We start from the raw sequence: 56,325 nt of genomic DNA, 5'->3' as shown, positions 1-56,325 counted from the left end.
TGAACCGGATAGTCCAGCGCCACGCCCAGCAGGGTGAAGCCGAAGGCCAGGGTCAGGCCGTGCACCTGGCCGAAGGCCAGAACCGTCACCGCCAGGCCGCAGACCACGCCGGCGGCCAGGGGTACGGCGCCGGCCAGCATCGCACTGGCCGAACGCCAGGCGAAGGCCAGCACGAGCAGCACCACCGCGCTTCCCCAAAGGCTCAGGCGCAAGGCGTCGGCGCGGGAAGCCTCGGCGCTGGCCACGCCGATGACGGGCGCGCCGGCGAGCACCAGTTCGAGGGCGTCCGGCGCGGCCTGGTCGAAGCCTGCGCGCAAGGACTGCAGCAGGCTCGACTGCGCGTCGACGGCAAAGGGCGCGTGGGCGGAGTGTACGAGCAGCAGCGCGCGCTCGCCGGCGTCGTCGAACCACATGCCGTCGACGGTCCGGATGCGCCCGGCGGCGGACAGCTCGGCGCCCAGCGCTTCGACCAGGCCGAGCGGATCGCGCGCGATCAGGTTTTCGACGCGCTGCCCGGCGAAGGCCAGGTCGGACAGGCGCTGATCGAGCGCGTCGGCGACGGCATCGGGCTGCACGCGCCCGGCCACGTCCGGGACCAGGGCAAAGCGCGCCTGCATGAGCTTTTCGACCAGGGCGTCGTCGTCCGACCAGTTGCCGTTGTCGACGCGCTCGACGCCTTCGAGCCCGCGCCACTGCTCGGCCAGGCGGCGGCTGGCCTGCGCCAGATCCGGCGGGCTGCCGCCTTCCACGGCGGCGAGAATCAGGCGACCGGCGCTGCCGCCGGAGACCTGGTCGACCACGATTTCCTGCTGCGCCGTGCCGGGGGCCGGCAGGAAGGCGTCGAGCCGGTAATCGAGCTCGAGACCGGCGAAGGTGAAGAACCCGGCGCCCGCCAGCACCAGCAAGGCCAGCAGCGGACGCCAGAGGTGTCTCACGGCCGGCGACTCAACTCGGTTTCGATGGTCTCGCCGTCGGCCAGTTCCAGCTCGAAGCGCTGGAGCCGATCGGCCTCACCGCTCAGCGACAGGGCCGTGACGCGCTCGGCCAGCGACTCGTCGCGCGGTCGCAGCAGCAGCCGCCAGCCGGTTTCCTCGTGCCTGAGTTCGTGTTCGAAACGTTCCCGCAGGGCGTCGGCATCCCCGCCGAGCAGGGCGGACAGGCCGTGGTAGAGCACCGCCAGCTCGGGCACGTGCGCCAGGCTGTGGTTGCGCGGCGACTGCCCCGGGCGCTCGATCACGATCATGCTCGACGTCAGGGTGTAGGTCGCCTGGCGCGGTTCGACGGTTTCGCGCACCAGTTGCCCGCGGCGGTTGCGCCACATTCGCCCGGTCACCACCAGCGGCTCGGACAGCAGCGGCGATTGGCGGGTCTCGCGGAAATCGAGCTCGGCGCGATCCCCCTCGGGGGCCACGGCGGCGACGAGTTCGTCGAGCGACTCGCCGGCCTCAGCGCTTGCCGTCGCGAGCAGCAGGATCAGTGTCAGCAGTCCAGAAGTCATAGAAGTTGAACCAATTGTAAGGGTATTGTCGGGCGTAGTGCTCCAGGCGCTCGGCATAGTGCTGCACGCCCTCGTTCAGTGCCCGGCGGCGCTCGCTGCGGCTGCGCGCGCGTTCGGTCGGTCGCGGCAGCCGTTCGAACACCAGCCGGTAGCGGCCGCGGCCTTCGTAGAGCCCGAAGACCATCACCACGGGCACCTCGAGGGTGTCGGCGATGGCCAGCGGCGCGGCGGGCAGCCGGGTCGGCCGGCCGAGGAAGGTGACGTCGACGGCCGCTTCGCTCGCCCAGGTGCGATCGGCGAGCATGGCGACCATGCCCCCGGATTCCATCACGCCGCCGGCTTCGAGCACGATGGCGGGGCCGGGTTGGCGCGCGTCGATGACGGTGTCGCGGATGTCGGGCAGGAGTTCTTCCATCATCTGCGTCATGAGCGAATTCTGGTCGCGGTCAATCACCACCTTGAGCCTGCGGTACTGCGGCGGCGCCTGGCGGCTGAACACGCGAATCGCCTCGAAGCTGCCCAGGTGCGAGCCCAGCAGCATGCACCCGCGGCCGTCATCGAGCAGTTCATGCAGCGCCTCGACGCCCTCGGGGCGAACGTCGAGCTCGTTGCCGCGACCGGCCAGCAGCAGCACCCGGTCGACGATGGTCACGGCGAAGGTGTAGATGTGGATCAGCACGCCCCACCCGCCTTGCCGCGGCGCCCCGACCAGGGCCAGCCATTCGCGCGAGGCGCGTCGCTCGGGGCCCCGAACCAGAAAGAAGTAAAGGGTGGTGGGAAGCAGGCACAGCCGGGCGAATCCCCGCCCGACGTTCAGGATGCACCATCGAATCAGGGCGAGCCAGAAGCGGTTGCCGCCCTCGGGGCGTTCACGCCAGTGGGCCATGACGGCACTGTCCGCGGGCGACGGTTTCACCGTCTTCGGTCCGGATGGTGAACGAAAACTGATCGGCCGCTCCCTCGATATGCAGGTGGATGGCCTGCTCGGGGCGAACCGGGCGCAGGAACTTGACGCGCTGCCAGCGCGTGGCGCCCTCGCGAAAGCCCGCCAGCGCGGCGGCCTGGCGCTGCACCAGTTCGAGCAGAACCACCCCGGGCACGATCGGCTGACCGGGGAAATGCCCCGGCAGCGAGGGGTGGTCGGCCGGAATGCGGCAGATGACGTCGACCGGGTTCATCCTGCCTGCCTGCAGGTTCGGGCGAAGAACTGCAGCAGCGACTGGCGCGGCAGCTTGCCGGTTTCCGCCCGCGGCAGCTGCTCGACCAGGCGCAGCGGGCGCGGCATGAACGCCGGGTCGATGCGGCGGGCCAGGGCGCGGCGAATATCGGCCGCTTCCAGGTTGGGTGCGACCACCAGCGCGGCGAGTCGCGCCGCCGGACCGTCCTCGTGTTCGGGCGGCTGGAAAATGACGCCGTCGAGCACGCCCGGGATGTCGAGCAGGATGCCGGTCAGCTCGGCCAGGGAAGCGCGCTTGCCGGCAATGTTCACCAGGTCGCTGTGCCGGCCCAGCAGGCGGAAGCTGTCGTTGCTGCGAAACTCGAGGTGGTCCATCAGGCGCACCGGCCCGGGCAGGTGCGGCGCGGTGGCGACGGTGCCGTCGCCGTCCGGGGTGAGTTCGAAGGCGTCGAACAGTTGCCAGTCGCGGACCCGGGCGGTCTGGCGCCGGGCCAGGCAGCCGGTTTCGGAGCAGCCGTATATTTCCACGACTCTCGCGCCGGTGGCCCGCTCGATGCGGCGTGCCAGGGAGCGGCTCAGCGGGGCGGTGGCCGAGTAGACGGTCTCGATATCCGGCAGGTCGACACCCGACTCGACCAGCGCGCGCAGGTGGACGGGGGTCGAGACCAGTACCCGGGGTTGCTCGATGCGCGCCAGTTCCCGGCAGATGTCGGCGACGAAAAAGGGATGGGCCGAGCTGACGGTAAGCGGGCCGAACCAGGGCATGAGCACCGAGGTTTCCAGACCCCACATGTGCTGGGGCGGCACCGTGGCCAGCACGCGGGCGCCGCGCGGCGGGTCCAGCTGTGCGAGGTTGATCAGGCTGCTGTCGTGCAGGGTGCGCCAGGTCTTGTCGATGCGCGAAGCCCCCCCGGTGCTGCCGGAGGTGAACACGACGGCGGCCAACTGGTCGGCCGGGATCTGCGGGATGGCGGCGGCGCGGTCGGCTACCGAAAGGGCCTCGGCGGGATCGATGATCGTCCCCTTGAAGCCTTCGAGGGCGCACTCGGCCACGATCACGGCGCCTTCGAAGGCGTCGTGGAGGTCGTCGATCGTGGCCTCGAGGCGATTGGCCGGCAACAGGTTGCAGCCGCCGGCCATCACGCTGGCGGCAAAGGTCACACTGAAGGCGTGACGGTCCTGGCACAGGTTGATCACCGGCGCACGCCCCGGCAGGCGACGGGACAGCGCCTCGGCCTGGGCGATGAAGCGGCCCACGCTGATCGGCTCGTCCGCGTGCAGCATGACGAGTTCGTCCAGCGCCCGGGTTGTCAGGGGTATCTTGCTCATCGGGCGAAATGATGCGGTTGAATGCGCGCGACGTCCAGCAGGAAGCGAATCAGGCCGGGATGCTCGTCGTCGGGAAAAACCCGTCGGCGCAGTAGTAATTCTAGCCAGAGGGTGCCCAGCATGATCGCCGGTGCGCCGACCACGACCCAGATCAGCCAGGCCTGCACGTGATCGAAGGCGGCCAGCCACAGGGCGACCACGCCGATGGCCGAGAGCACCGCCGCCCAGCCCAGGGTCCAGCCCCTCAGCCAGGCACCGGCGTGGGTCGGCGCCTCGGTGCCGTTGCCGTCGTGAACCAGCTGCGCGAAGCGTTCGATGACGGGGGTCTGGCCTTCACGCAGGGTGGCGGCGAACCACAGGCCCATCGCGACGAAGATCAGCCCCGGAGGCCACAGCGCCAGGGCGGGCAGGAACAGCGCGATGGCCGCCAGCGCCAGCGCGCCCGCCATCAGCAAGACACGCCCGGCCCGGCCCGGCAGTAGCGGCAGGAACAGCAAGGCCAGCAACGGCAGGCACAGCGAGCGCAGTTCCGGCCGACCGAGCTGCAGCGAGGCGTAGACCACGACGGGGTAGAGAGCCAGGGCAATCAGGCGCCAGCGAGGCATGGGGAATGCGAGCCGCTTCGGCCTGCGTTCAGCCCTGCTCGCGCAGGGACTGAACGTGCTCGTTGAGCGATCGCAGATTGGCGAATGCATGCCGGTTGCGTTCGTCATCGGCCTTGAGCTGGACGCCGTACTGCTTGGAAATGGCCACGGCCAGTTCGAGGGCGTCGATCGAATCGAGCCCGTACTCACCGCCGAATAGCGGTTTCTCGGGCTCGATCTCGCCGGGGGAGAGGTCCTCGAGGTTGAGCGAACTGACGATCAGTTCGGCCAGTTCGTGTTCCTGCGGCGACTGCTGTGTGCTCATGTCTGCTCCTCCCGGTGAACGACGGTTGATGCGTCCGTCGCGCCCGGGTCGTCGGTCAAGGAATGATGATGTTCGGGTTGCGCCGCGGCCCGTCCGGGGCGGCGGTCGGCGTCGGTATCGGACTTGTAACGACATTATAATACGGAAGATGCCAGTCATATCCGCCGTCCCCCAGCACCCGTACCCTGAAGGCGGCCCGTCCCGGCTGCCCGGACGGGTGGATGTGGCCGTCGTCGGCGGCGGGCCCGCCGGCTCGACGATGGCCAGCCTGCTGGCCCGGGACGGGTTGTCGGTCGCCCTGCTGGAAAGGGATGAACACCCGCGCTTTCATATCGGCGAGTCGCTGTTGCCCCACAACATGAAGATCCTCCGCGAGCTGGGTCTGGCCGATCGCGTGGCGGACCTGGGGGTGTTCAAGCCGGGTGCGGACTTCACCTGCGACGCCGCCGAGGAAAAGCGCCACGACATTCGCTTCGACGAGGCCCTGGATGTTCCGGAAGGTTGCGGGCACGCCTGGCAGGTTCGGCGCTCGGAGTTCGACCGGATGCTGTTCGAGCACGCCGCCGCCGGCGGCGCGCAGGCGTGGCAGAACGCCCGCGTGCGGCAGATCGACTTCGAGTCCGGCGAACCCGAACTGACCGTCGAGCACGCCGGTGCCGAGCAGTGCCTGAAGGCGCGCTTCGTGGTCGACGCCAGCGGCCGCGATGCCTTGCTGGCGAAGCGCTTCGAGCTACAGCGGCGCAACCGCAAACACGGCACGGCGGCGCTCTACGGGCATTTCCGCAACGTGCCGCGGCGCGACGGCGAGGCGGCCGGCAACATCAGCATCTACTGGTTCGAGCACGGCTGGATCTGGATGATTCCGCTCGCCGACGGCGTGATGAGCGTCGGCGCGGTGTGTAACCCCGACTACCTGCGCCGGCGCGGTCGCGACGTCGAGGACTTCTTCTTCGCAACCCTGGCGCTCAACCCGCACGCGGGCGAGCGCATGCTCGGCGCCGAGCCCGCCTCGCCGATTACCGCCACGGGCAATTATTCCTATTTCACCCGCCGGCTGATGGGGCCGCGCTGGCTGCTGGTGGGCGACGCTGGCATGTTCGTCGATCCGGTCTTTTCGTCGGGTGTGTTCTTCGCCATGTACAGCGCCCGGCTGGGGGCGGCCGTGGTGCGCGCCGAGCTCGCCGGCGACCGGGCCGCGGCGGCGCGGGCGCGTCGCAGCTACCGCCGCAAGGTCCGGCGGGGCGTGCGCGAGTTGTGCTGGTTCATCTACCGTTTCCCGGCCCCGGCCATGCGGCACCTGTTTCTCAATCCGAGCAATGTCTTCGGTCTGCGCCAGGCGGTGATTTCGGTGCTCGCCGGCGACCTGCACGACAACGGTCGCGTGCGGCGGCGGCTGCGACTGTTCCGCCTGATCTACGCCCTGTTGAGCCTGCGCAATCTGCCCGACGCCATTCGGGCGCGGCGCCAGCGCCTGCGCAACGCCGAACTGGACTTTGACCGTGCCGCATAGCGCTGCCGCCGTTGATTTGCCGGGTGACCTTTCGGTCAGGCCCGAACGCTCGGCCGAGGGCTCGGCGCTGCTGGGCTTTGCCCTGGCGCGGCCGCAGCCGGGCCTGGCCGGCTGCGGGCTGGCGTGGCTCGGCGGCGACCTGCGCGAGGAATGCTGGTACGCCGACGCGGCGGTGACCACCGGCGCGGTCGGCGACATCACTTGGCGGCGCGCGGGCGAATTGCTTTTCCTGGCCCTCGAGCAGCCTGACGATCCCGCGTCGGATCCGAACCAGGCGGTCGAGGCCGCTTACGGACGGCTGCTTTCGGTCGCGGCCGAGGCCGGCTGCCGCCAGCTGCTACGCGCCTGGAATTACCTGCCGGCCATCAACGAGGGCGACGGCGACGCCGAGCGCTACCGCCGGTTCTGCCTGGGCCGCGCGGCGGCGCTGGAGAAGGCCGGCTACGGTGAGCGTGAGCTGTGCGCCGGCACCGCCATCGGCGGCGACGAGCCGCGCCTGAGAATCTACCTGCTGTGCGCGCCCGAGCCCGGTATCAACATCGAGAATCCGCGCCAGGTCAGCGCCTTCCGCTATCCCCGCGAGTACGGGCCGCGCAGCCCGTCATTTGCTCGCGCCACCGCCGTGGGCGGCCCGGGTGACTCGGCCCTGCTGATGATCTCGGGCACGGCCAGCGTGGTCGGCCACCGCACCCTGCACGCCGGCGACGTCGAGGCCCAGCTGGCGGAAGTCGTGCGCAATCTCGAGACCCTGTTGTCGGAGGCGGCTGGGCAGCTCGGTCGTCCGGGATTGGGTGATTTCGACGCCGACAGCCTGTTGCGCGTTTACCTGCGCCACGCAGGCGACTGGCCGCTGGTGGAGCAGCGCCTGCGCGCGCGCTGGCCCGAAGCGCGCCTGGCCGGATTGCGCGGGGATGTCTGCCGCCGCGACCTGCTGGTCGAGATCGAGGCGGTCAGCCGAGGCTGACGGCGGCTTCGGGCCGATCGACGGGCGGCTCGGTCAGGGCCGTGGGCAGCCCGGCGAGCAAGTCCTCGTTGCTTTGACGCGAAGCATCGGCCGATTGCAGTTCGGCGCGCGCGGGCGCCGGCGCGATCGCCTGCAGGCGCAGCGCCAGGGCGTGCAGCATGTCGGCGTTGGCCGCGAGTCGCCGGCCGAGCGCTTCGTCGGTATCGTCGCGCACTTCGGTCAATTCGCGGTTGAGCCGCACCAACAGCGGCGAGGCCGACTGGTCGACCAGCACGCCGGGCGCCTCGTGGTTGGGTTCGACCTCGGCCCAGCGGCGCAGCATCGCCTGGACTTCGACGTTGATCCGCCGCAGCTGCTCGAGCGATTCTCCGTGGCGGGCGATGAAGCCCATGTCGGTGGTGCGGCGGGCGAAGAACAGCAGGGCAAGCACGCCCCAGTAGTAAGCGTAGTCCCAGACGGTCTTGGCGCTCATCGCCCGAAAATGGCCGAACAGCGGATACTGGCCGCGGTAGAGGGCGAGCGAGGACTCGTAGAAGGACAGGTAGGTGCGCTCGTAGAGCCGGGCCCGCCGGGCGATCTTCTCGCCGGCCGTCTCGCGCACGATCAGGTCGGTGACGAAGGTGTTGGACAGGGCGATGAAGTCGCTGCCGGGCGAGTAGAAGGGATCGAGAAAGACGCCGGCCTCGCCGGTCAGGGCCCAGCGCTGGCCGGAATAGACGGCGCGCGCGCCGTGCGAGAAATGACGCAGGTAACGGAAGTCCTGCAGTTCGCCGCCGGCGTCGCGAACGGCGCGATGGCAGCGCGGCTGATGTTCTGCCAGCCAGTCCATGGCGCCGTCGTAGGACTTGAGCGACTCGAAATCGTGCAGGGCGTTGTCGAAGACGATGCCGACGCTGGTCGAGCCGGAAGCCAGCGGGATCAGCCACACCCAGTAGCCGCGGCCCATCAGGTGGTTGGTCGACAGCCAGCGCGGCAGTTGGCTGCAGCGATCCGCCCAGGCCTGGTCCGAACTCCACTCGCCGAGGTCGATGCGCCGGTCGATGCGGAACCACACCGCCGAGCAGTGGTGGCCGTTGTCCTCGACCAGGTCGAGGCTGCGGCGCAGGCGCGAGGCCCGGCTCATGGCGTCGACCACCCAGCGGGCCTCGAGCACGGCCGGCCGGCCGTCGTGCTCGATCTGCACCCGATGGTGTCCGTTGCCGTCGGCGGCCAGCTCGGTGGCGGTGACGCGGGCGCCGTCGATGAATTCGACGCCGAGCTCGCGGGCGCGCCGGCCGAGATGGTTCTCGAAAATGCCGCGGTCGAGCTGGTAGCTGGGTACGGTCAACAGCCGCGACGCGCCCAGTTCCGCCGCCTCTGCGAGGTCGTCGTGGCGGCCGGCATGGAAGAAGAAGCGCAGGCCGTACTTGCGCAGCTGATCGTTCTCGATGTGTTCGGCCAGGCCGAGCACGTTGGCGAAGTAGTCGGCGGCGATTTCGACCGTCGATTCTCCGACCTTGTGCGCGGCTTCCGGCACCGGGTGGCGGTTGCGTTCGACGACCGTCACGCGAATCGCCGGGTCAGCCTGCCTGAGCTGCAGGGCGAGCGTGAGTCCGGCGAGGCCGCCGCCGAGGATGACGACGTCGGTTTCGGGGCTCGGAGATGCGGGTGTCTTTGTCATGGACGGATTATAGCCCTCGGGCCGTGACCGATCGATGGATCGTGGCGGCGAGCCGGCGCGGATTCCTACACGGATTCGGGCGATTCTCCGACTGGGACGGGGCGCTGGTACTTGCTAGATTGTCACCATGCAGCGCAGGAGGAAAACCCATGGAAACCCGTAAAGCCGCCATTGCACTGACCCTGGTTTTCGCGCTCGCTGCGTCCGTTGCCGGGGCGCAGCAGGTCTATCGCTGCGAGGGGCGCGACGGTTCGGTCACCTTTTCGGACCTGCCCTGTGGATCCGACACGGGCAGCGAGGAGAAGGTCGACGCCAGTCCCCACCAGGGCCACCGGGCCCCGGAGGCCGGGCCGGCGGCTGCCGCGGTCGACCCGCCGGAGCGTGCCTCGACCACTGCCGGCGGGGGACGGACCAGCGAGCGGACCCGAAACGCGGGGCGGGCGCATTCGGCCGCGCAAGAACTCTCGCGCAAGGAGCGGCTGTCGCTCGAGCGCTCGCGCAAGTCGACCCTGTCGGCGCTCAAGCGGCGGCATATCGACGGCGAACGGCGGCGGGAACTGATCGACGAACTGCGCCGGGTTGACGAGAAGCTGGGCATCGGGCCGGGGGACGTCGCCGACATGCCCTTCCACGACCGCTCGGTCTACGAGGACCACCGGGTCTACCCCGGGGTCTAGCCTTCAGGCAAAGCGCGCCGGGCGGGTGAGCATGCGCCAGAGACCGCGCGGATACAGGCCGGCGAGCAGGATACGCCGGAACACGAACCAGAAGATCTCCCACACGTCGCGTCCGGGGCGGAAGTAGCTGGCCCGGGCATTGTCGCGGTAGATGCTGTCGATCTCGACGGCCACGGCCGGGTAGCCGGCGCGCGCGCCGTCGATCAGCATGGCGGTTTCGAAGACGAAGCCGTGGCGCCGGGCGGTCGAGGGCCGGACCTGCTCGATCAGGCCGCGCGGGTAGACGCGGTAGCCGCTCTGGCTGTCGGGCAGGCGCTGGCCGCCGGCCCAGGAGATCCAGAAATCGGCGAAACGGTTGGCGAAGCGACGGATGCCCGGCTGGCGATGGCGCTGGCGTATGCGGGCGCCGACGACCAGGTGGTCGGGGTATTGTCGCGCGGCGTGCAGCAGGCGGTCGAGCTCCCCGGGCTCGTGCTGGCCGTCGCCGTCGAGCGTGGCCACCAGCTGCGCGCCGGCCGATAGCGCCGCCTGGAAGCCGGTCGCCAGGGCCGCGGCCTTTCCGCCGGCGCTGTCGTGGCGAATCAGGCGGATGTCGAGGTCGGCCAACGCCGCGCCGGTGCCGTCGCTCGAGCCGTCGTCGACGACGATGACGAGGTCGACCTTCTCGCGCACGGCTTCCACCAGGGGCCGGATGGTGCGGACTTCGTTGTGGGCCGGGATGACCGCGGCGGTCGTCATGCCGCCGCTTCGATGCGCAGCCCCGGGCCCTGTCGTGCGGCCAGGCGCAGCGGCCCGTGGTGATGACCGAGGGCCAGGGCGAGCAGGTGGAGGCCGCGGGCGGCCGGGTTGTCGGTCACTCTTTCGGCAAGCGCGGCGGGCAGCGGCGGACAGTCGTCTGCGTCGATGCCGTGTTCGGGCGCGAGCGTCATGGCGCCGCCCTCGCCGTCAGCATTGCCGATGACGAATGCACAGGCAAAGGGATAGCGCGCCGGCCAGACGGCGCGCATGGGGCCGTCGGCGGCGGCGTCGTAGACGACGAGAAGCACCGGCCGGCCTTCGACCCGCACGCGACTGTCGGCTTCGATCAGCCCGGCGACCAGGCTATCGGTCGCGCCGCTGAGCGCGGTGACATCGCCGCGCGCGCCCGACCCGATCGACCAGTAGCCGGCCGCGGCGTTGTGCACCGAGTTGTGGAAGCGCATCGGCGAGAGCAGATCGGGCGTATCCGCCAGGGTGCGGCACATGTAATCGCTGATGGCCAGGTCGCCCATGCCCGAGCTGAACACGGCGTCGGGCTCGGCGGGTTCGACACCGGCCGCGCGGCAGGCCTGTTCGGCCGCTGCCATGGACAGGCGCACGGTCTCCGGGCAACGCCGGCGCTCGCGCGGTGACAGCAGCGAGATGCTGGCGCTGCCGGGCTTTTCCTCGCCCAGCTCGGCGCCGGCAAGGACCTGCGACAGGGCGTCGATATCCGGAAGACCCGGGGCGCTCAGGCCGCAGCCGAGAATGCGGAGGTTTTCACTCATGCCGCCCCCAGGATCAGTGTGCAGTTGGAGCCGCCGAAGCCGAAGGAATTGGACATCACCGCGTCGACCTTCTCGCGCCGGCCCGCGCGCAGGATGAAGTCGGCCGCTTCCGGCTCGGGTTCATCGCAGTTGAGGCTGGCGGGCAGGTAAGCGTCGACCAGGGTCAGGGCGCTGAACACGGTTTCGGTGATGCCGGCCGCGCCCAGGGTATGGCCGGTCCAGGCCTTGGTCGAGCCAGCCGGCGGCGGCGCGCCGAAGACGGTCTTGAGCGCGGCGGTCTCGATGCGGTCGTTCATGGGGGTGGCCGTGCCGTGGCAGTTGACGTAGCCGATCTCCCCGGGCGCCATGCCGGCGCGGTCCAGCGCCCGGCGCATCGCCGCGATCGCGCCGGCGCCTTCGGGGTGGGGCGAGGCCATGTGATGGGCGTCCGAAGTCTCGCCCCAGCCGAGCAGCCGGGCGAGCGAATCATCGGGCGCGCGCTCGACGATAGCGAAACCGGCCGCTTCGCCCAGGTTGAGGCCGTTGCGGCGGCGGTCGAAGGGTCGGCAGGGATCGGGCGAGACCAGCTCCAGGGAATGGAAGCCGTAGAGCACCGACAGGCAGAGGCTGTCGACGCCGCCGACCACCGCGGCATCGGCCCAGCCGGACTCGATCAGGCGCGCGGCGGTGGCGAAGACCTTGGCCGAGGACGAGCAGGCGGTGGAGACGGTCTGTACCGGCCCTTCCAGGCCCAGGGCCGCGGCGACGAAAGCGGCTGACGTATGCGGCGTGTGCACCCAGGGCATGACGTGCTCGTCCCGGAACTCGCCGTTGGCATCGAGCTCGCGGTAGGCGCGTTCCGTGCTGCTGATGCCGGCCGTGGACGTGCCGACCACGCAGGCGACGCGCTCGGGGCGATGGCGCTCGAGCAGGGCCGCGGCCCGGGCGCGAAAATCGTCCTGCTGCAGGGCCAGCTCGGCGAGCTGGTTGTTGCGGCACTGAAAGCGCGCAAGATCGCCCGTCAGGGTGATGCCTTCCACGCCCTCGACCCGACCAATCCAGGTCTCGAGGCCGCAGTGCGGGTAGTCGTTGGGGCGCAGGCCACTGCGGCCTTCGGCCAGGGCCGAGCGGACGGCGTCGAGACCGGTGCCGGCGGCACAGGTCAGGGTCATGGCGGCAATATGCAGGTCTTTCATGCGGTTCGAGGTATTCCGGGCGCGCCGCGCGGGCCGCTGCAAGGGGTGCGCCAGTATAGGCAGGGCGAGGGGTGCTCGCAATCCCGGATGTCGCCTGACATTATATGGCGTCGTTTTTAATGCGAAAGGCCGGCCAGCGATGAGTACCGTATCGAACCTGAGCCTGCGCGGCGCCCTCGCCGATCCGCCCCTGCGCGAATCGCTGCTGGTCAGCATGCTGATGCTGCTCGCCAGCGGCGGACTGGTCTTTCTGGCGAGTTGGGCCTGGGTGCTCTACCGGGCCGTGCGAAGCGATGATCGGGTCTGCCTCGACTGGCTGATCGTATGCGGATACGTGCTCGATGCCGGCCGGCCCTCGAAGATCTATCGTCAGCGCCTGCGCCGCGCCGCCCGCCTGGCCACCGAGCAGCCCGGCGTCCGGCTGTTGCTGGCCGGCGGCGGCGAGCCCTCCGAGGCCGCTGTCGGGCGGGACTGGCTGGTATCCGAGTGCGGCCTCGACGCCGCCCGCATTGCGCTCGAGGAAGCTTCCACCGACACGTTCGAGAACCTGCGCCATGCCCGCGGCCTGCTGCCGCCCGCGGCCAGGCTGGGGATCGTGAGCAGCCGTTTTCACCTCGCCCGGGTGACGGCCTACGCGCGCCAGCTCGGCCTGGACGCCGTGCCCGTTGCCGCCGAGGCGCGCTGGCGCCTCGCTGCCGGCAATCTCGCCGCCAGCCTGCGCGAGGCGGCATTCCTGTGCTGGTTCGTCTGCGGCCGCCTCTGGGCGCGGCTGGCCGGCCGGCGACAACTGCTCGAGCGCATTCGCTGACGCAGATTGGCACTGGCGCGCCGCAACCGGTCAGGCGGGTCGTGCCAGCGCGTCCGCAGGCAAGGCCGATAAGCGTGAACCCGTTCACTTTCCGCGCCGGCTAAAGTCGTCGCCGGGACGTTGGTCGACAAGCTTGGCACGCTGATTGCAACAATGGTCCCAGACAAGAACTCTCACTACAGAGCTTAGGAAGGGGAAGGACCATGACCGGAATGCATCTCGACAACAGCAACACGCGCCTCGAAGACTACCTTTCTGTCCTCGATGTCGGTATCCGCTTTGCCTTTCAGCCCCTGGTCGACGGCCAGAGCGGCCGGACGGTCGGTCATGAAGCCCTGGTTCGCGGCTGCTCCGGCGAGTCGCCGGCACAGATCATCGCCTCTGTTCGCCCGGACAACCTCTTCTACTTCGACCAGGCCTGCCGCCTGGGCGCCATCCGCGAAGCCAGCCGCCTCGGCCTTCGCGGCGACCTGCACATCAATTGCACCGAGATCGACCCGGACAACCTCGAGGCCGCGCTGGCCTCGACCGCCGAGGCCGTCGAAGCCAGCCGCTTCAGCCCGAGCCAGATCGTGCTGGAGTTCAACTCCCTCGAACGCCTGGGCAGCCCGCGCCAGCTCGCCGAAGTGCGCGCTCGTGCCAATGCCTGGGGCTTTCGCGTTGCCGCCGACAATTTCGGCACCGGCGAAGCCGGCCTCAAGCGCCTGGCGGTGCTGCGGCCGGAGTTCGTCAAGCTCGACCGCGAACTGATTGCCGGGATTCACGGCAGCCTGCGGCGCCAGGCCATGGTGCTCGGCGTCGTGGCCAGCTGCAAGGCGCTGGGCATCGTGCCGATCGCCGCCGGCATCGAGCGCGAATCCGAGCTGGAATGGCTGCGCCAGGCCGGTGTTGCCCACTTCCAGGGTTACTACTTCGGTCGCCCCGAACTGGCCGAGGCGGAGGAAGAAACCGACTTCTTTCGCAACTACGAGGCCGGTTTCGAACTCAGCGCTTGTGCCGCCTGATCAGGGTATCGACGACTGATTCCAGGTCACTGCCGGCCGACTGCAGGCACACCAGCAGGTGGTAGAGCAGGTCGGCCGCTTCCGATTCCAGTTCCTCGCGCTCGCCGGCAGCCGCGGCGAGCGCGACTTCCACACCTTCCTCCCCGACTTTCTGCGCGCAGCGCTTGACGCCTTCGGCGAGCAGGCGCGCCGTATAGCTTGACGCCGGATCGGTGCCCGCGCGCGACTGGATCGTGCGCTCGAGGTCGGCGAGAAAGCCCACCGCCGGCAGGCGCGCGTCCCCGAAACAGGTCTCGCTGCCGGTATGGCAGGTCGGGCCGTGGGGACGGGCCAGCACCAGCAGGGTGTCGCGGTCGCAGTCGACGCGCACATCGACCAGCGCCAGGTGATTGCCCGAGCTCTCGCCCTTGGTCCACAGGCGCTGCTTGCTGCGCGAGAAGAAGGTCACCCGCTCGCTCGAGCGCGTGGCCTCGAGCGCCTCGGCGTTCATGTAGCCGAGCATCAGCACCCGCCCGTCGTCGGCGTCCTGCACGATTGCGGGAAGCAATCCATCTCCTTTGTTCCAATCGAGATTCTCGAGGTCGCGTTGCTTCGTCATGTGTTGGGGCTCCGTTGTTTGATCAAGGTTTCAGGGTTCAGGTTTCAGGTTTCAGGGGAGGCATCGGCCAGCGGTGCGGGGCGGCTTCGCCGCATTGTCGGATCGGGATCCGCGACCGGCGAACTCTTCGATCTCACGGCGCAGCCGACCCGCATCCCTCTCAGCTGCCACCCCTGAAACCTGAAACCTGAAACCTGAAACCTTCCTTCACCAGCGCACCATCACACCCTCATGGCGCAGCCAGTCCTTCAGGTCGCGAATGGCAATCTGACCGGAGTGGAAGACGGTAGCCGCCAGGGCGCCGTCGACGTCGGCCTGCTTGAAAGCCTCGAGAAAGTGCTCGCGCGTGCCGGCGCCGCCGGAGGCGATCAGGGGGACGCGGCAGATTGCGCGCACCGTCGAGAGCTGCTCGACGTCGTAGCCTTCGCGCACGCCGTCGGAATCCATGCAGTTGAGCACGATCTCGCCCGCACCCAGGCGCTGGACCTCTTTGACCCAGCTGAGCGTGTCGCGTCGGGGGTCGACCATGTTGTCCGGGTCGCCGGTGTACTGGCGCACGCGCCAGCGGCCGTCCTCGCGGATGGAGTCGATGCCGGCGACCACGCACTGCGAGCCGAAGGCGTCGGCCAGTTCGCCGATCAGGGCCGGGCGTTCCAGCGCCGGCGAGTTGACCGATATCTTGTCGGCGCCGGCATGCAGCACGGCGCGGGCGGTGGCCACGTCGCGAATACCGCCGGCGACGCAGAAGGGAATGTCGATGGCTTCCGCTACCCGTTCGACCCAGGCGATGTCGACGCTGCGTTTTTGCGGGCTCGCGGAGATGTCGTAGAAGACCAGTTCGTCGGCGCCGGCGTCGCGGTAGCGCCCGGCCAGCTCGACGATGTCGCCCATGTCGCGATGGTCGCGAAAGCGCACGCCCTTGACCACGCGCCCGTCGCGCACGTCCAGGCAGGGAATGAGCCTTACCGCGACCATCGGGCAATCTCGCTCAAATCGACGCGGCCTTCGAGCAGGGCGCGGCCGACGATGCAGCCGGCCACGCCGGTGGGCGCGACCTCGGCCAGGTCGGCACCCGAGCCGATGCCGCCGGAGGCCTGCACGGACAAGGACGGAAAGCGGTCGCAGACCGATTCGTAAAGCGCGATCGACGGGCCGGCGAACATGCCGTCGCGCTCGATATCGGTGCACAGCAGGTGCTTCAGTCCCGAATCGACCAGGCGTTCGAGCAGCGTGAACAGGTCGATGTCGCCGGCCTCGGTCCAGCCGGCCGCGCGCGGCATCCAGCCGCCGTCGACGGCCTGCGCAACATCCAGGCCGGCGACGATGCGCCCGCCTTCGGGCCCGGCCAGCCATTCGGCGACGGTCCCGGGCTCGCGCACGCAAAGGCTGCCGATGACCACGCGCGCGGCGCCGGCATCGATCCGGCGCTGGAAATCCTCGCGCGAGCGCACGCCGCCGCCGGTCTGGATGGCGACGTCGAGCTCGCTGCACAGGCGCTCGATGATGGCGAGGTTGGTGTCACCGCCCGCCCGGGCGCTATCGAGATCGACGATATGAATCAGCGTCGCACCGGCGTCGGCATAGCGTTTCGCCAGCACCAGCGGATCGTCGTCGTAGCGCGTCTCGCGCGCGTAGTCGCCCTGCTGCAGACGCACCACGCGCCCGCCGCGCAGGTCGATGGCGGGTATCAGTTGCATGCTTGTCCTTGTCGGTCTGGTGTTGTTGGTTGTGTGTTTTTTCTAACCGCAGATGAACGCAGATGAACGCAGATTATTGAAAACCAGAACGCCTGCATGCTGCAACGAAAAGGCGCATTGCCAATTGTCGATACCGTCTGTTTTCTGATCCAGTAGTTTCTTTCCATCTGCGTTCATCCGCGTTCATCTGCGGTTCCATTCATTCGTTCAGAAAGTTGCTCAGGATCCGCGCTCCGGCACCGGCGGACTTTTCCGGGTGGAACTGGCAGGCGGCGAAGTTTTTGTGGCGCACGACCGCGGCGAAGGGTTGGCCGTGTTCGCTGATCGCCACGGCGTGGTCGGTCGGCGCGGCATAGCCGTGCACGAAGTAGAACCACTCGCTGCCGTCCAGCCCTTGGCGCAGCGGATCGTCGTCGCTCGTCCACTCGACCTGGTTCCAGCCCATGTGCGGCAGCCTGAGGTGTTCGCCGGCCTCGAGCTTTCGCACGCGTCCGGGAATCAGGCCCAGGCAGTCGACGTCGCCTTCCTCGGAGGACTCGAACAGCAGCTGCAGCCCCAGGCAGATACCGAGCACCGGCTGGGTCAGCTCCCGGATCACCCCGACCAGCCCGGCTTCGCGCAGGGCGTTCATCGACCAGGCCGCCGCGCCCACGCCGGGCAGGATCACGCGCTCGGCCGAACGAATGGTAGCGGAATCGCGCGTGAGCACCGACTCGACGCCGAGGCGGCCGAGGGCGTGTTGGACCGAGCCCAGGTTGGCGCCGCCTGAGTTGATGATGGCTACGGTCATGATGTGGATGGTCCCTGGACGTGGTTGCCTTCGAGACGGCTCGGAAATTCGAAATCCGAAGCACCAAATCCGAAACAAGTTCGAAAACCCAAACACGAAACGCGGCGGGCGGGACACCCGCCGTTTCGAGTTTCGTGCTTCGTGCTTGTTTCGGATTTCGATATTCGAATTTCGAATTTGATTTTCCTTTTTGATGCTTCGGATTTCGTATTTGCCTTCATCAGAGAATTCCCTTCGTCGACGGCATCCCGAACCCGGTTCTCGCCAACGCCGGCCTCAACGCTCTCCCCACTCCCTTGAAGCAGGCTTCGACCATGTGGTGGGTGTTTTCGCCGGTCACCTTCACGTGGATTGCGCATCGAAGGGCCTGCGCCAGGGAGGCGAAGAAGTGTTCGACCATCTCGGTGTGCAGCGCGCCGACCGACTCGCGCGGGAAGTCGGCCTCGAAGACGATGGCCGGGCGGCCGGAGAGGTCGACGGCGACCTGCGCCAGGGATTCGTCCATGGGCAGCAGGAAGCCGTAGCGGCCGATGCCGCTGCGGTCGCCGAGCGCCTTGTCGAGCGCCGCGCCCAGGGCCAGGGCGCAGTCCTCGACGGTGTGGTGTTCGTCGATCTCGAGATCGCCCTTGCATTCGAGCTCGAGCGCGAAGCCGCCGTGGGCGGCGACCTGCTCGAGCATGTGGTCGAAAAAGCCGATGCCGGTTTCGATGCGGACCGGAGCGGTGGCATCAAGGTCAACCCGCACCGCGATATCGGTCTCGCGCGTCTGTCGCCGGACTTCACCGCTGCGCGCGGTATCGAGAATCGCCCGGGCGATGCCCGACCAATCCAGGCCGTCGGTGCCGACGCGAAATCCGCGCAGGCCCATGTTGTCGGCCAGCTGCAGGTCGGTTTCGCGGTCGCCGATGACGGCCGATTGCTGCCGGTCGAGCTCGGGGTCGCGCAGGTAGTCGAGCAGCATGCCGATACCCGGCTTGCGCGTGGGCGCGTTGTCTTCGGGCAGCGTGGGGTCGATGTGGATCGCGTCGAAACCAATGCCCTGGCTTTCGAGGATCTGCAGCAGCAGGGCCTGCGGACCGCGGAAGTCGGCCTCGGGGAAGGAATCGGTGCCCAGGCCGTCCTGGTTGCTGACCATCACGAAGCGAAAGCCGGCGGCCTTGAGATCGAGCAGCGCGGGAATGACGCCGGGCATCAGCCGGAACTTGTCGAGGGAGTCGACCTGTTCGTCTGCCGGCTCCTCGATCAGGCAGCCGTCGCGGTCGATGAAAAGCATCTTCTTCATGGGTTCCAAGCTCGCAGGAATTCGATCAAGGCGGTGTTTTCCTCGGGCGTGCCGAGCGTGATGCGCACGCAGTCGGCCAGGCCGGGCTGGGCGGACTGGTCGCGCAGGCGAATGCCGGCAGCCGCCGCAGCGGTGACCAGGCCCGGCCCGTCGTCGGCGCGGGCCAGCACGAAGTTGGCCTCGCCGGGCCACACGCGCCTGATGCACGGATGCGCCTCGAGCGCACGCACCAGCCGGGGCTTGTCGTCCATCAGCAGGTCGAGCTGTTGGCGACGGGCGGCGACGGCTTCGGGTTCCAGCGCGGCCTCGGCGGCGGCCACCGCCGGCGTGGGCAGCGGGTAGGGCGGAATGATGCGCCGCAGGATCCCGACGACTTCAACCGAGGCGATCAGCGCGCCCAGTCGGCAGCCGGCCAGGCCGAAGGCCTTCGACAGGGTGCGCAGCACGACCAGGTTGGGCTGGTTCACGACGCGCGGGGCCAGGGACTGGCGCTCGGAAAACTCGATGTAGGCCTCGTCGATCACGACCAGGCCCTGCCCGGCGCGTGCTCGCGCCAGCGCCAGCACGGTTTCGGCCGACAGGCCGCCGCCGGTGGGATTGTTGGGCGAGCACAGGAACAGCAGCTTCGCCGGTGCCGCCGCGGCCAGGCCGTCGAGGTCGAGTTCGAAGTCTTCGTCGCTTTCGCGCAGCGGGATTTCCTGCAGCCTGGCGCCCTGGATGCGCGCCGACAGGGCGTACATGCCGAAGCACGGCGGGCAGGTGATCACGCCGTCTTCGCCCGGTCGCACGAAAGCGCGATTGAGCAGGTCGATGCCCTCGTCGCTGCCGCGGGTCATCAGCAGGTTGTCCGGCTCGATGCCGTAGTGTCTGGCCAGCTTGCGCCGGAGTGCTGCCGGCTGCGGTTCGGGATAGCGATTGAGCGCCAGGCCGTTGTCGCCCTCTGGCGGCCAGGGGTTCTCGTTGGCGTTGAGCAGGATGCCCGCGCTGTCGGCCAACGCCCGTGCCGAGGCATAGGGCGCAAGCGCGCGGATTTCCTCGCGTGCGAGATCGGCCACGTTCATCGCGAGGATTCTCCCAGCCGGTCGAGGCGAAGCTGGATGGCCAGGCGGTGGGCGTCGAGGCCCTCGTGCGCGGCCAGGCGAGCCCCGTCCGGCCCGAGCGTTCGCAGGCCCTCGGGCGTGGCTTCCTGCACGGTCATGCGGCGCATGAAGTCGGTCAGCGCCAGGCCGGCGTACGAGCGGGCCCAGCCGCCGGTCGGCAGCACGTGGTTGGTGCCGGAGATGTAGTCGCCCAGGGCTTCGGGCGTGTAGTGACCGAGAAAGACCGAACCGGCGCTGACGACGTCCTCGCACAGTTCGCGCGCGTTGGCCGTGGCGATGATCAGGTGTTCCGGGGCGTAGTCGTTGGCCACGCCCACCGCCTCGAAGAGGTTATCGACGGTGACGATCGCGCCGTGCTCGAGCGCCTTGCGGGCGGTTTCGGCGCGCGGCAGCTCGGCGGTCAGGCGTTCGAGCGAAAACACGACTTCCCGGGCCAGGCGGTCGGAGTCGGTGACCAGGAAGACCTGCGAGTCCGGGCCGTGCTCGGCCTGGCTGAGCAGGTCCATGGCGACGAAATCGGGCTCGGCGCTGTCGTCGGCGATGACCATCACCTCCGACGGGCCGGCCGGAAGATCCATGGCCGCGCCGGCCGGGTCCTGCGCGACCTGGCGCTTGGCCTCGGCGACGAAGCGATTGCCCGGGCCGAACACGCGCACGACCTTGGGCACCGACTCGGTGCCGTAGGCCATGGCGGCCACGGCCTGGGCGCCGCCGGCGACCAGCACGGTATCGATCTCGAGGCGATGGGCGATGTAGCGCACCGCCGCGTCCGCGCGCCCGTCCGCGCCCGGGGGCGTGGCCAGGACGATGCGCCGGCAACCGGCGAGCCGCGCGGGCACGCCGAGCATGATTGCGGTCGAGGGCAGCGGGGCCGTGCCGGCGGGCACGTAGAGCCCGACCGGGTCGAGCGCGCGCCAGCGCGCCTCGCAAGTCACGCCCGCGGCGGTCTCGACCACCAGGTCGTCCGGCCGGGACGCCTCGTGGAAGCGGGTGACGGTGCCGATGGCCGTATCGATCGCTGCGGCCAGCGCCGGGTCGAGTTCGTCCGCCGCCGAAACCAGGTCCTCGCTCGAGGCGAGCAGCCGTCGCGGCTCGAGACCGTCGAACCTGCGGCCGTAGTCGAGGACGGCCCGATCGCCGCCGCCGCGCACCGACTGGATGATGGCGGCGACCGTCTCGCGCAACTCGCTCGTGGTTTCGAGCGCCGGCCGGGCCAGCAGCTGCTCGCGCTCGCGTCCTTGCAGGGTGCTCCAGGCCAGGATCCTCATGCCAGCATCTTCTCCACCGGCAGCACCAGCACGGCCGAGGCGCCGGCGGCCTTGAGTTCCTCGAGGTGTTCCCAGAAGACCTGCTCGGTGCACACGGCGTGGACGGCGACGCGGTCGTCCTGGCCTTCGAGCGGGAGAATGGTGGGCGACTCGGCCCCGGGCAGGATGGCGCTGATCTCGGCCAGGCGCAAGCGCGGGGCGTGCAGCATCACGTACTTGGTCTCGGCCGCCTGCTGGACGCCCCGGATCCTCGTGAGCAGCTTGGCCAGCAGGGTCTCGCCCTCGGCGTCGATGCGCTGCGGGCAGCGGTAGAGGGCCGCCTGGCTGGCCATGACCGGCTCGATCGCCTTGAGGTGGTTGGCCCGCAGGGTCGTGCCGGTCGAGACCAGGTCGACGATGGCGTCGGCCGTGCCCAGGCTGGGCGCGATCTCGACGGCGCCGTTGAGCATCACGATATCGGCCTCGACGGCGTTGTCAGCGAGAAAGCGGCGGGTCAGCTGCGGATAGCTCGTGGCCAGGCGCTTGCCGGCCAGGTCCGCGATCGAGGTGGCCGGGGAATCCTCGGGCACGGCCAGCTTGAGCTGGCAGTGGCCGAAGTCGAGCTGGCCGAGGCTTTCGAGCTGCAGTTCGGGCTCACCTTCGCGTGCCTCGTGCTGCTTGTACTCCAGCACCTTTTCCTCGGCCACGTTCTCGCCGACGATGCCGAGCTGGCAAACGCCTTCGATCAGCAGGCGCGGAATGTCGTCGTCGCGGACCAGCAGCAGGTCGACCGGCAGGTTGCGGCCGTACCAGAACAGCTTGTCCTTGCTGCGTGCAAAATGCAGGCCCGAGCGCTCGAGCAGCTGCAGCGACTTGTCGGCCAGGCGGCCGGACTTTTGGATGGCGATTTGGATACGGTTCACTTCGTGTTGCCTCTATTCAATGTGTTTTCGGTTTCGATGCTCGCGACCGTCCCTGCCCTTGGAATGATCAAACTCCAAGCACCAATTCCCAAACAAGTCCCAATTCACAATGACCGAAACGGTTGGGCCCCGATCGTTTGGAAATTGGAGTTTCGATCATTGGTCCTTGTTTGGTACTTGGTGCTTGGTCCTTGAAAATTTCAGACGCATCAGTCTGCTCCTTCCTTGATACGTTCCAGCGCCATCCGGTAGCCCCCGTTCCCATGCTCCAGGTAGCGCGCCACGCGCCCAATGGTTGTCACACTCACACCGGTGAGGTCGTGGATCTCGCGGTAGGGCTTGCCCTGGTCGAGGTAGCGCACCACGCGCCAGCGGTCGACCATGGCTTCGAGCTCGGCCGGCGTGGTGAGGTCCTTGAGCAGGGCGCGCATTTCCGCCGGTGTCTGCATTGCCATCAGGGCCTCGGCCAGGCTGGAGCGGGCCGCGCGATTGGCTTCGATGTGCTGGGGGTCGTGCTGCTTCATGGCCGAGTAATGTATTAACGTGATAGTACATTAACACAAGCGTGTGAGGATGCCAATGGCCGGATGGGTGTGGCGGGAACGGGAAGGCGCTGCGCGCCCCGGGTGACGCAAAATGTCAGTCGCGGCCGTAGCCGTCGGGATCGCGGCGGTAGTAAGGGCGCTGGTGGTCGCGCAGCTTGCGGCTGCGGCAGGTGGCCAGGTGGCGGTCGCGGTCTTCCACGCGCTGGTAGGCACGGCGTGGCGTGGCGCGCAGGGCCCAACGGTAGTGAACCTCCCAGTCGAGCGTCCAGTGCTGGCCGCTGAAGCCGCAGACCATTTCACGTGCCTGCCGCGCCTGGTCCATGGACTCGTTGGCGTACCAGTAAGCCAGCCGGTGCTGCGGGTGTTCGAGCCGATAGTGCTCGCTCGACGGCGGCCAGCCGCGCTCGCCGCCCGGCGGCCGCGCCTCGCCCGTGGCGGCACCCACCAGGGCCAGTACCAGGGTTGCCGGGAGCAGGAGGCGGAATCGTCGCGAGCGTTTCATGCCGTCATTATGACTGCGTGTACTGAACGCTTTCTGAATCCACTGGTTTCCACTAACTGGCCGGCGGTGCCGGCTCGCCCGCCGGCGGCCGGCGCCAGCGCGCGCGCAGGGTGATCCAGAGCACGCCGGCGAGAACCAGTCCGCCGCCGGTCAGCAGGCGCGGGCCCGGCCGGTCGCCCCAGAAAAGCACCCCGAGCAGCACCGCCAGGATGGGCACCAGCAACAGGAACGGGGTGATGAGGTTGACCTCGTGGCGCTGGATCAGCCAGTAGAAGCCGCCGTGGCCGATGATCGAGGCGGCCACGGCGGAGTACGCCACCGCGTACCAGACATCGGGGCGTTCGATCGTTACCCGCAGCACGTCCGAGGGGGTCTCCAGCCAGATGGCCAGCAGCCCCAGCGGGACGACCGAAAGCAGGGCGTTCCAGGCCTGGAAGCTGAACACGCCGATTCCCTTGAGCCGACGCATCAGTATGGTGCCGGTGGCCAGCGACAGGGCCGACAGCAGCACCAGGGCCACGACGTCGAGTTGCGACAGGACGAGCGGATCGAGCCCCATGACCAGCACGCCGCCGAAGGCGATCAGGATGCCGCTGGTGGTGCGCCAGCCGATGCGTTCGCCCAGCAGCAGCACCGCCATCAGGGTCGAGATCGGCACGTAGATCTGCATCAGCAGCGCGATCGACGACACATCCTCGGAGCGGCCGAGGGCGAGAAAGACCAGCCCGAAATGAATGGCGCCCATGGTCCAGCAGCAGGCCAGCAGGGTCTTCCACTGATCGCGCGCCGGCACGCGCAGAAAGGGTGCCAGCAACAGCAGGACCAGGCCGAAGCGCACGACCGTGAAGGTCACCGGCTCGAGAATGCGCACCGCCCAGGCCGCGGCGATGAAGTTCCCGGCCCAGAGCAGGCAGATGAACAGCAGAAACAGGAAATGCGGGACGGGCATGGCGGCGCAGAGGGCTCGACGGCGGCCCATTGTGCCCGATTCGGTGCGGTCGGGCCGCCCGATCCCGCCAATCGGTGGACGCTGACTGTCAGCAAGTGGACGAAAACTGTCACTTTTGCGCCCCCGTGCGGCCCGAAAACCGGCTGATGAGCCGATAAATGGGTTTTTCGAGGTGGTTGGCACGCCTTCTGCATTAATCACTGCGAATGGCAAAACTGACAAAAGGTGCCTCCCATGGCAGAGAACATCCGAGCCGCTGAACAGGAACAAGACGTGGAGCTGGCCGCCCACGGTGAAGAAAACGGATTCGACAACCTGCTCGCCGACGAAGTGGTCGTCGAGTGGCTGATGCAGCTCGAGCAGGAATCACACCTGCGCGCTGTCGCCGGCTGAAGCGAGCCGGCACTCGACCCGAATTCGGGAAGGGGAACCCGCGGCGCACTTCGGTGCGCCTGTCTGACCGGCCGGCAACATCGGTCGGATGCCGACGCCCGCCTTCACGGCGGGCGTTTGCTTGTCTGCTAATGTCGATTCCATGGAACTGGTGATCGCTCTTCTCGGCTGCGCCGCCGTCATGGCGGTGATGTGGCTATGGCAACTTCGCTCGCGGCGAGCCGACTGGGTCGACGCGGCCTGGGCGGCGCTGATCGGCGTCCAGGCCATCGCATTCGCCCTGGTCGGCGACGGTTCGGTCGAAAAGCGCCTGCTCGCGGCCATGCTCGCGGTGACCTGGTCGAGCCGTCTCGTCGCCCACCTGGTCCAGCGACTCGCCGGTCACGCCGACGAGGACGGCCGCTACCAGTCCATGCGCGAGCACTTCGGCGCGCGCGCCAATCCCTTCTTTTTCGCATTCTTCATGCTGCAGGCCGTGGTTGCCTGGCTGTTCGCCCTGCCCGTGTGGGTGGTGGCCAACGACCCTTCGTCGGCGCTGTCGTTCTGGGTGGTGGCTGGCGTGGTCGTCTGGTTCATCAGCCTCGCCGGGGAGTCGCTGGCCGATCGTCAGCTGGCCGCGTTCAAGGCCGATCCGTCCAACAGCGGCCGGGTGTGTCGCGAGGGGCTGTGGCGCTACTCACGTCACCCCAACTACTTCTTCGAGTGGCTGCACTGGTTCAGCTATCCGCTCGTGGCGGTCGGTGCGCCCAATCAGTGGCTGGCCTGGCTGGGGCCGGTCGTCATGCTGCTGTTCCTCTACCGGATCTCCGGGATCCCGTATACCGAGAAGCAGTCGCTGAAGTCGCGCGGCGACGCCTACCGCGAGTACCAGCGCACGACTTCGCCGTTCATTCCGTGGCCGCCGAAGGGATAGGAAGGGTCGCTACGTTGGCGGGCGCATCATCACACCGTGGCGATCACCCCCCGGACGCCGAGGAAAGATCGACCGCTGGCACAGATGCGTTACGGCCTTTGGCCTCCACACATCCTACGTTTCGGGCGCGTGCCCGGGGCCAGCCGCCGGGGCGTAGGATGCGTGGAGCGCAGCGCAACGCATCGGGACGACGTGGTGTTGGCCCCCGGACGCCGAGGAAAGATCGACCGCTGGCACAGATGCGTTACGGCCTTCGGCCTCCACGCATCCTACGATTCGGGCACGCGCCAGGGGAGAGCCTTCGGGTCGTAGGATGCGTGGAGCGGAGCGCAACGCATCGGGACGACGTGGTGTTGGCCCCCGGACGCCGAAGAACGACCAACCGCCGGCACAGATGCGTTGCGGCCTTCGGCCTCCACGCATCCTACGTTTCGGGGGCGTGCCTGGGGAGAGCCGTCGGGGCGTAGGATGCGTGGAGCGTAGCGCAACGCATCGGGACGACGTGGTGTTGGCCCCCGGACGCCGAGGAAAGATCGACCGCTGGCACAGATGCGTTACGGCCTTCGGCCTCCACACATCCTACGATTTGGGCACGTGCCAGGGGCCAGCCGCCGGGTCGTAGCGACTCTCGGGTCTACCCGGATGTGAAGATCAGCCTGGGGCGGTTGTAGAGGGTGCCGGCTACGGCGGCCAGGAGGCCGGCGAGGGCCGATGTGGTGCCGATACTGTAGCCGAACCAGGCCCAGTTGATTGCCTCGCCGCGCACCAGCTCCAGGATCAGCACGTTCTGGCTCAGCAGGGGGATCAGGGTCATCCAGGTCTCGGCGCGGCTGGGGTCGATCAGGATCCAGAAGCTGGGGATCATGGGAATGATGATTACCAGGCCCATGTAGCTCTGCGCCTCGCGGAAGCTCTTGGCGAACGACGCCAGGATGGTCAGCAGCGCGGCGGCCAGCAGCGCCGCGGGCGCGACCAGCATGAAGGCCAGGGCGGCGACCCGGAAGTCGAGGTTGAGCGCGATGTCCATCGAGGCGACGGGCAGGAAGCCCATGGCGTAGACAAAGGCGACCAGGCCCAGGGCAAGGGTGGCCAGGGCGAAGAAGGTGGTCGCGCAGAGTTTTCCGGCCATGATCTGCCAGCGCGGCAGCGGGTTGATCAACAGCGGCTCGAGCGATTTGCGTTCGCGTTCGCCCGCCGTCGTGTCGATGGCCATGTGCATCGAGCCCATGAACACGGTGATCAGGATGAAGTAGGGCAGGAAGGCCAGCACCATGCCGCCGCGCGATTCCGGCGTCGACAGGTCGGTGACCACGCTGTTGATCGGCCGCGTGATTTCCGGATGCACGCCGCGCATCTGCAGCCTGAGCTGGCTGACCTGCTGGCTGTAGCCGTTGAGGTAGGAGCGCACCCGGCTGATCGAGGTGCCGCTGTAGCGTCGCGACTGGTCGGCGATGATTTCCACGCTGGCGGGCCGGCCGGCCTCCCAGTCTTCGGCGAAATCCGGGCCGATGCGCAGAACGACTTCCTCGTCTTCCCGGCGCACGGCCTCTTCCGGGTTCTCGGGCGGCGCTTCGATCAATACGCCCTGGCGCTCGAGAAAGCCGATCAGGTTGGGCGCGTTCTCGGCGCCGACGATCGGCAGCTCGAGCTGCGATTCCATGCGCTCGGCCGCCTGGCTGGCCATGAAGGAGATCATCACCGCGAAGATCACCGGCCCCATCAGCGGGCCGATAACCAGGGTGTTGAGGATGACCCGCCGGTCGCGGAAGTTGTCGAGCAGTTCCTTCAGGAAAACGGCGTTCATGCGAGCAGTCCCTCGGCCGATCCGATGAGTTTGACGAAAGCGTCTTCCAGGTTGGCTTCACCCGAGCGGGCCAGCAGCTGCTCGGCCGTGCCCTCGGCCGCCACCTTGCCGTCGGCGATGATGACGATGCGATCGCACAGGGCGGCCACCTCCTGCATGATGTGGGTCGACAGCACGACGCAGCAGCCGCGCGCCTTCAGCTGCCGCAGGAATTCGCGCAGCGCGCGGGTGGTCATGACGTCCAGGCCGTTGGAAGGCTCGTCGAGCAGCACCGTCCTGGGCGCATGGACCAGGGCGCGGGCAATGGCGACCTTGACGCGCTGCCCCTGCGAGAAACCGGGGGTGCGGCGGTCGATGAACTCGCCCATGTCCAGGATCTCGACCATCTCTTCGGTACGGCGCTCGATATCGGCCTTTTTCAGACCGTGCAGCTTGCCGTAGTAGCGGATGTTCTCGCGCGCGGTCAGGCGGTCGTAGAGGCCGCGCGAGTCGGGCACCACGCCGAGCGCGCGCTTGATTGAAAGCGGTTGCTCTTCCGGGTCGATGCCGTCGATCCGCATGGAGCCCGAGTCCGGGCGCAGCAGGGTGTAGAGCATGCGCAGCGTGGTCGTCTTGCCGGCGCCGTTGGGGCCGAGCAGGCCGGTGATCTCACCGTCGCGGGCGGTAAAGCTGACGTCGTCGACGGCGACCACCTTGCCCTTGTTGAAGGTCTTGCGGAGATTTCTGGCTTCAATCATGGCGCCGGTCCGAGCAGGTCGAGGAAGAAGGGTTCGTGGCCGATGCGGTCCATGCATTCGACGTCGAGCTCGTCGACGCTCGCCTGGCGGACGAACTGCGTGGTGATGCCGCTCATGCAGGGATTGGTCAGCACGATGTGGCCGCGGCCGTTGGCCACCAGGTGGCGGCTGTCGGAAAACTGCTCGGCGGCCTCTTCGCCGTATTCCGGCGGCGTGACCGGGTCGAGCTCGCCGGACAGCAGCAGAACCGGCACGTCGGCGTCGAATGGTGCGTGGAAATCCGGCGGCGTCTCGCCTGCCGGCCACCAGGCGCAGACCTGCTCGTAGATCTCGCGCATGCTGTCGCCGAGCAGGGTCTGCGAATGGTCGACGCCCTCGGGCCAGATCGGCCAGTCCTCGCTGCAGCCGACGGCGAAATTCAGGCCGATGGCGATCATGTCGTTCATCTGGTCGGAGACGATCATGGCCTGGCTGGCCAGGCGCTCGGGGCTGCCGGTGCCGGCCGCCTCGTGCACCAGGTAGGGGATCATCATCTGGCTTTCGGGGTTGTAGGCGAGAAAGCGCAGGGCCGAGGCGAGCACGTCGCGCGAGAAACGCAGGTCAACGCCCTCGCCGGTGCGTGGATGGGTGACCACCACCTGGGGGCTCTGTTCACGGTATCGGGCCTTGAGCGCTTCGAACGCCTCCTCGAGGCCGGGGAAGGCTTCGGCGCAGGCGCTGTCTTCGCGGCACTCGGCGAACAGTTTGCCGAGGGCGCGGTCGAGCATCTCGGCGTGTTCGGCGCCCAGGGCCAGGCGCGTGGGCACGACCCCGTCGAGCACCACGCTGCGAACGCGCTCGGGATGGTTGCGCAGGTAGACCTGGGCCATGCGCGTCCCGTAGGAACCGCCGATCAGGTTCAGCGACTCGAAGCCATAGGCCTCGCGCAGTGCCTCGAGATCCCGCGCGCCGTCGCTGGTGGTGTAGTAGCGCACGTCGGCGTCCCAGTCGTCCAGGCAGTCGCGCAGTTGCCGGTTGAGTTCTTCCCAATCGGGTTCGAGCCACAGCTCGCCCTGCTCGTCGAAACTGCATTCGAGCGCGTTCGAGCCGCCGGTGCCGCGCTGGTCGAGAAAGATCAGGTCGCGGTCGCGGTTGAGCTCGCGCAGGGCGGCCTGCACGATCGGCAGGGCGTCGCGCGCGGACTGCCCCGGCCCGCCGGCGAGAAAGACGACCGGGTCGGGTCGGGCGGTGCCGGCGCGCGCCGGCTTGACCGCGAAAGCCAGGTCCAGCTGTCGGCCCTCCGGCTCGTCCGGGTTCTCGGGCACGCCTATCGTGCCGCACAGGGCCGAAGCCGTCAGGCGACCGCCGGCGGCCGACATTTCGCACTTCGACAGTTCCGCCCAGCGATTCTCGCCCGGCCCGGTCTGGGCCAATGCGGGGGTCGCGAACAGCGCGGCGGCCAGGATCGCCGCCAGCGATTGAAATCCGGATTTGATTCTCACGTATACGGGCCCAAGATGAATAACCCGGCAAGGCAGGCCGGGGACAGCCTGCTATTCTGCCTTGCCGCCCGAACGAAACCAATAGGCCAATTGTCATGAATGCGCTGGAAGTCCGCGACCTTCGAAAGGTCTATCGCAAGGACGTCGTCGCCCTCAAGGGCGTGAACCTGTCCGTCGAGGAAGGCGATTTCTTCGCCCTGCTCGGGCCCAACGGGGCGGGCAAGTCGACGCTGATCGGCATCGTCAGTTCGCTGGTCAACGCCACTTCCGGCGAGACGAAGGTGTTCGGGATCAGCGTCCAGAAGGAGCGCTCACGCGCCATGGCGCAGATCGGCCTGGTGCCGCAGGAGGTCAACTTCAACCAGTTCGAGAAGCCGTTCGATATCGTGGTCAACCAGGGCGGCTACTACGGGGTGCCCCGCCGGGTCGCGCGCGAGCGCGCTGAGCACTATCTCAACAAGCTCGGCCTCTGGGACAAGGCCTTTGGCCCGTCGCGCCAGCTCTCCGGCGGCATGAAACGGCGCCTGATGATCGCCCGCGCGATGGTGCACGAACCCAGGCTGCTGATTCTCGACGAGCCGACCGCCGGCGTGGATATCGAGATCCGCCGCTCGATGTGGAAGTTCATCGCCGACATCAACGCCGCCGGGACAACCGTGATCCTGACCACCCACTACCTCGAAGAAGCCGAGAACCTGTGCAACAACGTGGCCATCATCGACCACGGCGACATCATCGAAAATACCTCGGTCAAGGCCCTGCTCGGCAAGCTCCAGGTCGAGACCTTCGTGCTCGACCTGCGCGAGCCGATCGACACCCTGCCCGAGGTCGACGGCATCGAGATCGTGCGGCGCGATGCCTCCACGCTGGAGGCCAGCATCCCGAAGTCGCGCAGCCTTAACCGGCTGTTCCGCGTGCTCGAGGAGCAGGGCGTGGAGGTCATATCAATGCGCAACAAGGCCAATCGCCTGGAGGAGCTGTTCATGCGCCTGGTCGGCATTGAAGGAGAGGCGGCATGAGCGTCGAGGTCACCGCAGGCACTTACTGGACCGGCTACAAGACCATCCTGATCAAGGAGGTCACGCGCATCGTTCGGATCTGGCCGCAGACCCTGATTCCGCCGGTGATCACGATGTCGCTGTACTTCGTCATCTTCGGCTCGATCATCGGCCGCCGCGTGGGCGAGATGGGCGGCATCGACTACATGGAGTTCATCGTGCCCGGCCTGATCATGCTGTCGGTGATCACCAACAGCTACGGCAATATCACCAGCTCGTTCTTCGGTGCCAAGTTCGGCAAGCATATCGAGGAGCTGCTGATCAGCCCGCTGCCGCCGTGGATCATCCTGGCCGGCTACGTTTCGGGGGCCATCTTCCGTGCCCTGGTTGTCGGTTTCCTGGTCTGGCTCGTGGCCGGGTTCTTCTCCGGCTTTCACATGCACAACGTGGCGGTGACGCTGTCGATCCTGCTGCTGACCTCGATCGTTTTCGCGCTCGGCGGCTTCATCAACGCCGTGTTCGCGCAGAAATTCGACGATATCGCCATCATTCCCACCTTCGTTCTGCAGCCGATGACCTACCTCGGGGGCGTATTCTTTTCGGTCGGCCTTCTGCCGGGCATCTGGGCGACGCTCGCCCTGGGCAATCCCATTCTCTACATGGTCAACGCCCTGCGTTACGGCATGCTGGGCATCACCGACGTATCGCTCGGCCTCGCGTACTTCATGATCCTGATTTTCGGCGCAATTTTGCTGTTCTTCTCCCTGTTCCTGCTGCATCGGGGCGTCGGTCTTCGCACCTGACGGGCAGATTGCCATATTCGAAGTTGGCCATTTGACACGCCTATCCGACTTCGCATAGTCTCCAGCAGACCGGATGGTGAGTCCGTCTGTCTCTACCAGCTGAAAAAAGCCCTGAATCAGGGCAAAAGATTCTGGATCGAATGTCCCTTCGCGGCGTTTTTGTCGCGTTGGTGCGGTCGGGATTCAAGGCTCGCAGAGGCGATGGTTTCACCAGCCACACAAGCAAACGAACAACCACGTGCCTTGGGAGGGTTCATGGAATCGGTTAGAAATCGAATACTTTTACCAACACTGCTCTGTCTGAGCTGGATGTTGTTGGCCGCGACAGCTGTCGCGTCCGATGGCGTCGAGTTCGTGCAGCCCGATCTCGAAGACCGGCTGCAGTCGGGCGAGCAGATCGATCTCCTCGTTCAGTTCGAGGTTCCGGATTTGAGCCGGGCCTACGACATGAGCTGGGAAGAGCGTGGCCGCTGGGTCCACAAGCAGCTCAGCGCTGCTGTTGAAGATACCCAGACGGACGTGCGCAAGCGCCTGGAAAAGCAGGGCGCCGAAGTGCAGTCCCTGAAGCTGGGCAACATGATGATCGTCACGCAGTCGGACTACCAGCTGTTCGACAGCGTGCGCTCGGCACCAGGCGTCAAGCGGATCTACGAGAAGCCGGAGTTCGAACTGTTCGACTCCGAGGATGAGGACACCACCCTGGGCGGCGGCCCGGTGGCCAACCTCGACCAGATCAAGGCGACCGACGTCTGGGATCAGCTCGGCTTCCGAGGCCAGGACATCGTCGTCGGCCTCAACGATTCCTCCCCGCGCTACACCCATGAACTGCTGGTTGACGGCTACCGCGGCAACGACGGCGGCGGCAGCTTCAGCCACGACTACAACTGGTTTGATCCCAACACCGGTGCTTCCGAACCCTTCCCCGAAGGTCACGGAACGCTGGTGGTCAGCATCATGACCGGCGACTCCGGCGGCACGCAGACCGGGGTGGCCCCGGACGCCGAGTGGATCGCCTGCGGCGGTTGCGCTGGCGGTTCCTGCGCCGGTGTCTACCAGTGCCTCGACTGGATGATCGCCCCGACCGATCTCAACGGCGACAATCCGGATCCGGATCAGCGCCCGCACGTGGTCAACAACTCCTGGGGCAGCTGCTCCACGACCTACGACACGAGCCTGGATCCGCTCTGGGATTCGATGTACGCCGCCGGCGTGATGCCGTTCTTCTCCAACGGCAACTCCGGCAACTGCGGCTACGCCTCACCGCCCGGACTGGACACGGTCGGCAACCCGGCCCGTTCCGGACGCGTGATGGGCATCGGCTCGACCACGCAGACCGGCGGCAATTACGCCACCCATTCCAACTGGGGCCCGACTGACAACGACAACCCGGGATCGCCCGACTCGTTCGATCACTTCGGTTACCCGGATCTCAAGCCCAACGTGTCTGCACCGGGCCAGGGCATCCCCGGCGCCAGCAGCGGCAGCGACACCGGAACGACGTCCTCGACGGGCACTTCCTTTGCCTCGCCGCACGCCACGGGCGCCGCGGCGGTCATGCTCAGCGCCGCCCCCTGCCTGGTGGGCGACCACCAGACCATCGGCTCGATCATGATGGAAACCGCTGTTCCGGTCGACTACGACGGCGGCGGTGCCGGTGATCCGGACGTCGAACCCGGCGTCAATCACCCGAACTACGCCGCCGGCTGGGGCGAAATCGATCTGCTCGCCGCCACCCAGATGGCGATTGAGCAGTGCGGCCCGCGCGGCACGCTTTCCGGCACGGTGATCGATCAGAACACTTCGGTTCCGGTTGCCGGAGTTCTCGTCTCCACCGTCGATCCCGAGGGCAACACCATCGAGGCGACGACCGACGCCAACGGCTTCTACAGCATGAGCCTGCCCGAGACCGGTTCCGGCGAGGTCTACGACATCGAGTTCTCGCGTAACGGCTATGTCACCACCCTGATCACCGACTTCACCATCGCGGAAGACGAGGACGTCACGCTCGACGTCGACCTCGAGCCGGTCGCCGGTGAAACGGTCAGCGGCAATGTCGACGACGCCAATTTCCCCGGCGACGGGGTCGAGGGCGCCGAGTTGCTGTTCACCGACGGTGACGGTTTCTCCTACGGCCCGGCTACGACCGACGCCAACGGCGACTACAGCCAGGATCTTCCGGCGGGTCAAACGTACGACGTGTCCATCAGCGCCGAAGGCTACGAGTCCCTCGACGACAGCATCGGCGAAGTCACCGGCCCGATCACGGCCGACTTCACGCTCAATGCCGGCCTGATCGAGCTGCCGGCCACGGCCGCGCTGACGGTTGATCGCGGCGACAACGGGTCGACCACCGCTACCATCAACAACACCGGCACGGCGGATGCCGAGATTGATCTCGCATTCGGTGGGTCCGGTGCGGTTCTGACCGAGGACTTCGAAGGCAGCTTCCCGCCGAATGACTGGAACGTCGTCAATGATGGCGATTGCCCCTGGGAAACCACCGACGACTTCCCGATGCCCGGCTGGACCGGTGATTTCCGCGCCGCGGCCGCCGACAGCGATGCCTGCGGAAGCGGTTCGGCCTCCGACACGTCCCTGGTGACCCCGTCGTTCAGCCTGGCCGGCGCTTCAACCGCCGCGGTCGATTTCGACCTTGCCATCAGGTCTCTGTCGGCAACCACCGTTGATGTCGATATCAGTGTTGACGGCGGTGCCTGGCAGAACGTCGAGAGCTGGCAGGGCGAAGATGTCGCCTATCCGAACGACCCCGTGCTGCCTCAGAACCTTGACCTGTCTGCCTGGGCGGGCGAGGACGATGTCCGCCTGCGCTGGCGCTATCAGGCCGGCTGGGACTACTGGGTCGTGGTTGACGACGTCGAAGTGACGTCCGACAACGCCGGGGTTCCCTGGGCCAGCGTCGATCCCGAAACCGTGACGGTTCCGCAGGGCGGGTCGGTCGACGTCGACCTGAACGTTGACGCCACTATGCTGGATGTCGGCACCTACAACATCCCGCTGATGGTTACTGACGGCAGTGCCTACGACGTGACGCCGACCGATTTCGAGGTCACCGTCGAGGCCGTGCCGGAAATCATCCTGCCCGAGCTGATCGAAATGACGGTCGAGTACCCGACCACCGGAACACAGAGCATCGATGTCGAGAACATCGGCGGTCTGTCCGGGGATGTCGATCTCACCTTCGAGCCGGAGCCCTTCGTCGAAGACTTCGAAGGCGGCGACTTCCCGCCGGAAGGCTGGACGGTTACCGACGACAGCTCACCGGCTTGCCCGTGGCTGACCACCGACGACTACCCGATGAGCACCTTCCCGGGCCTGGTCGCCGGCAGCACCCGCGGTGCCGCGGTCGACAGCGACAGCTGCGGCGACGGCGTGAGCGTTGATACCTCGCTGATCAGCCCGGTCATCAACCTCGGTTCGCCCACGCCGGCCTCGCTGGAGTTCGACTTCAGCCAGAACGACTTCGGCGGCACGACCACCACGGTCGAGGCGACCACCGACGGCGGTGACACCTGGCAGGTGCTGGCTACCTACACCGGTGCCGTCAACGATGACGCGGCCGCCCGTGAAACGGTCGACCTCGCCCCCGTTGCGGGTAACCCCGAGGTCCAGATCCGATTCCGGTACGTCTCCGGATGGGACTGGTACGTCTACGTCGACAACGTCGAGATCGAACTTCCGCCCGTCGACTGGGCCGTGGCCAATCCGGCGACCGTGACGGTTCCGGCCGAAAGCACCACCCAGACCGACGTCGAGGTCGACACCTCGCTGCTCGATGGCCCGGGCGTTTACGAAGCCACGCTGTACGGCTCCGTGGATTCCCCGATTGCCATTGCCCCGTCGCAGCTGATCGTCACCGTCGAGCCCGGCCAGGATCTTGCCGGCATCAACGGCACGGTTCAGAGCCTGGGCTACTGCGGATCGGATCCGTTCGACGCCGCCGGTGCGACCATCAGCATCGTTGGCCAGAACGACACCTACACCGCGACGGCCGACGAGAACGGCTTCTACGAGATCTACATCCCGAGCGATGAAACGCCGGTTGATATCACCGCGAGCGCGCCCAACCACCTTGACGGCACTGATACCGGTGTTGAACTGGTGCCGGCCGACTCCATTACGGTGGACTTCAGCCTCGATCTCGACGAGCCCTGTGTCGACACGGCACCGGCAGACTTCAGCTCCACGATGGATCCGGGTAACACCGACACGCAGACGCTGACGATCGGCAACGCCGACGGTGCCGGCCAGCTCGACTGGACGCTTGAAGAAGCCGAACCGACCGTGCTCGCCGCCGACGGCGAATCGGGTGCGGGTGCCGGCCTCAACAGCGGCAGCCACGACGGCACCGACATGTTCGCCGCCTTTGGCGACGAGCTGCCGGCAGCCACGCGTGTCGGCCCTGCCGGCGCCTTTGACTGCGACGGCGCACCGGGTCTGGTCATCCACGACGACGGCACGATCGAGAACGGCTACTCCGGCAACCCGGCCGTGGCCACCGACGTCACCGTGATCGAAGGCTTCGAGCCCGAAGGCGAGCGCGTGCTCGGCACCGTGTGTGTCGCGCTGCTGTCGCAGGGTCCTGAATCCCGGGACTTCGAGCTTGTCGTATTCGACGATGACGGCACCGGCGGCGGCCCCGGCACGGAGATCGCCGCGGTACCCGCGACGGCCACCGGCCTGCCGGACGGCCTTCCGGACCCGATCGTGTGGTACAGCGTGGACCTGACCAGCGAAAACATCGTGGTCGAGTCCGGCCGTGTCTATATTGGCGCGCGCTGGGAAGTTTCCGATCCCAATGTGTTCCTTGGTTCGGACGAGGACGGCCCGGGCGGCGTGGGTGCCGGCTACTTCCGCACCGACGACGGTGAGTGGAGCGAGCTGGGTACCGCCGAGACCTTCCCGGAGTTCTCTGCCTTGTTCGTTCGCCCGCAGATGCAGTCGCCCTCGGGCTGCGCATCGCCGAGCGACGTGAGCTGGCTGAGCTTCTCCAGCAGCAACGGCAGCGTTGCCGCTGGCGGATCGGAAGACGTGGACGTGGTCATCGACAGCTCGGGTCTCATTCCGGGCGACTACGAGGCCAGCATCTGCGTCAACAGCAATGATCCGGAGAATCCGGTCGTCGCTGTGCCGGTCAGTCTGACGGTTACCGCACCGCCGAGCTTCGCCACGATCTCCGGCAACGTCAGCAGCCTGGGCTATTGCGAGAGCAATCCGTTCCCGGCCGAAGGCGCCGAGCTTGCGGTGACCGGACAGTCCGGTACGACCTTCACGACGACGGCCGACGCCAACGGCGATTACGCCATCGCGTTCGACTCCGACGACGCACCGGTTGATGTCACGGCAAGTGCGCCGGATCACGTCAGTGAAACGGAAACCGATGTCGCTCTGAGCGAAGGCGGTAGCGTCACGCTCGACTTCGATCTGCAGATCGAACTGGGCTGCACGTCGATCTTCGAGGACGAGTTCCTCGCGGTCCTCGAGGCAGGCGGTTCGGAAACGCAGACGATGACGATGGTCAACGACGGCCTGGCCGAGGCCACCTTCGAGCTGACGACGTCCAACACCACGCCGGCGGTCAACGTCGACCTGATGCGCATTGGTCATCCGGGTATTGATCGTGACGGAGATGATTCGTCTCGAGCCGGCTCGATTGCCGCGTTCGACGGCGAGGTGCGTCGGGTGAGCGTCCAGCCCAGCGGCACTGACCTGAGCGTAGGCGTACTGTCGCCTGACGATGAGGTTGGCGGATTCCCGCCGACCAATCTGGTCGATGCGCTCAACTCCTTCCCCGACGTAACGGCGGAGTTCTACAGCGGTACCCTGGCCGATGTCACGGTCGCTGATCTGGAGTCTTACGATGTGGTCGTGACCACCAACAACAATCAGTGGGGAGCCGCCAATGCCGACGTGGCTGTTGGTGACGCCCTGGCCGATTACGTTGACGCCGGTGGCAGCATCGTGTTCTTCAACTTCCCGTTCGATCATGCGGGTTGGCAGTTGGCCGGACGATATATCGACGATGAGTACGGCCCGTTCAACATGGCTGACGCGGACGCGACCGGTACGGTGACGATGGACATCACCGACACGGAACATCCGATTTTCGAAGGTGTTTCCACCCTCGAGTCGGATACGATCCGGATCAACGTTACGCCGCAGAACGACGCCGAGTTGATCGCCGAGTGGAGCGACGGTGAAGCCCTGATCGCGTACAACGACTACGCGGTCGCCTTCAACGCCCTCTACAGCGCTGACGGTGCCGACGCCTGGACCGGCGACCTGGACCTCATGGCCTACAACGCCGTGAAGTTCATCGCTGGCGGTGGCGGCGGCCCGGTCGATTGGCTGAGCCTCTCGCCCGAGACCGGCAGCGTCAGCGCCGGCGGTCAGTCGGAAGTCGATGTCATCTTTGATGCCACCGGCTTGGCGGACGGCACCTACACGGCCGACGTCGTGGTCGAGCTCGACGAAGGTGACGGCGAGATCGTCACCCGCACGGTGCCGGCAACGCTGATCGTCGGTGAAGACGGTGACGTGCTCTTCCGCGACCGTTTCGAACAGTAATAAGAAACCGCGGAGATACTGGGTCGGGTGCCACAGGCACCCAACCCGGAACTTCAGGGCCGGCGGACTTCCGCCGGCCCTTTTTTTTTGGTGCGCCAGGCATGGCGCGAAGCGCCATAGACTGGCGCTTTCAACCGTGGAGGGAAACCGAAGCGGGAAGTGGCCCGAGGTGCGCACTCCGAAATCCTGAGAAGACGCGGGAAGCCCGAATGGGCGACGGCGCCCTGGAGTGCGTGCGGCAAGGCCGGGGGGAATTCAGCGTTGCGCCGCCGGCAATCTGCGTAGGGAGCCGATCGGGGTCGGCTGATTCAGGTATGTCCCCGGTTTCCAGCCGCGGCAGGGCAGTTTGCGCCTTCAGGATCTGGACCTGGCTCGCAGCGGGGCCCGTCGAACAGGCCACATTGAAACCGATTTCCCGGTCTGGGTGTCGGACGCCAAGTCCTGGTTTGGCTGAAAGCTGAACGCCACCCTGGCGCGGCCTCGACGACAATAGCCTGCAGCCATTTCGATCGCGTTCAGCCGCCCCGTGCGATGCCAACCGCGGGAGAGCTGGCGAAGGCCCGACTTAGATCATTCTTCGGATCGGGAGTGTGGCCACCCTTGCCCCGGGGCCATCAATGGACCGGCCGGGAAGCCCGCAGTCCCAGAAGGAGCAACAGGCCGCCGAGCAGCAGCAGGCCCGGACGGGACATTACAGGGACGCTGGCGGGCTGGCCCTGACCGGGATCCTGTCCCGCCACCGGCGCGAACAGGGCGCGCGCTTGCGCGTAGGCGTCGAGTCCGACCGCGCTGCCGATGATGCGCCCCGGCAAGTCGTCGTAAGTGGGGTGGATGCCGCCGTAGACGCGCGAGAGGCCGGCTTCGTCCGCGGCGTCGTAGTATGTGGCCCACTGCAGCGCGACGGGCTGACTGGGGCCGTGCTCGAAGTCGAGTTCGAATTCTCCGCCGACCTCGATCCTGAACTCGCCGTACCCGCCCGGAAAGTAGGGGTTACCGGTAAATTCGGTTAGAACCTCGGCGGCGGCTCGGCTGAAAGTGCTGTGGCCGGATACGTATCCCGGAAAGGGCGGAGTGACGAAATTTCTGGCCTGGTAAGGGAGCCATTCCACACCCCGAATCCAGTCCACGCCCCCGATCTCCGACTCCGGGTCCTGCGGGTGCCCCAGCCATCCGCGAATCGCGATCTCGCCGACATGGTCGGCCAGGTGCTCGTGGCGTTGTCCGGCGGCTGAGCTTTCCGGCGTGATGAGCTCCACCAGGTCGGGCACGAGCGGCAGGCCTTCGGGGTCAAAGGAAGGATGGGCGGGATCCGAAGACTGGCCGCGCTCGGCCATACCGCGAATCAGCGTGATGGGGCGCGAGCTCTCATAAAGGTACTTGACTTCCCAACCGGCGATGGCGGCATCGTGCAGGGCGCCGTTGAGGGCCAGGTAGAGTTTCACGTCCCACTCCAGCGCGCTCACGGCTGCGCCTTCGCCGCCGATGCGCCGCCGCTCAACGGCTTCGCTGACCGAGTTGGCGATCTCGTTCCAGTGCCCCGGCGGCGTGCTCGAATGGGGGCCATCGGCCCAGAACTCCGCCAGCACGCGCGACCAGTCGCCCCGAAGGACCACGTTGTCGGGGTAGGGCTGGCCGGTCGCAGGGTTGACGCCATGCCCGTTGCCGTCGTTCGCGCCCAGCGAGTTGTTGCCCGCGACCGCCGGAGAGATGTTGACAGTCTCGCCGTCGCCCGGGTCCAGGGTCGCTCCGAAGGCAATCAGTTCGACGACATGCTCGCGGAACTCGGCGTCTCCGCTCCCACTGAGCTGAGGCGGCGTTCCGGGGTCATGGTAGACATCCTGTCCGTCGGTATGCTCGAGCGCAAAGGGTGCCACCCCGTACCAGTGTGGGGTCAGGAAAGCCTGCGGGCCGGCGGCTCCCGGCGGAATCAGCGGTTGCCAGACGTTGATGTCGGAAAGTCCCCCGGTGCCGGGCAGCCAGACCAGCATGGGCAGGTTGACCGGGTTGTAGCCGACCGTGTCCGTGTAGTTGCCGTCCTCGTTGGCGCCATCGGCGAGTCCGTGATCGATGTAGCTGGCCGCAATCCGGTTGCCGAGGGCGGCGGGTGTGTCGCCGTCGGTATCGGTGAAATCCGGATCCAGGCCCTGGGTTTCCATCACGAGATCGAACATCGCCTGGCTCTCCGTGTGGCCCGGAGAAGTGGCAAAGCGATGGCTGAGCAAACGGTAGGCGGCATAGCTCTGCGCCGTCTCCACGGCCTCCTGGTCCCCGGCCATCGGCGACTCGTCATGAAGCAGGGGCGTATCTGCATCGTGAAAGGCGGCCCAGGCGTCGTAAAGCGCTCCTGACAAGTGAAAGAGGTTGCGCGCGTGCACGCTCGGTCGCGGCGAGTCCCCCCGGATCGCAACCAGGAGCACCTCGTTCCAGACCCGAGCGACGCTGTGGTCTGCGGGATCCACCGGGAGCTTGCCCGCGGGCAGGGGCACCGGACGGCCCGGCGGCAGGTCGACCGGTCCGGTCGAGGCCATCGCGCCCGCACAGGACCCTGCAACCGCGGCGAGGGCGAGCAGAGCGAGAACGGTCGATCTCAGGGACGAAAGGGAATCACTCGGGCGTTGAGCTGCAGGATGACTCGAAGCGGCTGCGGAAAATGCCATGATCTCCCCCTGGCGGTGGTGTGACTTGGGATTGCGGATGAACGAGGTGGTGGTATCGGCAGCCCGTCAGCGTGCCCAGCGACTGCTCGGTCCCGTCCGGCCATGTGATGGTTACCTCGGCGCTGTCGTGCTCGCCCAGACCGAAGTGCAGAACCGGATCGTGGCTGGCGCCGCGCGACTCGCCGGCGCGAAGCTCGCGCATCTGGCTGCCGCCGTCGGCGGTCTGGAGCGCGACCCGGGCACCGATGCCGTCGCGATTGACGGGGCCGCCGCCGGTCAGCTCGAAACCGATCCAGTTGCCGGTCGACTCGGTGGTGTTGCGGTACACGCGATACCCGGGCTGGCGATTCCAGTGATGCAGAACCAGATCGAGGGTCCCGTCGCGGTCCAGATCGATACGCGCGGCCGCCTGGGTCGGAATCTTGGTCCCCAGCCCGCTCGATGCGGTGACGTTGGCGAAGCTGCCGTCGCCCTGGTTGTGAAAAACCTGGTCGACCAGTTCGGTTGGCGCGAAGCTTTCGGGCCCCACTGCCAGGTAGGCGTCTTCCCAGCCGTCGTTGTCGAAGTCGGCGAAAATCGTGCCCCACCCGACTGCGTCGTGGTTGAGCGGTGTGTCGACGACCTCCTGAAAAGCCAGCGGATCGGAATCTTCGCCCAGTAGCAGGTGTTGGGCATCGATGCTGGAAAAGTACATATCCCAGAGTCCGTCGCGGTTGACGTCGCCGATGGCGATGCCCATGCCGTAGGCGCTTATGTCGGTATCCGATTCCTCGGACACATCGGTAAAGCACCAGCTGCCGCAGCCGGCGCCGTCATTGCGCCACAGGTGGTTGCCCATCAACTTGTCGTTGACCACGTAGATGTCCGGGCGTCCGCTACCGTTGAGATCGCTCATCGCGACCGCCAGGCCGGTCTTGATGAGCTTGTCGGGGTCGAGCTGCTCGGCGGCATTGGTCCAGCTCCCGTCACCGTTGTTGAGCATGATGCGATCGAGGTTGTTGGCGTTGCCGGTGTCGCTCGCCCCGGTGAAGATGCCGATGTAGAGGTCGAGGTAGCCGTTGCCCGTCAGATCGGCCCAGGCCACGGCATCGGTCCGCGTGCTGGCGCAGCAGGGCACGTGGTGGTTGAGCTCGATCGGGGTGACGTCCTTGAAGCCCTGCCCCTCGAGGTTTCGGAACAGGTGATTATTCGACCACCGGCAGCCGACGTAGAGATCCGGCCAGCCGTCGTTGTCGAAGTCGGCGGCCGCGGTTACCGAGCAGTTCTCGCCGAACAGCTGGGCGTTGATGTCCGCGTCGTCTTCGAAGTTCCCGTCGCCGTCGTTGAAGTAAAGGCGGTTGCCATAGCCCGTTCCCCCAGTTACGAAGATGTCCGGGTAGCCGTTGCGGTCGAAATCGGCCACGGCAATGCCGCCGCCCGGCACCTGGTCGGCGTGGCTCGGCGTGAAGCCCACCTGCTGGGAGCTGTCCTCGAAGCTCAGGGCCGCAAGCGGCGCCGCCGCCAGCAGGAGGAAGACGCCTGACAGGCTGCGCATCATTGATCTGACCATTGGGCGATAAACCGTTCGTCTACCGCAATCTTAGCGCAGTGGCGGGGGCGCCACCAAGCGCTGTCAGATCTGGATACCTCCGCCCGACGGCATGCCGCCCCCCTGGCCGCCGAGACCACCCATGCCGCCCTGGCCGCCTTCCTGGCCGGGCACCATGATCGACGACTGGTGCTCGCGCTGCAGGCGCTTGAGCTCCTCGATGGTCTCCTCGACCGCCTTCTCGGCAAGCTCGGGGAACTGGCGGACGGCCTCGGACAGCGAATCGACCTCCAGCTCGAAGGTGATCGGCAGCGCCCCGGCCGGGCTCATGACCTGGGTCTGGCCGATGTAGCGCACCGAACGTGAGCTGTCGTCGTCGCCGTCGGCGGTGACCGGCGTCAGCCGCTGGATGCTGCCCACCCGGCGATCGCTGAAGCTCTCTTCGCGGTAGAGCGCGTCGGCGTCCATGCTCAGCTGCTCGCGCATGCTGTTGTCGTTCATGTTGACTCCTGAATGTTCGTTGCAAATAGCCTGACCTTCGATGGTTGGGGCGCTGCGGCGCGGATTCAAAGCCGGCACGTTGCGATCACGCGCGCAACGTTCTAATGTAGGCGTGATGGCCAATCAGTCCACCTTGCAGAAATCCACCGCGAAAGCGGCCCGATGGTTCGTGCTCCTGGGCGCGGTCCTGCTCGCCGCCGCCTTCCTGCCGCACACGCTGGCACAGGACGAAGCGGCGTCGCCGGCGGTCTACGTGCTCGACATCGACGGTGCCATCGGGCCGGCCACGCGCGACTACGTGATCCGCGGGATCGAGGCGGCGGAAGCCGACGATGCCGCCCTGGTGGTGCTGCGCATGGATACGCCGGGCGGCCTGGACGCCTCGATGCGCGACATGATCAAGAAGATCCTCAACGCCCGGGTGCCGGTGGCCACCTGGGTGGGCCCGCCCGGCGCCCGCGCCGCCAGCGCCGGCACCTACATGCTCTACGCCAGCCACGTCGCCGCCATGGCGCCTTCGACCAATCTCGGGGCCGCCACACCGGTCCAGATCGGCGGGGGCGGTGGCGACGACGAGGAGCCCGCCTCGCCGGTCGAGCGCGCCCGGGACGCCCTGGAAGAAGAGTCCGAGGGTGAGGAAGACCAAAGCGAGGAATCCGCCGAGTCCGTGGAAGAAGGCGGCGACGATAACGAAGCGGAACCATCTTCCGGCAGCGGCGGTGACGCCACGACCCGCAAGGCGGTCGAGGACGCGGTGGCCTACATCCGGGGCCTGGCCGAGCGCCACGGCCGCAACGCCGATTGGGCCGAGCGCGCCGTGCGCGAGTCGGTCAGCCTGACCGCCAGCGAGGCTGAGGAGATGAACGTCATCGACCTGGTCAGCGACGATCTCCCCGCCCTGCTCGAGGCGATCGACGGCCGCGAGGTGCGGATGGCCGCCGGCACGCAAACGCTGGCGACCGCGGGCGCCCGCATCGTCGAGCAGACGCCCGACTGGCGCAATCGCTTCCTGAGCGTGCTGACCAACCCCACCCTGGCCTACCTGCTGCTGATGATCGGCATCTACGGCCTGATCCTCGAAGGCTACAACCCCGGCGCCCTGGTGCCGGGCGTGATCGGCGGCATCTGCCTGCTGCTCGCGCTCTACGCCTTCCAGATCCTGCCGGTCAACTACGTCGGCCTGGCGCTGATGCTGCTCGGGTTTGCCCTGATCGCCGTGGAGCTGTTCGTTCCCTCGCTGGGCATTCTCGGCATCGGCGGGGTGGCCGCCGTCGTGGTCGGCTCGATCATCCTGATGGATAGTGATATTCCCGGCATGGGTATCAATACCGGCCTGATCGCCGCCATGGGCCTGGCCTCCGCGCTCGTCTTCCTGGCCATCGTCTACCTGGCGGCCAAGTCCTACCGCCGACCCCAGGTTGCCGGCCGCGAAGCACTCGCCGGGCGTCACGCCGAGGCCATCAGCGATTTCGCCGACGGCGAGGGTCGCGTGCACCTGGAAGGCGAGGACTGGAGCGCGGCCAGCGACCGGCCCGTTCGGCGCGGCCAGACGGTCGAGATCGTTGCCCTCGACGGCCTGGTTCTCAAGGTACGACCCATCGAAACTTCCGAAGGAGCGACGTCATGAGTCTGGACTACTTTACCTTTCTGGGCACCGGCCTGGTGCTGCTCGTCCTGCTGGTGGCCAACACCATCAAGATCCTGCGCGAGTACGAGCGCGGGGTGATCTTCACGCTCGGCCGGTTCTACATGGTCAAGGGGCCGGGCCTGATCATCGTCATTCCGATCATCCAGCAGATGGTTCGCGTGGACCTGCGCACCGTCGTCATGGACGTGCCGACCCAGGACGTGATCTCGCAGGACAACGTCTCGGTCAAGGTCAACGCCGTGGTCTACTACCGCGTGATCGACCCGGAGAAGGCGGTCATCAACGTCGAGCGCTTCATGGACGCGACCAGCCAGCTGGCGCAGACAACGCTGCGTTCCGTGCTCGGCAAGCACGAGCTCGACGAGATGCTGGCCGAACGCGACAAGCTCAACGAGGACATCCAGAAGATCCTCGACCGCCAAACCGACGGCTGGGGCGTGAAGGTCTCCAACGTCGAGATCAAGCACGTCGACCTCGACGAGTCGATGATCCGCGCCATCGCCAAGCAGGCCGAGGCCGAGCGTCAGCGGCGCGCCAAGGTCATTCACGCCGACGGCGAGCAGCAGGCCTCCGAAAAACTGGTCGAGGCCGCGGTCAAGCTGGCCGAGGCGCCCGGCGCGCTGCAGCTGCGCTACATGCAGACGCTGACCGAGATCGGTGCCGAGCAGAACACGACCGTCGTCTTCCCGCTGCCGATGGACTTCGTCAAGCCCTTCATGGGTATCATCGAGGACATGGAAAAGGACAAGAAGCAATCATGAACAGACTCACAGCGATCGCCGTTGCCGCACTGTTTCTTTCGCCGGTGGTTGTGGCCGCCGACTGGTTCGGGCAGCCCCCCGGCGCGGCGCTCGAGCCGATCGGAATCGAGGAGGTCCTGGCCGATCCCGACCAGTGGCTGGAAAAGCCCGTCGCCCTGTCCGGGCGGATGACCGACGTCTGCACCAACAAGGGCTGCTGGGCCGTGTTCGAAAGCGGTGGCGAGATGCTGCGCATCGTTGCCCGCGATCACGGTTTCGCCATCCCCGAAGACGCCCGCGGGCCGGCCGTGGCTCACGGCGTGCTCGAGCGCCGCGAACTGTCGCCCGAGGCGGCCGAGCACATGGTCGAGGAAGACGGCGCCGACGCCGCCCTGCTGGATGATCCGGTCGAGTATCGGCTGGTCGCCGACGGCGTGCGCCTCCAACCCTGACCGGCTGTCAGTCGTCCCACTCGGGAGACAGGCCCTCGGGCTTGCAGATGCGTCGTTTCTTGTCCAGGCCGGCGATGCGCTCCTGGTCTTCGACGGTGAGCTGAAAATCGAAGATGTCGAAGTTGGTCGCGGCGTGATGCGGGTTCGAGGTGGCCGGAATGGCCGCGACCCGGTCCTGCTCGACCAACCAGCGCAGCGCGACCTGGGCCGCCGTCTTGCCGTACTGCTCGCCGATATCCCACAGCACCGGATCGTTGACGGTGCGCGCCTTGGCCAGCGGCATGTAGGCGGTCAGGATCAGGTTGTGGCGGGCCAGAACGCGCCGTAGCCGGTCCTGCCCGAGGTAGACGTGGTATTCGACCTGGTTGGTGGCCAGCTGGCCCTCACCGCAGAAGGCCACGGCCTGTTCGGTCTGGTCGATGGTGAAGTTGCTCAGGCCGATGTGGCGGGTCAGCCCGTCGCGGCGGGCGCGCATCAGCGCATCGAGGGTGGGGTTCATGCCGTTGCCGCCGAACACCGGCCAATGGAGCAGCAGCAGGTCCACGTAGTCGGTCTGCAGCCGTTTCAGGCTGCCCTGCACCGAGCGCAGAAAGGCCTTCGGCTCGTACTGGTCGACCCACACCTTGGTGGTGATGAACAGGTCTTCGCGGCGCACGCCTACGCGCTTGATGGCACGCCCGACAGCCGCCTCGTTGCGATAGATCTGGGCGGTGTCGATATGCCGGTAGCCCAACTCCAGCGCGTGCGGCAGGATGTCGGCCACCGTGGCTTCCTCGAGCTCGAAGGTTCCGATGCCCAGCGCCGGCATGTTGACGCCATTTGCCGCGATCGTCGGCACTTCGTTCATGAATGATCCCCTTCGTCCAGGTATTGGTCCTTCAGCCGCACGTAGTGCGCGGCCGAGTAGCGGAGCATCTCGAGTTCGCGCTCGCCGAGCTCGCGCACGGGCTCGGCCGGGCGGCCGCGGTAGAGTCGGCCCGATTCGAGCTTCTTGCCGGGGCTGACCAGGCTGCCGGCGGCCAGCATGACGTCGTCGGCAATTTCGGCACCGTCGAGCACGAGCGCGCCCATTCCGATCAGGCAGCGGTCGCCGATGGTGCAGGCGTGCAGGATCGCCCCGTGTCCGACGGTGATGTCGGCGCCCAGCACCAGCGGCATTCCGCCCGGCGTATAGGGCCCGTCGTGGGTCACGTGGCAGATCGTGCCGTCCTGGATATTGCTGCGCGCGCCCACCCGGATGGTGTTGACGTCACCCCGGAGCACGGCGCCCGGCCAGATCGAGACATCGTCGGCCAGCTCGACCCGGCCGATCACGCTGGCGGCCGGATCGACCCACACGCGCTCGCCGAGCGCCGGTTCCTGGCCCTGATAGGGCCGAATTCTGCCGTTCACGATCTGGACCCCTCGCAAATTATGCACATCGTCATCGCACTGTAAAAGAAACAGGGGTTTAGCGCCACGCAGCTTTCTCCCGCTCTGTATTGTTCGTCTAATTCGTTGATTATATGGGGTTTATAAAACTGACAAGAAAGTGACCAATCTGCAGCCAGTGCGGCAATGACGGGCCCGGGGCGCCTGCTTCCCGGACTTGTTCACACACTTTTCCACAGGCTCTGTGGATAACCTTGCGATCACAAGCCCCCTGCGCATCGTTACAATACTCGCTGTTTCTGCAGTTTGGCAAAACATGCGCGCCCACATCGAGGAATTGATCAGCCAGGCCCTGGGTTATCTCAAACGCGAGGGCCAGCTGCCCGCGGATATCGACCCCACCATCGAGATCGAGCACACCCGCGATCGCAGCCACGGCGACTACGCCAGCAATATTGCAATGGTACTGGCCAAACCGGCCTCGATGCCACCGCGCGAACTGGCCGAAAAGCTCAAAGCGCGCCTGCCGGCTTCCAAGCGGGTCGAGCGCGTCGAGGTCGCCGGGCCGGGGTTCCTGAACTTCTTCGCCAGCAACCACTATCTCAAGGTCGTGCTGCGCGACATTCTCTCCGAGCGCGACGGCTACGGCCGCGCGCCGGAGGGCAGCCGCGAAGACGTGCTGATCGAGTTCGTCAGCGCCAACCCCACCGGCCCGCTGCACGTCGGTCACGGCCGGGGCGCGGCCTACGGCGCCAGCCTGGCTGCCATCCTGCAGGCCGCCGGGCACCGCGTCCATCGCGAGTACTACGTCAACGACCACGGCCGCCAGATGGACATCCTGGCCGTTTCGGTCTGGCTGCGCTATCTCGAGCTCAGCGGCGAGAAGGTCGGCTTTCCCGACAACGGCTACCGCGGCGACTACATCTACGACATCGCCCGCGAGGTGCGCGAACGCCACGGCGACGACCTGCGCCATGCCGGCATGACGGTTGCCGAGGGGCTGCCCGCCGACGCGCCCGAGGGCGACTCGGAAAAGCATGTCGACGCACTGATCGCCCGCGCCCGGGAACTGCTCGGCGAGGCCGGCTACGAGGCCTGCTTCAAGGCGGCCCTCGAGACCATGGTCGAAGACATCCGCGACGACCTGGCGGCGTTCGGCGTGACGTTCGAGCGCTGGTTTTCCGAGCGCGAACTCGAAAGCAGCGGCGCGCTCGCGCGCTCGCTCGAGAAGCTCGACCGGCAGGGCTGGCTGTACGAGAAGGACGGCGCCACCTGGTTCAAGGCCACCGAACTGGGCGACGACAAGGATCGGGTCGTGGTACGCGAGAACGGACGAACCACCTATTTCGCGTCCGACGTGGCCTACCTGCTCGACAAGCTCGATCGCTGCAGCGGCACCTCGCTGTACGTCTTCGGCGCGGACCATCACGGCTACGTGCCGCGCCTGAAGGCCGCCGCCGCCGGGCTCGACGAGAATCCCGACCGCCTGGAGTTCCAGCTGGTGCAGTTCGCCGTGCTCTACCGCGGCGGCAAGAAGGTCCAGATGTCGACGCGCTCGGGCAGTTTCGTGACCCTGCGCGAATTGCGCGACGAGGTCGGCAACGACGCCGCGCGCTACTTCTACGTCATGCGCTCGCACGAGCAGCACCTGGATTTCGACCTCGACCTGGCCAAGTCGCGAGCCAACGAGAACCCGGTGTTCTACATCCAGTACGCGCATGCCCGCATCCAGAGCGTTTTCCGCGAGCTCGACAGCCGCGGCCAGCGCCACAACCAGGCCATCGGCGAAGCCGCCGTCGAGCGCCTCGAGAGCGATCACGAGCAGCAGCTGCTGCGCATGGTCGGCCGCTTTCCCGAGCTGATCGAGTCGGCGGCGCGCCAGCGCGCGGCGCACGTGCTCGCGCACTACCTGCACGACCTGGCCGCCGCCTTCCACTCCTGGTACAACGCCATGCCCTTCCTGGTCGACGATGAAGACCTGCGCAACGCGCGTCTTAACCTGGTTGCTGCCGTCGGCCAGGTACTGAGAAACGGCCTGGATCTGATCGGCGTGTCCGCGCCCGGAGAAATGTAGTGGCCCGGCGGCAGGCCAAGCGCGGCGGATCGTCGGCCACCGGCGGCCTGCTCACCTTCGGCGCCGGGCTGGTCTGCGGCCTTGTGCTGGCGACCCTGGCCTGGCTGGGCGGCTACCTGCCCGGCCGCGACGACGCCGATACCGGTCAGCAGCCCTCGGGCCGCGACGAGCCGCCGATTGCCGAGGAGGTGGCGGGCGAGCGCAGCCGCCAGTACGACTTCTTCACCGTCCTGCCCGAACGCGAAGTGGTCGTCCCGCAGGAGGAAATCGCCGAGCGCGCTCGCGAGCGTAGCAGCGAGGCCGCCGAGCAGGGCCCCTACGTGCTGCAGGTCGGTTCCTTCCGCTCCGGCGAGGATGCCGAAAGCCTGCGCGCGAACGTCACCCTGCTGGGGCTGGAGGCAAAAGTGCAGTCGGTGACCGTCGACGAGACGACCTGGCACCGCGTGCGCGTCGGGCCCTTCGACAGCGCGCGCGCCGCCGACGGCGCACGCCGCCGGCTGGTCGAGAACGGTTTCGAGGCCATGGTGCTGCGCGGCGGATGAGTGCGCAATCGGCCGCTGCCCTGATCCTGCCCGGCGGTGGCGCCCGCGGCGCCTACCAGGTGGGCGTGCTGCGGGCCGTGGCCGAGCTGCTGCCGGAAAGGGAAAACCCCTTTCCCATCATCACCGGGACTTCGGCCGGCGCCATCAACGCGGCGGTCATGGCCTCGCACGCCGGCGACTTCGCCCACGGCGCCGCGCGCCTTGATCACTTCTGGGGCAACTTCCGCTGCCACCACATCTACCGCACGGGCTGGGCGCACAACCTCGGCCGGGGGCTGCACTGGCTGGCCTCCATGACCCTGGGCGGCCTGGGCGTGGCCAACCCGAAGTCGCTGCTCGACAACCAGCCGCTGGGCCGGCTGCTCGAGCGCGAGCTGGATGTCGACGGCGTCGAACGGGCCATCGACAGCGGCATCCTCAAGGCCCTGATGGTCACCGCCTCCGGCTACAGCTCGGGACGGGCCGTGACCTTCTTCCAGGCGGCCGAGCAGATCGAGGGATGGCGTGACGGCAAGCGCGTCGGCCGCCGCGCGGCGATTCGCGCCGAGCACTTGCTGGCCAGCGCCGCGCTGCCGCTGCTGTTTCCGGCCACGCGCGTGGGGCACGAGTTTTTCGGCGACGGGGGCATGCGCCAGACCACGCCGCTGAGCCCGCCGATTCGCATGGGTGCCGATCGCATGCTGATCATCGGCACGCGCGATGTCCGGCCGGATCCCGAACCGGCCGAGGACGCGGTCTATCCCTCCCTGGGCGATATCGGCGCCTACCTGCTCGACGTCATCTTCATGGACTACCTCGCCAACGACCTGGCTCGTCTCGAGCGCATCAACCGCACGCTCGAGCACATCCCCGAAGGCGAGCGCGAGAAGACCGGCCTGCGGCCCGTCGAGACCCTGCTGATCCAGCCGTCGAAGGACGTGCGCGAAATCGCCATGCGGCACCGCCACCGCGTGCCGGCGAGCGTGCGAACCCTGCTCAAGGGCGTCGGAGCCTGGGGCGGCGGGCGCCTGCCCAGCTACCTGCTGTTCGAGGCGGAATTCTGCCGGGAGCTGATCGACCTGGGCTATCGCGACGGCATGGCCCGGACGGACGAAATCCGGGCATTGATGACCGACGAGTAGCGCTGCCCAGGATCAGGGCCGGTTGCTGTCGAGCACCGGGACCGAACGGCCCAGCAAGCCGTAGAGCGCGCCCGCTTTGTCTTCGCCCAAGCCGAAGATGTTGCCGATGTCGGTCATCAAACAGACACGGCCGCACGCTCCGTTAAATTGACAGACTTAGTTGCCCAGTGCTAGCGTCGCTGGAAATGTCCACATCGCCCAGGCGTGTCAAGACTGCTGGAGAATGACGTCCTATGAGTTTTTCATCCAAACTCAGGTATCTGATCGCCTTTGCTGCATTGATCGTGGGCATATGGAGTGCGCCCGCTTGGGCTCAGGTGGTGTCCCCACAGCCCGCCGAACCAACCGATGCGCTGAGTCTCTCCATGACCCTTAATGCTCAGTCTTGTTTTAATCGGATTGAAAGTGTTCAGCTTGACGTTGACTCAAGGCCCCTCGTGGTGAATTACGTCGTCGAGCCCAATCCAGATGCGGTGTGCCCTGTGTCACCGCCATTGATGCTGGACGTTGCGCTTGGTTCATTTGAGCCCGGAAGTTACGAACTGATGATTGACGGCACCATAGACGGAGAGGCGCAGCCGACTGCCTCTGCTTCGTTCGAGGTTCTCGGTTCAGTGGCGGCTCGTTCTGTGCCACTCAATTCAGAGCTTGGACTGTTCTTTCTCGCTTTTTCTGTCCTCCTTCTGGGGGTCGTCCGCGCTCGAGTTTAAAACTCGCCGCTCAAAAACGCGCTATGAAGGAAGGCGGCTGATTCTAATTCCAGTTGGCCAAGCCGTAACAACCCGGGCGGCTGTCCCGCCCGGGCCGAAACGAGGCTACTGCTCGAAGCGATCCATGAAGAGCAGGTCGGGCAGCTGGGTGTCGCCCTCGAAGCGGAAGATGCCGCCGCTGCGCACCACGTAGAGGTTGCCGTCCTCGTCCTCGCCGAAGCTGCGCAGGTCGAAGCCCTCGGTCGAAAATGTCGATTCACTCCAGTCGCCGCCGTCCTCGTTGGCGAACCAGATGTTGCCCGTGCAGTAGTCGGCGTAAACGTAGGTGCCGGTCAGACTCTGGACCGGGCCGCGGTAGCGGTAGCCGCCGGTGACCGAGCAGTTGCTGTTGATGCGGCGGTAGCTGAGTACGGGCAGCTCCGAGCCTGCGAGCGGGCAGGGCGTGGAGGTCGAGCCAGTGGCAAACTCGCCTTCACAGACGTTCCAGCCGTAGTTGACCCCGCCGGCCGAGTCGCCCGGTTCGAGATCGACTTCTTCCCAGGTGCCCTGGCCGACGTCGCCGATCCACAGGTCGCCGGTTTCGCGGTCGAAGCTCCAGCGCCAGGGGTTGCGCAGGCCGTAGGCCCAGACCTCGCCGCAGGCGTTGTCGTCCTGGGCGAATGGGTTGTCGGCCGGGATGGCGTACTCGGCCGAGCCGTCGCCGTCGGCGGCGCACAGGTTGTTGCTGCCCGCCGGCGTGGTGCTGTCGACGTCCAGGCGCATCATCTTGCCCAGCAGCGCGGCGGTGGGGTCGTCCTTGCAGCTTCCGCCGGTATCGATCGCATCGGGATCGAGCGTCTGGGCCCGGTTGCAGGGGTCGCCGCCGCTGCCGCCGTCGCCCATGCCGATGTAGAGGTAGCCGTCGGGTCCAAAGGCCAGGTTGCCGCCGTTGTGGTTGCTGAAATCCTGGACGACGGTCATCAGAACGCGCCGGCTGTTGGGATCGACCTGGTCGGGATCGCCGGCGCTGACCTGGTACTCGGCAATGACGGTGTCGCCGGAAGGGGCGAGCGTGCCGTTGGAGGTGAAATTAACGTACAGCAGGCCGTTGGATTCAAACTCGGGGTGGAAGGCCAGCCCGAGGAGGCCCTGCTCGCCGCCGCCGCTGGTCAGCGACGTGACGTCCAGGAATTCATCCGGCAGTACCTGGCCGTCGTCGATGATCTCGACCAGGCCGCCCTGGCGCAGCACGAACAGCCGATCGCTGCCGTCGGCGGCGTTGACCATGCCGAGGGCGCCCGGAAAGGTATCGGGGGCGAACACTTGCTCGAGGCTTACATCGCCCGGTATCTGGGCAAACAGCGGCGATGCGGCGAGGGTGAGGATGGCGAGCGGCAGATAGAGGCGTTTCATTGAGAGCTTCCTTGGTGCATTTTCGTGAGTCAGGCGCCCCCTTCCGCCGGCAGAGTATAGGGCATTGGCGGCGCCGGCTGATGCCCTGAGCCCGTTTTTCGGCTAGGCTACAGGCCGAACCACCGAGGGAAAAACCATGCTCGAGATCATCACCGCCGCCAACGGCTGGCTCAACGGCATCGTCTGGGGCCCGCCGTTCATGATCCTGCTCGTCGGCACCGGCGTCTACCTGACTTTCCGCCTGGGCTTCTTCCAGTTCCTTCACCTGGGCCATGCCTGGAAGCACAGCTTCGGGCGATTGTTCAGCCGCGAGATCGATACCGAGGAGGGCGCGATCACGCCGTTCCAGGCGGTCACTTCCGCCATGGCGGCGACCATCGGCGTGGGCAATATCGCCGGCGTGGCGACGGCCATCGCACTGGGCGGGCCCGGTGCCATCTTCTGGATGTGGGTGGTGTCGCTGGTCGGCATGGCTACCAAGATGGCCGAGGCCACGCTGGGCGTGAAGTACCGCCACGTCGACGCCGACGGCCATGTCTCCGGCGGTGTGTTCTGGTACATCGAGAAGGGCCTGGGGCCCAACTGGAAGTGGCTGGGCATGCTCTACGCCTTCTTCGCCGGCGTGGCCGCCTTCGGCATCGGCAACATGGTGCAGTCCAATACCGTCGCCCAGTCGCTGGCCACCGGCTTCAGCCTGCCGGCCTGGGCCACCGGCGCGGCGCTCGTGGTCCTGGTCGGGACGGTGACGCTCGGCGGCATCAGCCGCATCGCCGTGACAGCCGAGAAGATCGTGCCGATCATGGCCGTGGCCTACCTGGCCGGGGCGCTGGGCATTCTCGCCATCCACGTCACCGAGATCCCCGCGGCCATCGCCATGATCTTCCGCTACGCCTTCGAGCCGGCGCCGGCCATCGGCGGTTTCGCCGGCGCGACCGTGGCCGCCTCGGTGCGCTACGGCATCGCCCGCGGCATCTTTTCGAACGAAGCCGGCCTGGGCTCGGCGTCGATCGTCCATGCCCAGGCCCGCAACCTGCCTTTCCGGCAGGGCTTCTGGGGCGTGTGGGAGGTGTTCATCGACACCCTCGTGGTGTGCACGGTCACCGCCCTGGTGATCCTGGTCACCGGCGTGATGGAAACGGGAGACAACGGGGCGGACCTGACCAGCGCGGCCTTCTCCACCGGGCTGCCGGGGCCGGGTGGCTACATCATCATCCTGGCGATCGCGTTCTTCGCCTACACCACCATGCTGACCTGGAACTTCTACGGTGAGAAAAGCTGGGAGTACCTGTTCGGCCGCAAAGTGGTCGTGCCCTACCGCCTGGCCTTTCTGCTGTTCGTATTCGTCGGCGCCGTCGGCGGGCTGGATATCGTCTGGGACATCGCCGATACCTTCAACGGCCTGATGGCCGCGCCCAACCTGATCGCCCTGCTGTTGCTCGGCGGCGTGATGGCGAAGGAGAAACTCGACTACTTCAACCGGCTGCGGGACCGGGTCGATCGCGACGACTGAGGCCGGCGTTTGCGGCTTGCGGGCTGAACAAGGCGGCCATAAAAAAAGGCCGGGCGGTGCCCGGCCTTTTTGCTGTCAGCGCTGGTGGCTGGCTTGCCTGGATCAGCGCGCAGCCGCGCCTTCGAAGCGATCCTCGAAGATGATCGGTTGGGCCGCCTCGCAGGCCTTCACTTCCACGCTGTCGACGTGCCATCCGTACTGGGAGATCGACGAGTCGGTGCCGAAGCGCCAGCGGAAGCTGACATCCTCGCCGGCCCAGTTCGACAGGTCGACCGAGTAGCGCTCCCAGGCGTCGCGCGGGTCGCCGCACCAGCCCGGGTTGCCGCCCAGCGGATTGCCGAAGCCGCCATCGATATCGCCATCATAGGCCCTGACCTGGATATCGGCATCCGTGACTTGCGACCAGCTGCCGCCGCCGTCGGTGGAGATCTCCAGGAAGCCGCCGTCATAGCAGCCCGGGTCGGCGGACTCGATATCCTGCCAGTTGTGGAAGGTCAGGAATAGCGACGTGGCGTCGTTCGGCAGGCTGACGGCCGGCGAGGCCAGGCGCTGGTCGGATTCGCTGTCGATGTTCTCGGCGAAGACCGAGTGAGAGCCGCTTTCGGTCTGAGCCGTCGACGGCACCCAGGTGGCGCTGCCTACAGAGCCGTCCGTGCTCCAGCCGCTCGGCAGCGAGGCGTCGTCGAAGTCTTCGGTCAGCAGGCTGGTGGCCTGCGTGCCGGACGGGCAGTCGCCCGGCAGTGACTCGGTGGTGAATTCCACCGTCGGCGACCAGTCGCCGTCACCGCAGTCGTTGCTGGCGCGAATACGCAGGTAGTAGCTCGCGCTGGTGTCCAGGCCGGCATCGGCCTGGTGGCTCGTGCCCTGCACGGTGGCCGAGTAGACCACCTGCGTAAAGGCGGCGTCCTCGGCGATCTCGAGGATGTAGTCCACGCCCTGGTCGGCCGCGTCCCAGGTGATGGTCGGGTTGGTGGATACGCCCAGCGCACCGTCGCCCGGCGCGGTGATGGTCGCCGCGCCCGGCGTGTCGTCGCTGAGCGCAACCGACATCTGGACGGTCTGGTCAAAGCCGCCGCCCGATCCTTCCAGGTCGAACTGGAACGAGCCCGTTCCGGCCTGGCTCAGGCTGTCGAGCGTAAGCTGCGTGCTGCCCGGCGGGGTGACCGGATTGGTCGAGAAGCCGCTGCCGACGCCTCCGGGCAGGCCGGTGGATGACAGGGTGACCGGATCGGCGAAGTCGCCGCTCTGGTTGACGTCGACGTTGAGCACGATGTCGTCGAAGCCGCACTGGCTCAGCGAGGTCTCTTCGGGGGCGATCGTGAAGCCCGCGCCGTCGATACCCTCGATGAAGTCGGGCTCGTTGCCGACCGGATCGAGGTGATCCTTCATGCGCGTCGTCTCGGTTCCGGTGCCGTCCCAGGCGTGCCAGAGACCGCCGTAGAAGTCGGACAGATCCTCGCCCGTCGCGCCGCAGAAGGCCGGTCCGCCACTGAGCACGCCGACAAAGCGTTGATCGGCGCTGTAGAGTGGCGACCCCGAAGAACCGGGTTCGGTCACCGCCGGCGGGATATCGCCGCCGTCGGGCATGTTCGGCAACTCGGGCGGATCCGGATGCCAGTAAGGATGCCAGTGAATGCCCTGGGCGCTCGCGATGTTGCCGCTCTCCATGTCCTCGGCGACGAAGGTAATGCGCTTCTCGTCCACGGCCGGATGGTGAATCGAGGCGCACAGTCCGTCGGTTTCGTCGCCCGGACCCTGCGCGCAGGCCGTAGGTGGCGGCCGACGGTCCCAGCCCGACCAGTGCAGATCCCATTCCTCGTCGGGGGTGCCGTCGAGTTCGGTCAGCGTGACGTCGGAGCACTCGCCGGGCGTCGAGCAACCACTAAACGGGCTCGGGGTGGCTGCCAGCCAAGTGGCGCCGCTGGTCGATTCGTTCGGGTCGGGCGGATTGGTGTCCGTGCCTTCGGAATCGCCGGGTCGGCGGCATGTGGGCCACTCGTAGTTCCAGTAGACCACCATGCTGGGGGGATCGCTCTCGCCGATGCAGTGCGACGCGGTGACGAACAGCATGCGCTGGTCGTTGGCGGTGTTGTTGACGAGCGATCCGGTGCAGGTGTCGGTGCCGGAGACGGTGTAGGCGCCCACCGAGCGAACCGGGTCGTTCCAGGGATCTTCCTCGCTCAGGCAGGCAACGTCCTGGTTGCACGCGCCGGAACGTGCGCCGCCGGTGGTCTCGCAGGCCTGCTTGCCGTCGTAGTTGCCCTGGCGCTTGTTCTGGTGGTAGCTCAGGGCCGTGCCGCCGAAGCCGCGGTAGCCCTGGCTGACCTGCTTGATCCGGAAGCGCAGCTCATCCTGCCGTTCGACCGGCACGTTGAACTCGATCACGGCTTCGTTGCCGCGCAGGTTGGGCGTCCAGAACTCGCCGTGCGGCTTGTTGATTTCGCTGCCGTAGGGGCCGATGACGCCCGGCGGCGCCATGGATTGCTCGTCGGCGG

50 protein-coding genes (2 of these 50 only partly in view) are annotated in these 56,325 nt (G+C 67.1%); 18 read left to right on the top strand and 32 right to left on the bottom strand.

What is annotated here, in order from left to right; all coding sequences use genetic code 11:
* The 7 genes in view from ACDC67_RS10440 to ACDC67_RS10410 are tightly spaced (at most 28 nt apart) and all read right to left on the bottom strand, a layout consistent with a single transcriptional unit that may run on beyond the window.
* Positions 1-935, bottom strand: partial view of an MMPL family transporter gene (locus ACDC67_RS10440; RefSeq protein WP_376692909.1) — the 5' end (the start) only. Its footprint begins 1,321 nt before the window's first position; the window shows 935 of its 2,256 coding nt (coding positions 1-935); its start codon is at positions 933-935; the stop codon falls past the left edge of the window.
* Positions 932-1,498, bottom strand: coding sequence for a LolA-related protein (locus ACDC67_RS10435; protein WP_376692907.1), 567 nt, complete (start codon positions 1,496-1,498; stop codon positions 932-934). The genes ACDC67_RS10440 and ACDC67_RS10435 overlap by 4 nt, the downstream gene beginning before the upstream one ends.
* Positions 1,446-2,384 carry an LpxL/LpxP family acyltransferase gene (locus tag ACDC67_RS10430; RefSeq protein ID WP_376692906.1) on the bottom strand — a complete coding sequence of 313 codons (939 nt, stop codon included), beginning with the start codon at positions 2,382-2,384 and terminating at the stop codon, positions 1,446-1,448. The genes ACDC67_RS10435 and ACDC67_RS10430 overlap by 53 nt, the downstream gene beginning before the upstream one ends.
* Complete coding sequence (locus ACDC67_RS10425; protein ID WP_376692904.1) at positions 2,368-2,676, bottom strand: ACP dehydratase; 309 nt, start codon at positions 2,674-2,676, stop codon at positions 2,368-2,370. Before ACDC67_RS10425 ends, ACDC67_RS10430 begins: the two co-directional genes overlap by 17 nt.
* The gene (locus tag ACDC67_RS10420) at positions 2,673-4,004 is read right to left on the bottom strand and encodes an AMP-binding protein (protein WP_376692903.1); all 1,332 of its coding nucleotides are present in this window, start codon (positions 4,002-4,004) and stop codon (positions 2,673-2,675) included. The genes ACDC67_RS10425 and ACDC67_RS10420 overlap by 4 nt, the downstream gene beginning before the upstream one ends.
* Positions 4,001-4,609 (bottom strand): hypothetical protein, encoded by a 609-nt coding sequence (locus ACDC67_RS10415; protein ID WP_376692901.1) that lies wholly within the window; start codon positions 4,607-4,609, stop codon positions 4,001-4,003. Before ACDC67_RS10415 ends, ACDC67_RS10420 begins: the two co-directional genes overlap by 4 nt.
* A 28-nt stretch (positions 4,610-4,637) precedes the next feature.
* Positions 4,638-4,913 carry a phosphopantetheine-binding protein gene (locus ACDC67_RS10410; RefSeq protein ID WP_376692900.1) on the bottom strand — a complete coding sequence of 92 codons (276 nt, stop codon included), beginning with the start codon at positions 4,911-4,913 and terminating at the stop codon, positions 4,638-4,640.
* Between the two features lie 223 nt (positions 4,914-5,136).
* On the opposite strand from ACDC67_RS10410, the gene ACDC67_RS10405 reads away from it, so the two are divergent.
* Positions 5,137-6,423: an NAD(P)/FAD-dependent oxidoreductase gene (locus ACDC67_RS10405; RefSeq protein WP_376692971.1), complete on the top strand. Its 1,287-nt coding sequence runs from the start codon at positions 5,137-5,139 to the stop codon at positions 6,421-6,423.
* On the top strand, positions 6,413-7,387 hold the full coding sequence (locus ACDC67_RS10400; protein ID WP_376692898.1) for a chorismate transformation enzyme, FkbO/Hyg5 family: 975 nt from the start codon (positions 6,413-6,415) through the stop codon (positions 7,385-7,387). Before ACDC67_RS10405 ends, ACDC67_RS10400 begins: the two co-directional genes overlap by 11 nt.
* On the opposite strand, the gene ACDC67_RS10395 is transcribed toward ACDC67_RS10400, so the two are convergent.
* Positions 7,374-9,047 (bottom strand): NAD(P)/FAD-dependent oxidoreductase, encoded by a 1,674-nt coding sequence (locus ACDC67_RS10395; protein ID WP_376692897.1) that lies wholly within the window; start codon positions 9,045-9,047, stop codon positions 7,374-7,376. The two genes, ACDC67_RS10400 and ACDC67_RS10395, sit on opposite strands and share 14 nt — an antisense overlap.
* A 149-nt stretch (positions 9,048-9,196) precedes the next feature.
* Here ACDC67_RS10395 and ACDC67_RS10390 point away from each other — a divergent pair, with 149 nt between their 5' ends.
* The gene (locus ACDC67_RS10390) at positions 9,197-9,724 is read left to right on the top strand and encodes a DUF4124 domain-containing protein (RefSeq protein WP_376692895.1); all 528 of its coding nucleotides are present in this window, start codon (positions 9,197-9,199) and stop codon (positions 9,722-9,724) included.
* Between the two features lie 3 nt (positions 9,725-9,727).
* Here ACDC67_RS10390 and ACDC67_RS10385 read toward each other — a convergent pair whose 3' ends face one another.
* The 3 genes from ACDC67_RS10385 to ACDC67_RS10375 are packed head-to-tail and all read right to left on the bottom strand — an operon-like array spanning position 9,728 to position 12,425.
* Positions 9,728-10,462: a glycosyltransferase family 2 protein gene (locus ACDC67_RS10385; RefSeq protein ID WP_376692893.1), complete on the bottom strand. Its 735-nt coding sequence runs from the start codon at positions 10,460-10,462 to the stop codon at positions 9,728-9,730.
* On the bottom strand, positions 10,459-11,250 hold the full coding sequence (locus ACDC67_RS10380; RefSeq protein WP_376692891.1) for a beta-ketoacyl synthase chain length factor: 792 nt from the start codon (positions 11,248-11,250) through the stop codon (positions 10,459-10,461). Before ACDC67_RS10380 ends, ACDC67_RS10385 begins: the two co-directional genes overlap by 4 nt.
* Positions 11,247-12,425: a beta-ketoacyl-[acyl-carrier-protein] synthase family protein gene (locus ACDC67_RS10375; RefSeq protein WP_376692890.1), complete on the bottom strand. Its 1,179-nt coding sequence runs from the start codon at positions 12,423-12,425 to the stop codon at positions 11,247-11,249. The genes ACDC67_RS10380 and ACDC67_RS10375 overlap by 4 nt, the downstream gene beginning before the upstream one ends.
* Positions 12,426-12,564: 139 nt before the next feature.
* Between ACDC67_RS10375 and ACDC67_RS10370 the strand changes: the two genes are divergently transcribed.
* Together ACDC67_RS10370 and ACDC67_RS10365 are read left to right on the top strand one after the other, a co-directional pair.
* Positions 12,565-13,233: a YdcF family protein gene (locus ACDC67_RS10370; protein WP_376692888.1), complete on the top strand. Its 669-nt coding sequence runs from the start codon at positions 12,565-12,567 to the stop codon at positions 13,231-13,233.
* A gap of 203 nt (positions 13,234-13,436) precedes the next feature.
* On the top strand, positions 13,437-14,237 hold the full coding sequence (locus tag ACDC67_RS10365) for an EAL domain-containing protein (protein WP_376692886.1): 801 nt from the start codon (positions 13,437-13,439) through the stop codon (positions 14,235-14,237).
* Here ACDC67_RS10365 and hisIE read toward each other — a convergent pair.
* The 11 genes from hisIE to ACDC67_RS10310 all read right to left on the bottom strand — a co-directional run bounded on the left by hisIE (position 14,218) and on the right by ACDC67_RS10310 (position 23,900).
* The gene (gene hisIE / locus ACDC67_RS10360; protein WP_376692884.1) at positions 14,218-14,835 is read right to left on the bottom strand and encodes a bifunctional phosphoribosyl-AMP cyclohydrolase/phosphoribosyl-ATP diphosphatase HisIE; all 618 of its coding nucleotides are present in this window, start codon (positions 14,833-14,835) and stop codon (positions 14,218-14,220) included. The two genes, ACDC67_RS10365 and hisIE, sit on opposite strands and share 20 nt — an antisense overlap.
* Before the next feature lie 207 nt (positions 14,836-15,042).
* On the bottom strand, positions 15,043-15,810 hold the full coding sequence (gene hisF, locus ACDC67_RS10355) for an imidazole glycerol phosphate synthase subunit HisF (RefSeq protein ID WP_376692882.1): 768 nt from the start codon (positions 15,808-15,810) through the stop codon (positions 15,043-15,045).
* Positions 15,798-16,532, bottom strand: coding sequence for a 1-(5-phosphoribosyl)-5-[(5-phosphoribosylamino)methylideneamino]imidazole-4-carboxamide isomerase (locus tag ACDC67_RS10350; RefSeq protein ID WP_376692880.1), 735 nt, complete (start codon positions 16,530-16,532; stop codon positions 15,798-15,800). The genes hisF and ACDC67_RS10350 overlap by 13 nt, the downstream gene beginning before the upstream one ends.
* A gap of 199 nt (positions 16,533-16,731) precedes the next feature.
* A complete protein-coding gene (hisH, locus tag ACDC67_RS10345) occupies positions 16,732-17,322 on the bottom strand; it encodes an imidazole glycerol phosphate synthase subunit HisH (protein WP_376692879.1) in 591 nt (196 codons plus the stop codon).
* Positions 17,323-17,542: 220 nt separating this feature from the next.
* Complete coding sequence (gene hisB / locus ACDC67_RS10340; RefSeq protein WP_376692878.1) at positions 17,543-18,604, bottom strand: bifunctional histidinol-phosphatase/imidazoleglycerol-phosphate dehydratase HisB; 1,062 nt, start codon at positions 18,602-18,604, stop codon at positions 17,543-17,545.
* Positions 18,601-19,665 (bottom strand): histidinol-phosphate transaminase, encoded by a 1,065-nt coding sequence (gene hisC, locus ACDC67_RS10335; RefSeq protein WP_376692876.1) that lies wholly within the window; start codon positions 19,663-19,665, stop codon positions 18,601-18,603. The genes hisB and hisC overlap by 4 nt, the downstream gene beginning before the upstream one ends.
* Positions 19,662-20,972 (bottom strand): histidinol dehydrogenase, encoded by a 1,311-nt coding sequence (hisD, locus tag ACDC67_RS10330; protein WP_376692874.1) that lies wholly within the window; start codon positions 20,970-20,972, stop codon positions 19,662-19,664. The genes hisC and hisD overlap by 4 nt, the downstream gene beginning before the upstream one ends.
* Positions 20,969-21,874, bottom strand: coding sequence for an ATP phosphoribosyltransferase (hisG, locus tag ACDC67_RS10325; protein ID WP_376692872.1), 906 nt, complete (start codon positions 21,872-21,874; stop codon positions 20,969-20,971). Before hisG ends, hisD begins: the two co-directional genes overlap by 4 nt.
* A gap of 209 nt (positions 21,875-22,083) precedes the next feature.
* Positions 22,084-22,398 carry a YerC/YecD family TrpR-related protein gene (locus ACDC67_RS10320; protein WP_376692870.1) on the bottom strand — a complete coding sequence of 105 codons (315 nt, stop codon included), beginning with the start codon at positions 22,396-22,398 and terminating at the stop codon, positions 22,084-22,086.
* Positions 22,399-22,513: 115 nt separating this feature from the next.
* Entirely contained in the window at positions 22,514-22,921 is a 408-nt protein-coding gene (locus tag ACDC67_RS10315) for a hypothetical protein (RefSeq protein WP_376692869.1), read from the bottom strand.
* Between the two features lie 52 nt (positions 22,922-22,973).
* A complete protein-coding gene (locus ACDC67_RS10310; RefSeq protein WP_376692867.1) occupies positions 22,974-23,900 on the bottom strand; it encodes a DMT family transporter in 927 nt (308 codons plus the stop codon).
* Between the two features lie 204 nt (positions 23,901-24,104).
* Between ACDC67_RS10310 and ACDC67_RS10305 the strand changes: the two genes are divergently transcribed.
* Complete coding sequence (locus ACDC67_RS10305; protein WP_376692865.1) at positions 24,105-24,263, top strand: hypothetical protein; 159 nt, start codon at positions 24,105-24,107, stop codon at positions 24,261-24,263.
* Between the two features lie 121 nt (positions 24,264-24,384).
* Complete coding sequence (locus tag ACDC67_RS10300) at positions 24,385-25,176, top strand: DUF1295 domain-containing protein (protein ID WP_376692864.1); 792 nt, start codon at positions 24,385-24,387, stop codon at positions 25,174-25,176.
* A 634-nt stretch (positions 25,177-25,810) separates the two neighbouring features.
* Here ACDC67_RS10300 and ACDC67_RS10295 read toward each other — a convergent pair.
* Genes ACDC67_RS10295 through ACDC67_RS10285 form a run of 3 tightly spaced genes read right to left on the bottom strand, consistent with a single transcriptional unit; the run spans position 25,811 to position 29,198 of the window.
* Entirely contained in the window at positions 25,811-26,980 is a 1,170-nt protein-coding gene (locus ACDC67_RS10295; RefSeq protein WP_376692862.1) for an ABC transporter permease, read from the bottom strand.
* Positions 26,977-27,717: an ABC transporter ATP-binding protein gene (locus ACDC67_RS10290; RefSeq protein WP_376692860.1), complete on the bottom strand. Its 741-nt coding sequence runs from the start codon at positions 27,715-27,717 to the stop codon at positions 26,977-26,979. The genes ACDC67_RS10295 and ACDC67_RS10290 overlap by 4 nt, the downstream gene beginning before the upstream one ends.
* Complete coding sequence (locus ACDC67_RS10285; RefSeq protein WP_376692859.1) at positions 27,714-29,198, bottom strand: alpha/beta hydrolase; 1,485 nt, start codon at positions 29,196-29,198, stop codon at positions 27,714-27,716. The genes ACDC67_RS10290 and ACDC67_RS10285 overlap by 4 nt, the downstream gene beginning before the upstream one ends.
* A gap of 95 nt (positions 29,199-29,293) precedes the next feature.
* On the opposite strand from ACDC67_RS10285, the gene ACDC67_RS10280 reads away from it, so the two are divergent.
* The 3 genes from ACDC67_RS10280 to ACDC67_RS10270 all read left to right on the top strand — a co-directional run bounded on the left by ACDC67_RS10280 (position 29,294) and on the right by ACDC67_RS10270 (position 37,584).
* Positions 29,294-30,217, top strand: a complete 924-nt coding sequence (locus tag ACDC67_RS10280; protein WP_376692857.1) for an ABC transporter ATP-binding protein — start codon at positions 29,294-29,296, stop codon at positions 30,215-30,217.
* Positions 30,214-30,999: an ABC transporter permease gene (locus ACDC67_RS10275; RefSeq protein WP_376692855.1), complete on the top strand. Its 786-nt coding sequence runs from the start codon at positions 30,214-30,216 to the stop codon at positions 30,997-30,999. Before ACDC67_RS10280 ends, ACDC67_RS10275 begins: the two co-directional genes overlap by 4 nt.
* Before the next feature lie 315 nt (positions 31,000-31,314).
* Entirely contained in the window at positions 31,315-37,584 is a 6,270-nt protein-coding gene (locus ACDC67_RS10270) for a carboxypeptidase regulatory-like domain-containing protein (protein ID WP_376692853.1), read from the top strand.
* 614 nt (positions 37,585-38,198) lie between these two features.
* On the opposite strand, the gene ACDC67_RS10265 is transcribed toward ACDC67_RS10270, so the two are convergent.
* The 3 genes from ACDC67_RS10265 to ACDC67_RS10255 form a co-directional block, all read right to left on the bottom strand.
* Entirely contained in the window at positions 38,199-40,112 is a 1,914-nt protein-coding gene (locus ACDC67_RS10265; RefSeq protein ID WP_376692852.1) for a vanadium-dependent haloperoxidase, read from the bottom strand.
* A 76-nt stretch (positions 40,113-40,188) separates the two neighbouring features.
* Positions 40,189-41,790 carry a CRTAC1 family protein gene (locus tag ACDC67_RS10260; RefSeq protein ID WP_376692850.1) on the bottom strand — a complete coding sequence of 534 codons (1,602 nt, stop codon included), beginning with the start codon at positions 41,788-41,790 and terminating at the stop codon, positions 40,189-40,191.
* A gap of 63 nt (positions 41,791-41,853) precedes the next feature.
* On the bottom strand, positions 41,854-42,270 hold the full coding sequence (locus ACDC67_RS10255; RefSeq protein ID WP_376692848.1) for a hypothetical protein: 417 nt from the start codon (positions 42,268-42,270) through the stop codon (positions 41,854-41,856).
* A 115-nt stretch (positions 42,271-42,385) separates the two neighbouring features.
* Between ACDC67_RS10255 and ACDC67_RS10250 the strand changes: the two genes are divergently transcribed.
* Genes ACDC67_RS10250 through ACDC67_RS10240 form a run of 3 tightly spaced genes read left to right on the top strand, consistent with a single transcriptional unit; the run spans position 42,386 to position 45,110 of the window.
* Positions 42,386-43,897, top strand: a complete 1,512-nt coding sequence (locus ACDC67_RS10250) for an NfeD family protein (RefSeq protein WP_376692846.1) — start codon at positions 42,386-42,388, stop codon at positions 43,895-43,897.
* Between the two features lie 2 nt (positions 43,898-43,899).
* The gene (locus ACDC67_RS10245; RefSeq protein WP_376692969.1) at positions 43,900-44,679 is read left to right on the top strand and encodes a slipin family protein; all 780 of its coding nucleotides are present in this window, start codon (positions 43,900-43,902) and stop codon (positions 44,677-44,679) included.
* The gene (locus ACDC67_RS10240) at positions 44,676-45,110 is read left to right on the top strand and encodes a DUF4920 domain-containing protein (protein ID WP_376692844.1); all 435 of its coding nucleotides are present in this window, start codon (positions 44,676-44,678) and stop codon (positions 45,108-45,110) included. The genes ACDC67_RS10245 and ACDC67_RS10240 overlap by 4 nt, the downstream gene beginning before the upstream one ends.
* A gap of 7 nt (positions 45,111-45,117) precedes the next feature.
* Here ACDC67_RS10240 and ACDC67_RS10235 read toward each other — a convergent pair whose 3' ends face one another.
* Together ACDC67_RS10235 and ACDC67_RS10230 are read right to left on the bottom strand one after the other, a co-directional pair.
* Entirely contained in the window at positions 45,118-45,957 is an 840-nt protein-coding gene (locus ACDC67_RS10235) for an aldo/keto reductase (RefSeq protein ID WP_376692842.1), read from the bottom strand.
* Positions 45,954-46,502, bottom strand: coding sequence for a gamma carbonic anhydrase family protein (locus tag ACDC67_RS10230; protein ID WP_376692841.1), 549 nt, complete (start codon positions 46,500-46,502; stop codon positions 45,954-45,956). The genes ACDC67_RS10235 and ACDC67_RS10230 overlap by 4 nt, the downstream gene beginning before the upstream one ends.
* Positions 46,503-46,797: 295 nt before the next feature.
* Here ACDC67_RS10230 and argS point away from each other — a divergent pair, with 295 nt between their 5' ends.
* The 4 genes from argS to ACDC67_RS10210 all read left to right on the top strand — a co-directional run bounded on the left by argS (position 46,798) and on the right by ACDC67_RS10210 (position 50,928).
* Entirely contained in the window at positions 46,798-48,555 is a 1,758-nt protein-coding gene (argS, locus tag ACDC67_RS10225) for an arginine--tRNA ligase (RefSeq protein ID WP_376692839.1), read from the top strand.
* On the top strand, positions 48,555-49,097 hold the full coding sequence (locus ACDC67_RS10220) for an SPOR domain-containing protein (protein WP_376692837.1): 543 nt from the start codon (positions 48,555-48,557) through the stop codon (positions 49,095-49,097). Before argS ends, ACDC67_RS10220 begins: the two co-directional genes overlap by 1 nt.
* Positions 49,094-50,218, top strand: a complete 1,125-nt coding sequence (locus tag ACDC67_RS10215; protein WP_376692835.1) for a patatin-like phospholipase family protein — start codon at positions 49,094-49,096, stop codon at positions 50,216-50,218. Before ACDC67_RS10220 ends, ACDC67_RS10215 begins: the two co-directional genes overlap by 4 nt.
* A 233-nt stretch (positions 50,219-50,451) precedes the next feature.
* The gene (locus tag ACDC67_RS10210; RefSeq protein WP_376692833.1) at positions 50,452-50,928 is read left to right on the top strand and encodes a hypothetical protein; all 477 of its coding nucleotides are present in this window, start codon (positions 50,452-50,454) and stop codon (positions 50,926-50,928) included.
* A gap of 105 nt (positions 50,929-51,033) precedes the next feature.
* On the opposite strand, the gene ACDC67_RS10205 is transcribed toward ACDC67_RS10210, so the two are convergent.
* A complete protein-coding gene (locus ACDC67_RS10205) occupies positions 51,034-52,320 on the bottom strand; it encodes a PQQ-dependent sugar dehydrogenase (protein WP_376692831.1) in 1,287 nt (428 codons plus the stop codon).
* A gap of 136 nt (positions 52,321-52,456) precedes the next feature.
* On the opposite strand from ACDC67_RS10205, the gene ACDC67_RS10200 reads away from it, so the two are divergent.
* The gene (locus tag ACDC67_RS10200) at positions 52,457-53,830 is read left to right on the top strand and encodes an alanine/glycine:cation symporter family protein (RefSeq protein ID WP_376692830.1); all 1,374 of its coding nucleotides are present in this window, start codon (positions 52,457-52,459) and stop codon (positions 53,828-53,830) included.
* Between the two features lie 102 nt (positions 53,831-53,932).
* Here ACDC67_RS10200 and ACDC67_RS10195 read toward each other — a convergent pair whose 3' ends face one another.
* Positions 53,933-56,325, bottom strand: partial view of a choice-of-anchor J domain-containing protein gene (locus tag ACDC67_RS10195; protein WP_376692829.1) — the 3' portion only. 388 nt of this gene lie beyond the right edge of the window; 2,393 of the gene's 2,781 nt are visible here — the last part of the coding sequence; its start codon lies off the right edge, out of view — the gene reads right to left on this strand; the stop codon is at positions 53,933-53,935.

It is taken from the genome of Wenzhouxiangella indolica, assembly GCF_042310355.1.
Taxonomy (GTDB): domain Bacteria; phylum Pseudomonadota; class Gammaproteobacteria; order Xanthomonadales; family Wenzhouxiangellaceae; genus Wenzhouxiangella.
Note: the sequence above shows the minus strand (reverse complement) of the source record. Positions and strands in the feature narration are given on the sequence as shown.

Coding starts and splice junctions, on each gene's coding strand:
- ACDC67_RS10435 (WP_376692907.1), bottom strand. CDS start 1,498: ATGACTTCTGGACTGCTGACACTGATCCTGCTGCTCGCGACGGCAAGC.
- ACDC67_RS10430 (WP_376692906.1), bottom strand. CDS start 2,384: ATGGCCCACTGGCGTGAACGCCCCGAGGGCGGCAACCGCTTCTGGCTC.
- ACDC67_RS10425 (WP_376692904.1), bottom strand. CDS start 2,676: ATGAACCCGGTCGACGTCATCTGCCGCATTCCGGCCGACCACCCCTCG.
- ACDC67_RS10420 (WP_376692903.1), bottom strand. CDS start 4,004: ATGAGCAAGATACCCCTGACAACCCGGGCGCTGGACGAACTCGTCATG.
- ACDC67_RS10415 (WP_376692901.1), bottom strand. CDS start 4,609: ATGCCTCGCTGGCGCCTGATTGCCCTGGCTCTCTACCCCGTCGTGGTC.
- ACDC67_RS10410 (WP_376692900.1), bottom strand. CDS start 4,913: ATGAGCACACAGCAGTCGCCGCAGGAACACGAACTGGCCGAACTGATC.
- ACDC67_RS10395 (WP_376692897.1), bottom strand. CDS start 9,047: ATGACAAAGACACCCGCATCTCCGAGCCCCGAAACCGACGTCGTCATC.
- ACDC67_RS10390 (WP_376692895.1), top strand. CDS start 9,197: ATGGAAACCCGTAAAGCCGCCATTGCACTGACCCTGGTTTTCGCGCTC.
- ACDC67_RS10385 (WP_376692893.1), bottom strand. CDS start 10,462: ATGACGACCGCCGCGGTCATCCCGGCCCACAACGAAGTCCGCACCATC.
- ACDC67_RS10380 (WP_376692891.1), bottom strand. CDS start 11,250: ATGAGTGAAAACCTCCGCATTCTCGGCTGCGGCCTGAGCGCCCCGGGT.
- ACDC67_RS10375 (WP_376692890.1), bottom strand. CDS start 12,425: ATGAAAGACCTGCATATTGCCGCCATGACCCTGACCTGTGCCGCCGGC.
- ACDC67_RS10370 (WP_376692888.1), top strand. CDS start 12,565: ATGAGTACCGTATCGAACCTGAGCCTGCGCGGCGCCCTCGCCGATCCG.
- ACDC67_RS10365 (WP_376692886.1), top strand. CDS start 13,437: ATGACCGGAATGCATCTCGACAACAGCAACACGCGCCTCGAAGACTAC.
- hisIE (WP_376692884.1), bottom strand. CDS start 14,835: ATGACGAAGCAACGCGACCTCGAGAATCTCGATTGGAACAAAGGAGAT.
- hisF (WP_376692882.1), bottom strand. CDS start 15,810: ATGGTCGCGGTAAGGCTCATTCCCTGCCTGGACGTGCGCGACGGGCGC.
- ACDC67_RS10350 (WP_376692880.1), bottom strand. CDS start 16,532: ATGCAACTGATACCCGCCATCGACCTGCGCGGCGGGCGCGTGGTGCGT.
- hisH (WP_376692879.1), bottom strand. CDS start 17,322: ATGACCGTAGCCATCATCAACTCAGGCGGCGCCAACCTGGGCTCGGTC.
- hisB (WP_376692878.1), bottom strand. CDS start 18,604: ATGAAGAAGATGCTTTTCATCGACCGCGACGGCTGCCTGATCGAGGAG.
- hisC (WP_376692876.1), bottom strand. CDS start 19,665: ATGAACGTGGCCGATCTCGCACGCGAGGAAATCCGCGCGCTTGCGCCC.
- hisD (WP_376692874.1), bottom strand. CDS start 20,972: ATGAGGATCCTGGCCTGGAGCACCCTGCAAGGACGCGAGCGCGAGCAG.
- ACDC67_RS10320 (WP_376692870.1), bottom strand. CDS start 22,398: ATGAAGCAGCACGACCCCCAGCACATCGAAGCCAATCGCGCGGCCCGC.
- ACDC67_RS10315 (WP_376692869.1), bottom strand. CDS start 22,921: ATGAAACGCTCGCGACGATTCCGCCTCCTGCTCCCGGCAACCCTGGTA.
- ACDC67_RS10310 (WP_376692867.1), bottom strand. CDS start 23,900: ATGGGCCGCCGTCGAGCCCTCTGCGCCGCCATGCCCGTCCCGCATTTC.
- ACDC67_RS10305 (WP_376692865.1), top strand. CDS start 24,105: ATGGCAGAGAACATCCGAGCCGCTGAACAGGAACAAGACGTGGAGCTG.
- ACDC67_RS10295 (WP_376692862.1), bottom strand. CDS start 26,980: ATGAACGCCGTTTTCCTGAAGGAACTGCTCGACAACTTCCGCGACCGG.
- ACDC67_RS10290 (WP_376692860.1), bottom strand. CDS start 27,717: ATGATTGAAGCCAGAAATCTCCGCAAGACCTTCAACAAGGGCAAGGTG.
- ACDC67_RS10280 (WP_376692857.1), top strand. CDS start 29,294: ATGAATGCGCTGGAAGTCCGCGACCTTCGAAAGGTCTATCGCAAGGAC.
- ACDC67_RS10275 (WP_376692855.1), top strand. CDS start 30,214: ATGAGCGTCGAGGTCACCGCAGGCACTTACTGGACCGGCTACAAGACC.
- ACDC67_RS10265 (WP_376692852.1), bottom strand. CDS start 40,112: ATGGCCTCGACCGGACCGGTCGACCTGCCGCCGGGCCGTCCGGTGCCC.
- ACDC67_RS10260 (WP_376692850.1), bottom strand. CDS start 41,790: ATGGTCAGATCAATGATGCGCAGCCTGTCAGGCGTCTTCCTCCTGCTG.
- ACDC67_RS10255 (WP_376692848.1), bottom strand. CDS start 42,270: ATGAACGACAACAGCATGCGCGAGCAGCTGAGCATGGACGCCGACGCG.
- ACDC67_RS10250 (WP_376692846.1), top strand. CDS start 42,386: ATGGCCAATCAGTCCACCTTGCAGAAATCCACCGCGAAAGCGGCCCGA.
- ACDC67_RS10240 (WP_376692844.1), top strand. CDS start 44,676: ATGAACAGACTCACAGCGATCGCCGTTGCCGCACTGTTTCTTTCGCCG.
- ACDC67_RS10235 (WP_376692842.1), bottom strand. CDS start 45,957: ATGAACGAAGTGCCGACGATCGCGGCAAATGGCGTCAACATGCCGGCG.
- argS (WP_376692839.1), top strand. CDS start 46,798: ATGCGCGCCCACATCGAGGAATTGATCAGCCAGGCCCTGGGTTATCTC.
- ACDC67_RS10215 (WP_376692835.1), top strand. CDS start 49,094: ATGAGTGCGCAATCGGCCGCTGCCCTGATCCTGCCCGGCGGTGGCGCC.
- ACDC67_RS10210 (WP_376692833.1), top strand. CDS start 50,452: ATGAGTTTTTCATCCAAACTCAGGTATCTGATCGCCTTTGCTGCATTG.
- ACDC67_RS10205 (WP_376692831.1), bottom strand. CDS start 52,320: ATGAAACGCCTCTATCTGCCGCTCGCCATCCTCACCCTCGCCGCATCG.
- ACDC67_RS10200 (WP_376692830.1), top strand. CDS start 52,457: ATGCTCGAGATCATCACCGCCGCCAACGGCTGGCTCAACGGCATCGTC.